Origin of the sequence: Roseovarius sp. SK2 (assembly GCF_028807495.1) — a bacterium.
GTDB classification, from domain to species: domain Bacteria; phylum Pseudomonadota; class Alphaproteobacteria; order Rhodobacterales; family Rhodobacteraceae; genus Roseovarius; species Roseovarius confluentis.
In genome coordinates this window covers 1-55,481 of sequence record NZ_JARAMK010000005.1, presented here as the reverse complement: position 1 = coordinate 55,481, position 55,481 = coordinate 1, and the positions used below count along the sequence as shown (strand labels likewise).

Genomic DNA, 55,481 nt, shown 5'->3' with positions numbered 1-55,481 from the left:
ACGTGCAGCCCTTCGGTGCCATAAGGCATCACGCCGAACTCCTTGCCGGCCTCCAGCAGCTGATCCCAGAACGCCCGGCCCTGGCTGGCCGGCACGGCGATCTCGTAGGACAGCTCGCCCGAGAACGAGATGCGGAACACCCGCGCCTTCACATCGCCAAAGTCGATGTCCTGCCACGCCATGAACGGCAGCGCCTCGGCGCTCAGGTCCACATCGGTCAGCTTCTCCAGCGTCTTGCGGGCTTTCGGCCCGACGACGCCGATCTGCGCATACTGCTCGGTCACGTTGGCGACATAGACTTTCCAGTCCCACCACTCGGTCTGCAGCCACTCTTCCATATGCGCATGGATGCTGTCCGCACCGCCCGTGGTGGTGTGGCACAGGAACGTGTCCTCATCCAACCGCGCCACCACGCCGTCATCCATCAGGAATCCGTTCTCGTTGCACATCAGGCCATAGCGGCAGCGCCCCGGCTTCAGCGTGCTCATCATGTTGGTATACAGCATATCGAGGAATTTCCCCGCATCCGGCCCCTTCACGATCAGCTTGCCCAGCGTGGACGCATCCAGCAGCCCAAGGCTCCCGCGCGTCTGGTTGATCTCGCGCTTCACCGCGGCACCGATCTCCTCGCCCGGGCTCTGGCGGAACGTGTAGGGACGCCGCCAATGGCCCACCGGCTCCCAATAGGCACCGTTCGCCTCGTGCCAGTCATGCATCGGCGTCTTGCGCAGCGGCTGGAATATCTCGCCCCGCGCCTCGCCCGCGATCGACGCCATGGAAATCGGCGTATAGGGCGGGCGGAACGTGGTCGTCCCAGTCTGCGGAATCGGCTGGTTCAAAGCATCCGACAGAATCGCCAGACCGTTGATATTGCTCAGCTTGCCCTGATCCGTCGCCATGCCCAGCGTGGTATAACGCTTGGCATGCTCGACGCTTTCATAGCCTTCGCGCGCCGCCAGTTGCACGTCGCTGACCTTCACGTCGTTCTGGTAATCCAGCCACGACTTCATCCGCAGCTTTACGTTCGCGCCCTGCGGCATCATCCAGATCGGCTGAATGAGGTTGCTCTGCACGCCCTCGGCCTTCGGTTTCTCCGCCTTCTTCGGTGTCTTACCCACGGCCTTGGCCGCCGCGCGACCGGCCTCCTCGGCATCGGCCAGAACCGCGCCCAACTCCAGTTCGCCGCTGGCCGTCCCGGCGGTCGAGACATAGGCCTCTCCCGCCGCCCCTGTGGGTGCCTTGTCCGGGTCAGGCCGGAACATCGCCTGCTGCTCGTCCCAGATCAGCTTGCCACCGCAATGCGACCACAAATGCACCACCGGCGACCAGCCACCGGACATGGCAACCGCGTCGCACGCGATCTCTTCCAGGACCGAGCCTTCGCCGGCTTGTGCACAGATACCCACACCGGTCACGCGCTTGCCGCCCTTGACCTTTGCGATGCCCTTGCCGGTTTCCACGCGAATGCCCGCCGCCTTGGCCTTTTCGGCCAGCACACCCGCGCCCGCTGCCCGCGCATCGATGATCGCCGGCACGTCCAGACCGGCCGCCTTCATCGCCAGCGCGGTCAGGTAGGCGTCGTCGTTGTTGGTCACGACAACCGTACGGTCCCCGACGGAAACCCCATAATTTACGACGTAATCGCGCACCGCCGAGGCCAGCATCACGCCGGGCACATCGTTCCCGGCAAAGCTCAGCGGGCGTTCGATCGCGCCTGTCGCGGTCACGATCTGGCCTGCGCGAATGCGCCACAAACGGTGCCGCGGGCCTTGTGCCCCAGGGTTGTGATCGTTCACCCGCTCGTACCCCAGGATGTAGCCGTGATCGTAAACGCCCGCGCCCATCATACGCAGGCGCATCTCGACATTGGGCATATCGTCCAGCTCGGCGACCAATTCATCCACGAACTTATCCACAGGCCCATCATTGACAGTCGCATTGTAAAGCGGACCATCCACAGGCGTCCGTCCGCCCCAGGCGGCGGTCTGCTCCATCAGCAGCACCTTGGCGCCCGCAGCGCCCGCCGCGCGGGCCGCCATCAGCCCCGCGACACCGCCGCCGATCACCACCACGTCATAGAACGCGTAAAGATGCTCGTACTTGTCGCCATCCTTGTCCTTGGGCGCCTTGCCCAGACCCGCCGACTGGCGGATGAACGGCTCATAGACGTGCTTCCACAAGGGGCGCGGATGGATGAACATCTTGTAGTAAAAGCCCGCCGGCAAAAACCGCGAGAACTTGGTGTTGATCGCGCCCACGTCGAACTCAAGGCTCGGCCAGTGGTTCTGGCTCGTCGCCTCCAACCCGTCGAACAGCTCGGTCGTCGTGACACGCTGGTTCGGCTCGAACGTCTCGCCCCGGCCCATGTTGACCAGGCCGTTGGGCTCTTCGCCGCCCGACGCCACGATCCCGCGCGGGCGGTGATACTTGAACGACCGGCCCACCAGCATCTGGTCATTGGCCAGCAGCGCCGACGCCAGCGTGTCGCCCTCGTACCCCTTCAACCGCTTGCCGTTGAAGGTGAATTCCATCGCGTTCGCCTTGTTAACAAGACGCCCGCCATTCGCCAGACGCGTGCTCATGAAAACTCTCTCCAGCTCCAGCCCGGCACCTTGGCCGAGATCTTGTCCTTGATGTCCTTCGGCGGCTCGGTGGTCTGCGCGGAATAGGTCCCGTACACCTCCAGCGTCACCGTGTTGCGCGCGGCGTGAAACCACTTGCCGCAGCCGTTGGTGTGGCGCCAGCGCTCAAGGTGCACGCCCTTGGGGTTTTCGCGCTTGAAGAGGTACGCGTGAAAATCGTCATCGCTGGATTCCGGCCCAAACCGCTTCAAATGCGCTTCACCGCCCCCCGCGAACTCGGTTTCCTCGCCCTTCACCCCGCAATAGGGACATTCCAGGATCAGCATGCCATCCACCTTTCCATGTTGCGTGCATCCCGCACGACGTCGATTCCGCGTGCATCACGCACGACTTTGACTCCGCGTGCATCACGCACGACAAGGGCGGGCGCCGCGTGGCACCCGCCCATAAGGTTGCGATCACGTCCGCCTGCGCGGACCGCGTTATTCTGCGACAGCTGCCGTGCTTGCCACGTCGTCGGCCGGCTCGTCCGGCACGATGAAGCCTTGCGGCACATCGGACAGGTCCGGCACGGTGCCGTTGCCCAGCGAGCCGGCAAAGACCAGCGCGCCCAGCGCGACGACGACGACGAGAACCCAGAAGAGACCCGCGCTGCCCGCGTCATGGACGGGCATGCCGTAGCCGCGCCGTTGCTGCCATCGTTCGTAGTCAGACATCTCTCGAACTCCTCATGGTAGGAGTTCAAGCATGCGCCCGTCCGAGCTTGCGCGGAAGGACCGGCAAAACCCCGCGCAGGGTTTGGGCCGGTTCCCGCAACTTCTGCGCGATTGCATGGGCCGCTTTCCGCCACCTGCGGACGCAGCGACACAGGGGCGTCACACGCCCCTGCATCCAAACAGGTCGTAGACAGGCCGCCGGTTACGGCCCCGCGACCGTTATTGCTGGGTTTCGCCTTCGACGTTTTCGGCAGCGTCTTCCACGTCTTGGGCAGCGCCTTCGACGTCGTCCGCAGCGCCTTCGACAGCGTCAGCCGTGTCTTCCGCGGCGTCAGCGACATCATCGGCCGCCCCGTCCGAGGTCTCGACCGACACGTTGACGTCGGACGATTCTCCCCCGCCGGCCGTGTCCCCGCCACCGCTGTCACCGAACATGACCCAAGCGATGAGACCCACGGCCACGACAAGACCGCCCACGATGAAAGCCATGGTTGCGCCGCCGCCTCCACCGCCCGATTGCTGCGGCGGCGGGGTATGATTGTTGTTATGATCGGACATGTCGGTTCTCCGTTCCTTTTGGATTCCGACACCCCAACGCCCGATATGCCAAGGCGGTTCCCCATCAGTGCGCAACCCCGGCGGCGACGCTCTCGTCGATGAAGCGACCCTCGTAGAACCGGTCCAGCCCGAACTCGTCGGTCAGCGGCGAATATCCCTTCGCCATAAGCTCGGCAAAACCCCAGCCCGAGCCCGGGATCGCCTTGAACCCGCCGGTGCCCCAGCCGCAGTTGATGAACACGTTGTCCACCGGCGTCTTCGACAGGATGGGCGACCGGTCCCCGGTCATGTCCACGATCCCGCCCCACTGCCGCAGCATCTTTAGCCGCGAAATCATCGGGAAGGTCTCGATCAGAGCGCGCACTGTTTCCTCGATATGGTGGAAACTGCCCCGCTGCGTGTAGTTGTTGTAATTGTCCGCGCCGCCGCCGATCACCATCTCGCCCTTGTCCGACTGGCTCATGTAGCCGTGCACCGTGTTGGCCATCACCACCACGTCCATGCAGGGCTTGATCGGCTCGCTGACCAGCGCCTGCAGCGCCACGGATTCGATCGGCAGGCGGAACCCGGCCATGTCGGCCAGGTGCCCCGAATGCCCCGCCACCACGATGCCCAGCTTGTCGCAGGCGATGTCACCCTTGTTGGTGCTCACCCCCGTGACCTTGCCGCCCTCGGTGCGGATGCCGTTGACTTCGCATTTCTGGATCACATCCATGCCCATGGCCGAACACGCCCGCGCATAGCCCCAGGCCACCGCGTCGTGCCGCGCCGTGCCGCCGCGCGCCTGCCACAGCCCGCCCAGCACAGGGTACCGCGGGCCCTCCAGGTTGATGATCGGGCACAGCTCTTTCACGCGGCTGGGGCTGATGAACTCGGTCTTCACCCCCTGCAATGCGTTGGCATGCGCCGTCCGCTCGTAGCCCCGCACCTCGTGCTGGGTCTGCGCCAGCATGATCACGCCGCGCGGGCTGAACATGATGTTGTAGTTCAAATCCTGGCTCAGCGTCTCATAGAGGCTGCGCGATTTCTCGTACATCGCGGCCGACGCATCCTGCAGATAGTTCGAGCGGATGATCGTCGTGTTCCGGCCCGTGTTGCCCCCGCCCAGCCAGCCTTTCTCAAGGATCGCCACGTTCCGGATCCCATGGTTCTTGCCCAGGTAATAGGCCGTCGCCAGGCCGTGCCCGCCCGCGCCGATGATGATCGCGTCGTATTTCTTCTTGGGCTCCGGCGAGGCCCAGGCCCGCTCCCATCCCATGTGATATTTCAGCGCTTCTTTCGCGACGGCAAAGGCGGAATAACGTTTCATCAGGCGGGTCTCGCTCATGGCATGGATAGGGTCCGGCCCGGGGGATTCGCCCCCGCGCCGCGTCATTGCCCCGGTATGAAACAATGTGGCGTTGACGCCGACACCTCATGCGGCACGAATGGCCTGATTTGCGACATGCCGCCGCCGATCCGCCCCTGCGACACCAAGGGCGACCACTTGCCCCTTTCGGTTTGCCCGCCCAATCGTTAAATCACCCCCGAAGACAGGGAGATCACATGACATTCTGGGTGCTCGCCATCGCCTTGGGCCTGATCTGCGCCGCCATCCTGGGGCAGGTGCTGATGCGTGGCCGCGTGGGCGACGCGCCGCCCGCCGCCTATGACCTGCAGGTCTATCGCGACCAGCTGAAAGAGGTCGACCGCGACCTCGCCCGCGGCGTCATCACCCCCGAGGACGCCGAGCGCACCCGCGCCGAGGTCTCCCGCCGCATCCTCGCCGCCGATGCCCAGCTTCAGGCCACCGGCCAGGCCGGCGCGCAACCTGCGCTTCCGGGTAAACTGTTCGCCTCGCTGGCCCTTCTCGGCCTCGTCGGCGGCGCCGGCTTGCTCTACGCGCAGATGGGCGCACCCGGTCAGACCGACCTGCCCCGCACGGCACGCCTCGCCGCCTCGGAAGCGGCCCGCGCCAACCGCCTGCCGCAGGACGAGGCCGAGGCCCGTTTCGAGGCGTCTCAGCCCGTCACCCCCGACATGGGCGAGGTCGATCCGCAATATCTCGAACTGATGGACCGCTTGCGCGAGGCCGTCGAGAGTCGCCCCGACGAGCTCCAGGGCTACGTCCTGCTCGCGCGGAACGAAGCCGCGCTCGGCAATCTCTCGGCCGCCGCCAAGGCCAAGACGCGCGTGATCGAGCTCAAGGGCGACGCAGCCACCGCCGCCGACTACGCGGAACTCTCGGACATGATGATCTCCGCCGCCGGCGGCTACGTCTCGGCCCAGGCCGCCGAGGCCATCCGCGCCGCCCTCGCCCGCAACCCGAAAGAGCCGCGCGCGCGCTACTACATGGGTCTCTACATGATCCAGGTCGATCGCCCGGACATCGCCTTCCGCACCTGGGACACCCTCTTGCGCGAAAGTACGGCAGATGCCCCCTGGACCGCCCTCATCCGCCCCCGGATCGAGGAACTGGCCTGGCGCGCCGGCATAAACCGCTATGAGCCGCCCGCCGAAAACGCCGCCCCCGGCCCCTCGCAGGGCGACATCGACGCCGCCGGCGACATGAGCGCGCAGGACCGCGCCGCCATGATCCGCGGCATGGTCGACCGCCTCGCCACCCGCATCGACGAAACCGGCGGCACCCCGGACGAATGGGTGCGCTTGTCAAACGCCTACGCCGTCTTGGGCGATTTCGATGCGGTGCGCGACCTCATCGCCCGCGCCCAGGACCGCTTCGACGACCCCACTGTGATCGACACCATCACCAACGCCGCCAAGCAGGCCGGCTTCTCCGAATGATCGTCGAGGATTTCGCCGCCTTCGCCGCCGCCCTGCCCGGCTTTCGCGCCCTTCTCGGCCTCGACCTCGGCACAAAGACAATCGGCGTCGCCGCCTCCGACGCGCTCCTCTCATCCGCCAACCCGGTCGAGACCATCAAGCGCACCAAGTTCACCGCCGATGCTGATCGTTTGCTGGCCATCGCCACCGACCGCAACGCCGCCGGGGTAATCCTCGGCCTGCCCCGCAACATGGACGGCTCCGAGGGTCCGCGCTGCCAATCCACCCGCGCTTTCGCCCGAAACCTCGCGGCGCGCACCGATCTGCCCATCGGCTTCTGGGACGAGCGCCTGTCCACCGTTGCGGCAGAAAGAGCACTGATCGAGGCCGATTTGACCCGAAAGCGTCGCGCAGAGGTGATCGACGCCGTCGCCGCCGCGTATATCCTGCAAGGAGCGCTGGACCGAATCCGCCACCTGAAAGCCGAGACATGAACGACAACCCCGTCTGGAACCGCAACGAGATCGAGAGCCCCTGCGTGCGCATCTGCGTCGTTCATCCCGAGGCGCGGATCTGCACGGGGTGTTATCGCACCATCGACGAGATCGGCCGCTGGTCCAAGATGACGCCCGACGAACGCCGCGAAGTCATGGCCGACCTGCCCGACCGCGCCGCCACCCTGACCAAGCGCCGTGGCGGCCGCGCCGCCCGGCTGAAGCGCGGCTGAAAGGGCCACACGGACGGTCCCCCTCAGCGCACCGAAAAATTGCAATTTTTCGGTCCGGAATTTTGCAAAATTCCGCGCCCCGCTCCGGCGTCACACCCAAAGCAACTCGTCAGGATACCGCCGCAACGACTGCGCCCCGGCAAACGCACCGAACGCTCTGTTCATTTCACCTTTCGGCCCATGCCACCGTCGCGATACCACTGAGATACCGACGCGATACCGACACGCTTTTTGCAGTTTTCCCTGTGTTAACCTTCGAGTCGCCCAGTTCTCAGGGCGCGGTCAGCCACTGATCCCCCAGGATCGGCCATTCGGGCCTGAAATAGACGATCATCCGCCCCTCGTCCGGTGCCTCGGCGCCATCCTCCCACGGTGCCACGCCATGCAAGGCCAGCCGGTGAACGACATAGGCCTCCCCCGGTTTCGCCGGCAGCAGAACCCTCTCGCAGGTGTCGAAAACCTCGCGACGCGCGGCCTTGTAGATATCCGTCAGGTCGACCCTGCCCCACGCCTCGGGCGGCACGCCTTGCAATGCCTCAGAAAAGGCCGTGCGCATCACTTTATGACTGCCTTCCCAGACACTTAACGGGCTGGCCCCGGCCCCGCATTCCGTCAACGGCAACCCCAGGATATAGGCGTGCCGCTCCTTCAGAAACCGCCGCCTGTCCGGCCCTTCCAAGAGCAACCCGTCCACATGCGCCGCGTCCCGCCGCAGCCTGTAGCCAAAGGCCGCTTCCCCCTCGCCGTCCTTGGGCCTGGGATAGCCCGGATACATGACCGACACCTGCCCCCGATGCAGCGGCAGGCGGCCATAAAGCTCCGATACAGCCTCCCATGCGTCCCCCGTCAGCGGGCCGGCCTCGCCCACGGTCCCGTCGGGCGCGTTCGGCAGCGTATCGACCCCCACGAACCACGTGCCGTCGCAATACAACCAGCGCTGTTCCTCGGGCGCCTTAACCCTCTCTTTCGCAATGGAAAACGCCGCCTCAGCCCAGGCCGCCACGGAAGGATCAAACCCGAACCGCGCCCATCCTTTCTCAAGGAAATCCGTCACGCCGCGATCCCCGTCACCTGCGCCAGCGCCTCCTCCACCAGCGCCGTTCCGGCCCCCGGTTTGGTGGCGTTTTCCGACAGCACCCGCCGCCACGCCCGCGCCCCCGGCTGCCCGGCGAAGAGCCCGAGCATGTGCCGCGTCACCTGGTGCAGCTTACCCCCTGAAATTAAATGGTTTTCGATGTAGGGCAGCATGGCATGCACAGCATCCTCCCCCGTTCGATCCGGGCCTTGGTCGCCAAAGACCCGCCGATCCGCCGCCCCCAAAACCTCCACGGGCCGATGGTATGCCGCGCGCCCCAGCATCACGCCGTCTAACCCGGCCTCCAGGTGGCCCACGGCTTCGTCCAGCGTCTCCACCCCGCCGTTGAGCGAGATGTGAAGCCGCGGAAACTGCTCTTTCATGCGTGCCACCAAAGCGTAGTCCAAGGGCGGAATATCCCTGTTTTCCTTGGGGCTTAGCCCTTGCAACCAAGCCTTTCGCGCATGGATTGTAAAGCGCCGCACACCCGCCGCGCTGACCCGCGTCAGAAAGTCGGGCAAAACCGTCTCGGCCACCTGTTCATCCACGCCGATCCGGCATTTTACCGTTACCTCGGTGTCCACCGCGCCGATCATCGCGGCGCAGCAATCGGCTACCAGGTCAGGCTGCTTCATCAGCACCGCACCGAAGGTCCCCGACTGCACCCGGTCGCTGGGGCAGCCCACGTTGAGGTTTATTTCGTCATATCCCGCCACGGCCCCCAGCCGCGCCGCCTCGGCCAATTCGCCGGGCGCCGATCCGCCCAACTGCAAAGCCACGGGATGTTCCTCGGGCGCATGGTCCAAAAGATGCAACGCCCCACCGCGCACCAATGCCGGCGCGGTCACCATCTCGGTATAAAGCAGGGCGTTCCGCGACAGTTGCCGATGCAGGAACCGGCAGTGCCGATCGGTCCAGTCCATCATGGGTGCCACGGCAAGCCGGGATGCGTATTTTACCTTTGATTTCATATCCTTGGCTAATACCTCAATTTGCAGCCACTCGCAGGGTTTTCAAGTGATTCCCGGAGGTTTTCCTCCGTTTCCCTGGATATTCCAAGATCGCTTGTTACCGGGTAGCAACATACGCCGCCCGCGTCACGTCCGAACCAGAGCCCCACCAGGTACGAACTGTCTGGCCGATTTCGGAACCGTCTCAACTTACCCTACTCGGCCGGTTTCCGACCAGATCGGAACGACACCAGATCCTCGATGTTCAGCAAGAGAGGGGACAGTAATGTCTCATACGACCCAAGTTAGCTCTACAAATTTGCTCAAGCAAATCTCGCGTGAACGCGCAGCCGGCTCTCCCTTTCCCGCACTCGCAGGAGTCATCCGATGCTTCAGGAACCGTAGTGGCGAATAGGATCTGAGCATTGAGACCGTCGGAAATGGGGGTCTCAGACGCAGCGGTTTCCAATTCAGCGCCTGACAACCTCGGTTCGGAACATCGATGCGCTGTTCACTTGCTCGACATTCATGTTGTTTTCTATCACAAGAGATTCGGAAATAATGCAGTTAAATGTAAAAATTGCAAAATCTCGGGACGGGGGAATGCGTAAATGGGGAACGGGATCAGGAAAACATCAGCTTGGGTGATCTCACTGGCGGTCGCCGCTGTCGGGACATTTGCATCGGCCCAAGAGGAGCCGTTCGAGCTTCCCGAGATCGTTTTGCCACCTGCGGGTGGGGCCGGCCCGATCAGCGAGGCTGCATCGACGAAGCAGGTCATAACTTCCGAAGAGTTCGAGCGGCAGGGCGCACGTACGCTCGGCGAGGCGCTCGATCTTGCCAACGGCATCAACGTGCGGTTTGGCGGCGACGGGACGCGCCGCATCGATATTCGCGGTCTTCGCACCCGCCAGGTCCTGCTTCTCGTCGATGGTGTGCCGGTACGTTCCAGTATCGATGGGCAATTCGATCCTGACCGTTTCGCCCTCGGCGGCGTGGACAGGATCGAAATCACCCGCGGGGCATCGTCCGTGCTGTATGGTCCAGGCGCATCCGCAGGCGTCGTGAACCTGATCACCAAGGACGGTGGCACAGGCCTTTCCGGCAGTTTCGGCGTCGCGACGGGCACCGGGGGCACAAACCAGGTTGAAGGCTCCATCGCTTACGGCTCGGATCGTGGCAACCTTCGCTTCAGCGGAACGTGGAGCGGGCGCGACGACTACCCGCTTTCGGACGATTTCACCGCGACACCGGTTCAACCGAATGGCGACCGGATCAACAGTGACCGAGAAGAGACCAAGCTTTTGGCAAGTGGCGTCTACCGGCTCAACAGTGACACATCAATCGGGTTCAGTGCGACCTATTCCGAAGGTGAATACGGCAAGCCGCCTTCGATCTATGACCGTGCGGTCGACGATTTCGCAAGTCGTACGCGGTTCGAGCGTGTCGAGAATTACTCGGTACGCGGCTTTCAGATCGTCGGAACGCACCAGGTCGGAACTCTCACCTTCACGCCGCGCCTCTATTATTCAGAAGAGCAGGAATTCACGAAGAGCTACGACGACGCCGGCTTCGACACGCAAACTGCCGCGGGGTCTTTCACCGAAGACGCGACCAGCACGATCTGGGGAAGCCAGTTGCTCGTGACCTCCGACCTCAACGGCGCAGGTCAACTTTCGGGCATGCTTGGCTATGAGCATCAGGATTGGTCCGCCAGCGGGATTGAACGAGTCTCCGGCGGCGGAGGCGGCGGAGGCGGCGGAGGCGGCGGAGGCGGCGGAGGCGGCGGAGGCGGCGGAGGCGGTGTAACGCAGCAGCCCATTAACACAAACGCTTCTGCCGAAATACTGAGCGCCGGTATCGAATACGAATTTCGCCCCGTCGATCCGCTCGGCCTGGTTGCCGGGCTCGGCTATGCTCAGCAAACTAGGAACGGCCAAACAGATGGGGACACCTATTACCGCATCGCTGCGACCTACGATCTCGACAGCCAAACCACGCTTCGCGCCCAGCATGCCCGAGAAATCCGATTCCCGACTTTGCGGGACCTTTTCGCCGCGGATCGTGGAAACCCGAACCTCGATCCGGAGCGGACGCTGCATTACGAGGTCGGCATCGACCGAAGCTTCGCCTTTTGGAACGCGACACTGTCCGCAAGCCTCTTTCAGACCGACGCCAAGGACTATATCGAGCGCGGCCCGAGCGGTCTGTCCGAGAACGTCGAGAAGCTACGGATGCGCGGGCTGGAAATCGACTATCGCGCCTCGCCGATTGAACCCGTGACGGTGGGTCTCGGCTACACATTTCTCGATGCCGAAAACCGCAGTGTTGCCGCGCCTTCCAGAGATCTGCAGAACCGGCCGAGGCACAAGTTCGTGCTGTCGGGCAGCTATCGCTTCAACGGCGGGACCCGCATTGATGCACAATATCTCGCGGTTCTGGACAACCTGACGCTCAACCGCAATGGAACGCAATCTCGAAACGTGGGGGACTTCCATCTGGTCGACCTCGGAGTCACGCACGCGTTCGAGGGACAGAACGCCGAAATCTATGGACGTGTCCGCAACCTCTTCGACGAGGATTACCAAGACAGCTACGGGTTCGTGCAGGCCGGGCGGACCTTCCAGGTCGGCGGGCGCATCCGCTTCTGAGAAAGTGACGGCCATGACAGGGCATTCGGACAAGGGATACATCGGCGGCTTTCGACTGCGAGAGGCGATGTTCCTCACGCTATGTACGGTTTTGCTGGTAAGCACGAAGATCTTTTTCCGCCTGAAGCTGGGCATTCCGGGACACAGCGCGATCTTTCTCGCGTTCTGCCTTGTCCTCGGACGCACGCTGGTGCCGCGCGGGCTTTCGGCGACGTTCGTGGGCGTTTTGGGCGGCCTGGCCATGATGGCACTCGGGCTGGGCAAGACCGGGCCGCTGGTCCTGCTTCAGACCGGCATGGCAGGACTGATGGTCGACGCGCTGGCAGCCCTCGGGTTGACAAGGCAGTTCTGGGGCGCGGCCCTGCTTGGGCTTGCCGCCGGTCTGGGACGCGGACCTGCGCAACTGGCACAGAACCTTCTGATTGGCATGGATTGGAATCTGGCACTGACCACGGCGGGGCTGAAACTGATCCCCGCGGCAATGTTCGGTTTGCTTGGCGGGGTTCTGGCCTTTCTCGTGGCACGGCGGCTTGAACGTGGCGGACTATCACCGGGGGTATCATGAAACACGTCTCACCTCTCGATCCGAGCCTTTTGCTGATCGGAGTCGAGGATACGGATGTCGAAGGGGCCGAACTTGGCACCGGCAAGATCACGCGGCGGCTGAAGGACGTCCTTCCGACCGGCGCCGAAATGGTCGGCGTGGTCCGGCATCAGTTCTTGATGGTTCCCGAGATTCCCTACACCTCCTGGAACAGCCCGGCCTGCGCCATCGTGCGCGTGTCCGATACGTCACTCGTGCCCGAGATCGCAGAGGCGACCCGCGACCATGTCCGCGCCCTGGCCTCCAACGGAAGCGATCCGGGCATCTGCCTTGGCCTCGTGCGGGACGTTGCACCCCGGGTAATTGAACATGGCGTCGATTGCCGGCGCCGCGTGCTGACGCAGGCCGACGCGATCCGCACCGGCAAAGGCCTGATCCTCGAGGGCCTGGGCGGCGACAATGGTGGCATAATCGGTGCGCTCGGTGCGGTCGGGCTTACCGCCCACGGCTGGTGCGGACGCTTCATCGAGGTAACGGCGCTGGAAGAGCGGCCGCTCGACAACTCGGTCGCAGACCTTGCCGAGTGCGGCGTGCGACTGGCCGTGATGGAGCGCGATGCGCCGCCGCCGCTGGATGAAGACCGGGTGATCGTGCCGGATCAGTTCCGCCCCGTGCTGATCGGCGGCGTCCCGGTTCTGATGGTCCACGAGGCCGCGCCGGGACGATGGGAGACAAAGCCCTGGCCGAAGCGCAACCATTGACGGCCGAACTGACGGTCCCGGGCGAGTTGACCTTGGTCGCGGGACCGACCGGGACCGGAAAGACGACGCTTCTTTCCAGAGCGTTGCGCGACTGGCGCGCGGCGCACCCGGCACGCTGGCCCGGTGCTGTTCTGCTTGGGCAGAATCCCGCGACACAGCTCGTGGGCGAGACCGTAGAGGAAGAGGTCGCCTTCGCATTGGTCGCAGCCCAGATGCCGGATGCGGAAATCGCCCGTCGCACGGCCCGCGCTCTCGCGACTTTCGGGCTGGACGACCGCGCCAAAGCCCGAACCGACGCACTTTCTATGGGCTGGAAATGTCGGACACTTCTCGGCGCGCTGCACGCGCTGGAACCCGATGCGCTTTTTCTCGACGAGCCTTACGCACAGTTGGACGACAGCGGGCGGAGGCGGCTCGACGCTGCGATCACCGAATGGCTGGGCCAAGGCCGTGCGGTCGTCGTCAGCGCGGCAGAGGCCCTGGAAACGGTGGGCGGGTTGCCTTCTGGCCGGACCCGCCTGCTCCATGCCGAGACAGGCCTTCGACCCGAGCCGGATCTTGTGGCCGGCTTTTGCGAAAAGTGGCCCGATCACGCCCCCGACACCCCAACAGGGTCTGCAGTTGAGCTACTGTCCTTCACGGCAGGTTACGAAGACACGGCGGCGGTTCTGCGCGACATCGATCTTGTCTTGCCGCCGGGCTCGATATCCGTGGTCAGCGGTGCAAATGGCTGCGGCAAGTCCACACTTCTGCGCGCGGTCGCCGGCGACATGCCGGCACTCTCGGGCACGCGGCGCATCCTGGGGCACGACATGGCAGGCGCGGGCAATCTGCCCCGGGAAACCGCGCTTGTTCTGCAAGATCCTGAACTGCACCTGACCGGCCGCACCGTGCGCGGCGAGATCGAAGTGGCCAGCGCCATTCCGAAACCGGGCGCCGAGACGTGCCTTCGCATCTTCGGTCTCTCGCAGTTCGCCGAGCAGGCTGCCCTTAACCTGTCACACGGCCAGAAACAGGCGCTGGTTCTGGCCTGCGCGGTTGCATCGATGCCCCGCCTTCTTTTGCTGGACGAGGCCTTTTGCGGGCTGGATGCCAGCGCTATGGCATCAATACTCTCTGCTCTTCGACGGATCGTGCACCGTACAGGGTTGACGGTCATTGCGGTTACTCACGATCCGCAAGGTCCTGTTCCGGACTTTGCCGATCGACACCTTCGCATGTCGAACGGGAAACTCATCGATGTCTGATACGCGCGGGCCTGCCACTGTCTGGACTCGCACACTGTTTCTCTGGATGGTCGCGCTTGCCATCGCACTGTTCGGCGTTCTGGCACCGGCGACCTGGCTGCCCCTGCTGAGTTTGCTCGCAACCGTACTATTCATCGCAACCGCGGGGCCAAGGGCCACGCTTCGCGACGCGCGGCCGTTGGCGTGGCATGCGCCTGTTCTGCTGCTCGGCATGCTGATCGTGAACGGCAGGGTCGACTGGGCCTTGGCGCTGGAGATCTCGGTCCGGTTCATGCTGACGGCCATGCCGATCTTCTGGCTGCATCGGCTGACGGCCCCGACCCACCTCTTGACGCTGTTTGAGCGCGTACTGCCGTTCAGACTTCGGCTCATCCTCCTGTTCGCCCTTCGGATTTGGCCCCTGCTATTGCGTGACATGAAGGACATCCTCCTCGTCGCCCGGTTAACCGGCACTTGGCCCGCCCGCCTGCGCGACGTCCGACCGCGCCACTTCGTTCATGCGCCCGGACGCATCATGATGCCCCTCGGGGTGAGAGCGATCCGTCTTTCCGACGATATGGCCCGCAGTCTCGAGGCGCGCGGCCTGGATCAATTGTGAAAGGGGAGAAACACAGCCGGTGCGAGCTTTGGCCAGCACCATGGATCAGCTGTCGTTTCCGGATAACAATGGTGATGCCTTACTGATCAGCCTCACTTGAGTGATCCAATTTGATTGTTAGTGCATGACTGGCCTTGGGTCCATCTGGACGATGGTTTCCGGGGCCGGTGGGCGTTAGCCCAGAGCACTGCGAGGGCGTTTTGTGTTGTAGTGTTTCCTCCATTCTTCGATCAGGATTTGGGCTTCTCGCAGGCTGTAGAAGACTTCACCGTTCAAGAACTCATCGCGGACCCGGGCATCGATGACATTGCCTGAGTTCAGCTTCCTATCCATGCGGATGGCCAGACATTCTCGGCTGTATTGAACGATGATGTTGAGCGTGTGAGACGACCAATATTGCGGCTACGAAGTACTCGATTGGTATTTGACGACAGCGCGGCCGCTCTTCGACTTCGCCAACCCGGAAATTTGCCGCGCTACTTCGAACGAGCCTTGATCAGGATCAATGCATATCGCTCGCCCTCGTCCATTTCATTGAGAGCCCAAGTGCTCGTTTGGGAAGCGGCGCGGAAAGGATGGCGATGGACAGCGTTTTTCGGACCGAAGGCCTGACGAAGGTCTACGACACCGGCACGCTGCAAGTGCGTGCCCTCGATGTCGTGGACCTCGAACTCTACCGCGGGGAAATCGCCGTTCTGCTGGGCCCGTCGGGCAGCGGCAAATCAACGCTTCTGAACATCCTGGGCGGGCTCGACCACGCCACCGATGGCCGCGTCTGGTTCCGCGATACCGAGCTTACGGGCATGAACGACAAACAGCTCACGCTCTACCGGCGCGCCCATGTCGGATTCGTTTTCCAGTTCTACAACCTCGTCGCCAGCCTGACCGCCTGCGAGAATGTCCAGCTTGTCACCGACGTCGCCCGCACGCCCATGCGCGCCGAAGAGGCGCTGGAGCGCGTCGGGCTCTCGCACCGCCTGCATCACTTCCCGGCCGAGATGTCGGGCGGCGAGCAACAGCGCGTCGCCATCGCCCGCGCCATCGCGAAGCGACCCGAGGTGCTGCTCTGCGACGAACCCACCGGTGCACTGGACAGCCAGACCGGCGTGCAGGTGCTCGAGGCCCTGCGCGAAGTGAACGAGGATCTCGGCACCTCCACGGTGGTCATCACCCACAACGTGGGGATACGGAAAATGGCGCACCGGGTGATCTGGTTCCTCGATGGCCGCATCGACCGCGTCGAAGAAAACGCCACCCGCGTCGCGCCGGCAGAGATCTCGTGGTGAGGCCGGCATGAACGCACTCGACCGCAAGCTCCTACGCGATTTCGTCCGGCTCTGGGAACAGGCGCTGGCGATCGCGCTGGTCCTGGCCTGCGGCGTGGCCATCCTCCTGGCAACCTTCGGCACCTATGGCGCACTGGACGAGACCCGCCGGGCCTATTACGAGCGCAACCGCTTTGCCGATGTCTTTGCGCATGCGGTGCGTGCGCCGCGGGCTCTGATGCAGGACATCCGGGCCATAGACGGCGTTCGTTCCGCCGAGGCACGCGTGTCCAATTATGTCATACTCGACGTGCCGGGACGGCAGGAAGCCGTATCCGCCTATCTTTTGTCATTGCCCCCCGACGGCACTCAGGCGCAGCTCAACATGCCGATCCTGCGCACGGGCCGTTTGCCCCGCCCCGAAAGGACGGACGAGGCCGCCGTCAACGCGCCTTTCGCGGCAGCCAACGGGCTGGAACCCGGCGACAGGTTTCATGCCAATCTGAACGGCCAGAAACGAGAAATCACCGTCACCGGCACATTGCTGTCACCCGAATTCATCTACACCATTGGCCCGGGCGCCCTGATGCCCGACAACGAGACTTTCGCGATCGTCTGGATGCCCGAGCGCACTGTCGCGGCGGCGTTCGACATGGACGGCGCCTTCAACGACGTCACTCTCAAGCTTGGTCCTGGCACGCCGGAGGCCCCTGTGATCGACCGGCTGGACGACCTGCTGGAGCCCTATGGCGGTCTGGGTGCTTACGGGCGCGACCGGCACCTCTCCAACAGCTTCATCGACAGCGAGCTTCAGCAACAGCGCGTCGCCGCGATGATCCTGCCGCCGATTTTCTACGCCATATCGGCCTTTCTCGTTGGTGCCGTCATCAGTCGGATCATCGCGCTGGAACGCAGCGAGATCGGTCTTCTCAAAGCCATTGGCTACTCGAACGTGCGCATCTGCCTGCATTACCTCATGCTGGCAGGGCTCATCGCCCTTGGCGGCACGCTGATCGGCTGGGGCGCGGGCACTTGGCTGGCGCGCGGCCTCGCGCGGCTCTATGCCGGGTTCTTCGACTTCCCCTTCCTGATCTACCACGTCAGTCTGGACGCTTATGCGTTGTCGGGCCTGCTCGCGATTGCCAGCGCGGCGCTCGGCGCCGCCCGCAGCGCCCTGCGCGCGGCACGCCTGCCACCGGCGGTCGCCATGGCGCCGCCCGCCCCGCCGCGCTTCAAACAGGGCCTGCTGGACCACGCCATTGCCGCGCTGCGCCTGTCGCAGCCCACGATGATGATCGCCCGCAGCCTGCTGCGCTGGCCTCTGCGCTCAGGCATCACGCTCTTGGGCATGTCCTGCGCGGTGGCCGTGCTGGTAGCCTCCGGTTTCTTTTCCGCCGCGCTCGACGCGTTGATGGACACCACGTTCGACCGCGCCAACCGGCAGAACGCCATGCTCCTGTTCGACCCGGACGTGCCCGAAACCGCGCTGACCGCCGTGGTCCGGCTTCCCGGAGTGCTGCGCGCGGAGGGGCAGCACTACCAGTCGGTCGTCCTGCGCCACGGACATCTCGAAAAGGAAACCGCAATCGAATCCCGCCGCCCGGGAACCGATCTTGCCCGCATCATCGCCCAGGACGGCGGCGTGATCGAACCCCCGAGCCAGGGCCTCCTGCTGTCGGAGCGTCTGGCCCGGCAGTTGGAGGCCGCGCCCGGAGACGTGCTCGAGGCGGAATTCCTCGGTGGACGCAACGAGTCCCATCAGATCCGCATCGCCGGGATCGTCACGCAGTATATCGGCCTCGACGCCTACATGGATCTCGGCGCGCTCAACACGCTTTTGCGGCAAGCGCCCCGTATCACCGCCGCCAACCTGCAACTGGACACGGCCGCACTGCCGGACCTGCACAAGGTACTCAAGGCAACGCCGGAACTCTCCGCGCTGGTCCTGCTCGACAAGGCGAAACGCGGCTTCGAGGCGACGATCCGCGAAAACCTGATGATCATGACCACGATCTACATGACAGTCGCCGTGCTGATCACCGCAGGCGTCAGCTACAACTCGGCCCGCATCCAGCTTTCCGAACGGGCCCGCGAACTCGCCAGCCTGCGCATTCTCGGCTTCAGCCGGGGCGAGGTCGCCTACATCCTGATCGGGGAAACCATGCTGATCGCCACGCTGGCGCAGCCGTTGGGCTGGCTCTTCGGGGCGGCGATTGCCGGTGCGCTGGCAAGGGGCTCCTCGAGCGATCTCTACGAAATCCCGCTGGTGCTGGAGACAGCAGGTTTTGCGCAGGCCAGCCTCGTGGTGCTGGCCGCGGCGCTGGCGGCCGCACTCGTCGTGCGCCGCCGCCTGGATACTCTCGACCTCGTGCAGGTCATGAAAACACGTGAATGAGGACAGCGATGAAACCCAGTACCGTGATCGCAATTTCCGTCGGCGCCCTGGCCCTTGGCGCCCTCGCCGTGCTGGCCTTCCGGACGGACCCGGTACCAGTCGACTTGGCGGAAGTGCAGCGCGGCCCGATGCAGGTGACCGTGGATGTTGAAGGAGAAACCCGCATCGCCGAGCTTTACGAAGTTGCCGCGCCGATCCGTGGCAATGCGCGACGCGCGCCGGTGCGCGTGGGCGACCCGGTCATTGCAGGCCAAACCGTGGTTGCCATTCTCGACCCGGCCGCATCCGATCCGCTCGATGCCCGCAGTCGCGTCGAGGCCGAAGCTGCCACGCGCGAGGCAGAGGCCGGTCTGCACATGGCCCAAAGCACGCTGCGCCAGGCCGAGGAGGAGCTGCAGCTCGCCACCAGTGAACACAACCGCACGCGCGAACTGGTGGATCGCGGCGTCGCCTCGCTGGCCCGGCTGGAATCGGCCGAGCAAACCCTCGCCGCGCGTCAGGCCGCCCGGCGCGCAGCCGAGTCGAACCTCGAACGCGCACAAAGCGCGCTCGACCGCGCCCGCGCCGCCCTCATCGACGCAACCGCAGACGCCACCAGCGCCAAGACTTGCTGCATGAGCCTGACGGCACCCGTGGACGGACAGGTGCTGGAAATCGACACGATCAGCGCCCGCCCCGTCGCCGCCGGAACCCGCCTGCTGACCATCGGGCAGCCGCAAGATCTCGAAATCGTGGCTGACGTTCTGTCGACCGACGCCGTCCGGCTGAAGGTCGGCGACCGGGCAGAGGTTCTGCGCTGGGGCGGAGACAAGACGCTCGAGGCCACCATCTCCCGGATCGAGCCCTCCGCCTACACCAAGGTCTCCGCCCTCGGGATCGAGGAACAGCGCGTCGACGTGGTGTTCGATCTCGCAACCCCTGCAGAGGACCGCCAGGCGCTTGGCCACGGCTTTTCCGTCTACCTGCGCGTTGTGGAATGGGAAGGTCAGGATATCCTGCAAGTCCCGCTCAGCGCACTCTTTCGGCGCGGCGCGGACTGGGCGGTGTTCGTGGCCGTGAATGACGCGGCCAGCCTGCGGATGATCGAAACCGGAAAGATGAATCCGGACCGGGCACAGGTCCTCTCCGGGCTCCAGGCGGGCGACACCGTGATCCTACACCCCAACGACAGCATCCGCGACGGCGTCTCGATCATCCCGCGGCAGGCCGAATGACACAAAGCGCTCCAACCGCTCGCCGCGAAGGCGTACCGCCAATTGATGCGTGTCAATCACAAGGCCCGACAGGCAGCATAGAATCGGTCAAAACGAAAGGAGTGGCACAGTGGCTGTGAAACTGGCCTGTCTCGCCTGCGGGCAAACCAACCGCGTTCCCGAAGACCGGCTTTCCGCCGGACCGAAATGCGGCACCTGCGGCGCAAGGCTGATCGACAAGGCACCGAAAGACATTTCTTTCGAAGTGCTGCGCAAAGCCGCCCGCGTGGATGAACTGCCGTTGATCGTCGATTTCTGGGCGGCGTGGTGCAGCCCGTGCCGATCCATGGCGCCAGAATTTGCCAGCGCCGCCGCCACGCTTTCCGGGCAGGCCCGTTTCGCCAAGCTGGACACCGAGGCCAACCCGCAAGCGAGCGGCACCTACGGCATACGCGGCATCCCCCTGCTGATCGCCTTTCGCGCCGGTGGCGAGGCTGGACGCCAGGCCGGCGCAATGCCCGCCGGGAAGATAACGGAATGGGTCAAGCGCATCGCCGGGAAAAGCAACGTGGGATGAACTGGATTAGCATGAGTGTGAAACCGCAAAATGAGTAACGACCCCTATAAGGTTCTTGGCGTCGCCAAAAAGGCATCGCAGGACGAGATCAAGAAGGCCTATCGCAAGCTCGCGAAAAAGCTGCACCCGGACCTGCACCCGGGCGATGCCGACAAGAAGGCCGAATTCCAGGCCGTGTCGGCGGCCTACGAGATTCTCGGCAACGCCGAGAAACGCAGCCGCTTCGACGCCGGGGAAATCGACGCCAAGGGTCACGAGCGCCCAGAGCGCGACTTCTATCACCAATATGCCGGCCAACAGGGCGCACGCCGTTACGATCCCGGGCCGGGGACGGGTGGCGCCGAGGACTTTTCCGACCTGTTCTCGGATCTTTTCGGCCAAAGGGCGCGTGGCGGCCAAGGCGGCTTTCGGCAGGAATTCCACGCCCGGGGGGCCGATGCGCACTATCACCTCGACGTGGATTTCCTCGACGCCGCCAAGGGCGCGCGACGCCGCATCACCATGCCCGACGGCAACCGGCTGGAGGTGACCATCCCTGCGGGCAGCCGCGACGGCCAAACGTTGCGCCTGCGCGGCAAGGGTGGGCCTGGCTTCGGAGACGGCCCGCCCGGCGACGCGCTGGTGACCGTCACCATCCTGCCCCATCCGCTCTTCACCCGCGCAGGCGACAACGTCGAAATCGAACTGCCGATCACGTTCGACGAGGCCGTGCTGGGCACGAAGGTCGATGTGCCCACGATCTCTGGCACCGTCGCGATGACCGTGCCCAAAGGCACGTCGTCCGGTGACAGGCTACGGCTTAAAGGACGCGGCCTGCCGATCACAAAGGGCGATAAGGGCGACCAGATCGTGCGCCTCAGGATCGTGCTGCCCGACAAGATCGACACACGGATGGAAGATCTCGCGAAGGAGTGGCGCAAACACGTCAAGACCGACCCGCGCCAGAAACTACGTAGGACGACGACATGAGCTACGACGAACGCACCGTTGTCACGCGTGTCGAGCGGCTGACGCTCCGGGACCTGCGCCTCTGGGTGCGCAACGGTTGGGTCAAACCGATGGAAGGAATGGCCGGCCCACGCTTCGACGAGGTCGATGTCGCCCGCATCTGCCTCCTGCGCGATCTGAAGACCGACATGTCCATATCGGCCGACGCCCTGCCGCTGGTTTTGTCGCTGATCGACCGGCTGAACCAGACCCGCCGCGAGCTTCAATGCCTCCAGCGCGCACTCGAAGGACAGCCGGACACCGTGCAGCAGCAGATCATTGCCCGCTACGCCGCACTTCACGAAGACCCGGAGTAGCGCCACGACCGAACGGACAGGATACGAGCCAGGAAGAAAGGACGATCGCATGGACAGGGATCTTAACCAGAGCCGCCGGCTCCTCGCCATGACCTACCGGCGCTACATAGAGGCCGACCTCGGCTGGGTCCGGGCACGCCGCGCCGCACGCGCATGGTTCCCCGAGGAAAGCCAGCCCTATCGCTGGACGATGGGCAGCCCGCAATCGCGCTTGCGCCAGATCTACGAACGGCGCCAACGCGCACTGGTGCAGCTCGCGGCCGCCCGGCAGAAATTCCTGCGCGCCAAGGAGCGCATGGAAAAGCGCCGGCGGGTGATCCTGCTGCTGTCAGGGCCGCTCGACGGCCATGGCGTATGAAATGCCCGGCCAGCCCGGACCGCTTCAATCAAAGGAGTCATGATGAAACACGTATTGATCCCCATGGGGTTGCTCCTTGCGGGCTGCATGCCGGGACCCGAACCGGAAGTGTCCCGCGAGGACGGACAGGCGATTTTCGCCCGGAACTGCGCTGTCTGCCACGGAGTGGACGGCACCGGCACCGGGCCGATGGCCGCGCGTCTGTCAACGCGCCCGGCCGACCTCACGAAAATCGCCAGCCGCCGGGGCGGCGTGTGGCCAGTGCTTGAGGTGATGTCGATCATCGACGGCTATACCAAGCGAACAGAACCGCGCGAGGACATGCCGGTCATCGCGGAACTGACCGAGGGACCGATGGTGGATTTCGACAGCGGCAACGGCCTCGTCAAACCCACGCCCGCCCGGCTCCTCGCCGTGGCCGAATATCTCGAACGCATACAGTCACCGCCGCCGTCCCGCTACGTGCCTTAAACTGCAAATTCGCACATTCGGCTCTGTTCACTGTTCCTGGTCGGTCGTCTGTGCGCAATGGCCAGGCAAAGTCTTCGTCAACATGGCATTGCCTTGCGCCCCAACACTTTCCGCAATCGAGTTATCCGACCTTCCGGAACACCGAAATACTGCGCGATCTCCGACGAACTCAAGCCGAGATCCGCAAAGACTTCCACCGAAGCCTTGGGGTCAGGTCCCAGCGGGTCAGGGGTATGCGCGGCATTGCTTTGCTGCAGGCTTCCTGGATCACAGAAGACGGTCGACGGGATACTCTCGGGGGCCAGCACAAACTCATCACGATGCGAGTGTTCGATTTGGTGATCTGCCGGCATGATTTGTTCTCCCTCCGTTGCAGCATTGCGGCAAGATGCTCGGACGCGGACGGTATTACATTGACGGACGTCAATAGTGGGGAATGGCTGTCCTGGCCAAGCAAGACTCCGCCAATGTTCCCCCGCCTTGTCATGTCACGCACCAGCCATTGATCTTCGACAATGACCGTATGCCCGGACCGTGTTTTCGTGGCGCCACCGACGCGCCCTGTTGCCGCGCCGACCTTTAGATGGAGTTTTGAAATGAAACACTTTGCCCCCGTGCTCGTCGCAAGCGTTTTTCTGTCCTCAACCGCCTTCGCACAAATGATGGAAGTCGATACGGACGAAGACGGCATGGCAAGCTACGAAGAACTTACCGCAGTCTACACCGACGTGACCGAGGAACAGTTCACCGCAATGGACACCAATGCGGATGGCAGCCTGGACGAGGATGAAATGACCGTGGCTATGGATGCCGGAACGCTTGCAAAACCTGAATGAGCCCTGCGCTCAAACGACGGCCCGTTCGGACTTCATGCCACACGGACCGTCTTCGCCGTAGAAACCAGAATGCCGCGAAGCCGCACGGAGCGCCGAATTCGAATCTCCGGCGTCTGACCCTCTACCTGCCCTTGATAAAAAAACTTTACGCCGATGCATCCGCTGCTGCGCCCGCTTTGGCGTAGTGGCTCATGCACTCATTCTCGCGTCCCCGCACCACGCGCTTGCCGTCCAGCGGCCCTCGTTTCTGGGTGACAATTGTGCACTGCGCTTCCGGCGCGTCCTTTTGGTGATAGAATGCTACGACCCAGTCCTTCGTCATACCAAGATCATGTGCCCGGGCGGTGTTGGAATATAGCAGCGTCAGGTGCCAGTCGCCTCGCCTCAGGTGCAGGATCGGCAGCCAGGCCTTGCCCTCTGGATTGAAACGGCGCGGAGCGATCTTGCGCAAACTGCCCGCAGCCGCCTGTTTTCGAAACAGCGCATCGGCGTCCAGCAGCAGCGATACCGACGGCGCATTGTCCTGCGCCTGCGTTCCGCGCCGCGCCAGGCGGATCGGGTCCAAACGGTCCGCCAGCGCCGCAAGGATGGCCCGGCGCCGCCGCCGGCCAAGCCCGGGCACGGACATTTTCGGATCGTGCAACAAGGCTTCCAGTTCTTCCAGCGTCTGCGCATCCAGATGCGTTGCAAACCTTTCGGCAAGGACCGGCCCGATGCCGGGAACAGTCTGAAACACCCGCTCCGGCGTGGTCTCTCCCCGCAGCCTTTCAAGCTGGGTCCACCGGCCCGTCGTCAGGATCTCCACGATCGCGGCCGCAATGCCATCCCCAATCGTCGGCAGGGCAACGAGCGCCTTGATGCCGCCGGAATTGTAGATTCCTCGCAACGACAGGTTCATGTCCTCGATCCGGTCTGCCGCCGCATGATAGGCGCGCACGCGAAACCCGTCGTCGCCCTGTTTTTCCAATAGGTCCGCATAGCTCCGCAATCGTGCGGCGATCTGCGCGTTCTCGCGCAGGTGCGCGCGGGCGGGGGTACGGGTGCGCTCTGAATTTGCCATGTCAGCGGCTCTGAAACGGTTTGCTGGAACCAGCATGACCTCATGGAACAAACGCGCATTGCCCGCGGTCAATGCGCCCCCGCCCTACACATCGCATCGATGGATAGAACATTTCCGGAGGTTCCCGATGCCATCCAACACCGCAGAAAACCTCATGTTGTCCCAGGCACTGCGCCTTCTGGCGCAGGTCGATGATCTCAGACGACTGAGCTTCGACATCGGCACGGCTGCCCAATGGGAACCGCCGCTCGACCTGATCGAGACGCGCACAGAGATCGTGGCCTATGTCGCACTGCCCGGGGTCGAGGCGGCCGATGTCACCGTCACCGCCCAGGACGACATGCTGATCCTGTGCGGCGAACGGCAACGGCCGCCGGAATGGCGCGAGGCTGGGCTGCTTCGCGTCGAACTGCCCTGGGGTCCGTTTCAGCGCCGGGTGCGCATCCCCGCCGGGTGCCAGCTGGTCAAGCGGCAGTCGTTCCAAGGTTATCTCGTGATCCACCTCAAGAAACCCGCGTCGGAGGCCCAGGGATGACAAAGCAGAACACCATTCCGGCGCCCGAGCAGCCGCAAGACCTCGTACCCATTCCCGACGACGGGTTGATCCTCCTGCCGGTTCGCAACTTCGTGGGTTTCCCCGGCACCGTGTTTCCGCTTGCCGTCGGTCGACCCCGCTCCGTCATGGCTGTCGAACAGGCGGTCCGCGGCGAGCGCCCGATCGGCGTCATCCTGCAACGCGATCCCTCGCAGGACGAACCGGATGCCGAAGACCTGCACAAGATCGGGTGCACGGCCACCATTCTGCGCTACGTCTCGTCCCCCGACAGCGGCAACCACCTCATATGCCGGGGCACCGGGAGGTTCCGCGTGACCGAGTTGCTGAAAAACACGCCCTTCCCGATCGCACGTGTCACACAGTTGAACGACGCGCCCGACAAGCGGCCCGAAACCGAGGCGCGCTTTCTTTACCTACGCGAACTGGCGGTCGAACTGCTGGAAACCCTGCCCGCTGCGCCGGTCGGCTTGGCCGAATCCGTCGGTCAGATGACAGAGCCGGGCCTGCTTGCCGATCTCGCCACCGCCTATTCCGATTTTCCATTGCAGGATCGCCAGGAACTGCTGGAATCGCTGGATATCGGCGCCCGCATCGCCAAGGTGACAACCCTGCTGGCGCGCCGGCTCGAGGTGCTGCGCATCACCCGCGAAATCGGCGAACAGACCCGAGAGGCCTTCGATGAAAGGCACCGAAAGGCCGTGCTGCGCGAACAGCTGGAAACGATCCAACGCGAACTCGGCGAAGGCGCGGACAGCACCGCCGAGGAAGTGGCCGAGCTGACCAGGGCCATATCAGAGGCCGAAATGCCCGAAGAAACCAGAAAATACGTCCTGAAGGAACTGGGGCGTTACGCGCGCATGTCCGACAGCTCCGGTGAGGCGGGAATGTTGCGTACCTGGCTGGACTGGATGGTCGACCTACCCTGGCAACTCCCCGAGGAGGCCCCGATCGACCTCGCCGAAGCGCGCCGCGTGCTCGACGCCGATCACTATGGCCTGGACAAGATAAAGACCCGGATCATCGAGCATCTGGCTGTCCGTCAGCTTGCCCCCACCGGCAAGGCGCCGATCCTATGTTTCGTTGGGCCACCCGGTGTTGGCAAGACCTCCCTCGGCCAGTCGATCGCCCGCGCCATGCAACGCAAGTTCGCACGGCTCAGCTTGGGCGGCGTGCATGACGAAGCGGATATCCGCGGCCACCGCCGCACCTATATCGGCGCCATGCCCGGCACGGTGATCCAGTCCATTCGCCGCGCCGGCACCCGCAACTGCGTGCTCATGCTCGACGAGATCGACAAGTTGGGGCGCGGGATCGGCGGCGATCCGTCCTCGGCCCTGCTCGAGGTCCTCGATCCTGCGCAGAACACCGCCTTCCGCGATAACTACCTTGGCGTTGATTTCGATCTCGGCCACGTGGTGTTCCTGACCACGGCGAACGTGCTCGACACCATTCCGTTTCCGCTGCTCGACCGGATGGAGATCATCACCCTGCCCGGCTACGTCGAGGACGAAAAGCTGGAGATCGCCAAGCGCCACCTGGTGAAATCCCAGATGCAGGCGACGGGCCTCAAGCCGGAGCAGGTCAGTATCGACGACGACGCTCTGCATGCCATCATCCGCAACTACACCCGGGAGGCAGGCGTCCGAAGCCTCGAACGCAAGATCGGCGCGGTCCTGCGGCACGCAGCCGTGGATATCGTCGAGGGAAAGTCGAAAACCTTCCAGGTCAATGCAACCGACCTGTCCGAAATCCTCGGCCCGCCGCGCTACGAGAACGAGGTCGCCATGCGCACCAGCCTGCCCGGGGTGGCCACGGGCCTCGCCTGGACGGCGTTCGGAGGTGATATCCTCTTCATCGAGGCAAGTCGCTCCCCCGGCAAGGGTAGCCTCACCCTGACCGGGCAACTGGGCGACGTCATGCGCGAAAGCGCGCAGGCCGCCCTGACCCTGGTAAAGGCGCGCGCCAAGGCGCTGTCCATCGACCCCAAGACATTTGAAAACACCGACATCCACATTCACGTGCCCGCAGGCGCCACGCCCAAGGACGGGCCCAGCGCCGGCACCGCGATCTTCGCAGCCCTCGCTTCGCTTCTGCTGGATCGCAAGCTGCGCAGCGATACCGCCATGACCGGCGAAATATCCCTGCGCGGGCTCGTGCTGCCGGTCGGCGGAATTCGCGAAAAGGTCGTCGCGGCGGCCACCGCGGGCCTCAAGCGCGTTATGTTGCCCGCACGCAACCGGCACGATTTCGAAGACATCCCCGAAGCCGCCCGCTCAAGGCTTGAATTCATCTGGCTGGAAACGGTCGATGATGTTCTCGAACACGCGCTTGAGAAGCGCCCCGCCAAGCGCTCCAGAAAACGTGCTTGATAGCCATCAATGCATCACGGTCCGACATTGGCATCCTGTGGCTGTCCGTGGCGCGAAACCGCGCCTTTTGCCAATGGAGGAAAACATGAAACGGATACACTGGCAGGACACAGTGACGCTCCTGACGGGCCTCGTGCTCGTCGCGGCCCTCTTTGTCCTGAAAATCACGCCACCCGAGGGCATGAACTTTCGCCCCGTAACGCTGAATTTCGTGGTCGTGGGCATCGCCGTCGTCGCGATAGCGGCGGCAGCCCTCTATGACCACCAAGCATGGGAAGAATGGCTCACGCTGGTGCTCGGTCTCTGGATGGTGGTTTCACCCTGGGTCTTGGGCTTCAAAGAGATACTCGTTCTGACCTGGCTGGCGATACTGTGCGGCGCGGTCATCGCCATGGTGGCCCTTGCAGCACTGCTCCAGCCGCGGATGAAAGACATCTTCTGAACAAGTAACCTGCAAAAAAGAAACCGGGACGAACGCTTTCGCCCCGGTTCGCATCCCGCTCCCAAGCGGCCGGCGGTCCGCCGCGGGACCGTCAGGCCCGGCTTCCACATCCAAGGTCACCCCAGGTGCGCTATCCCTTGCCCGACGATCCAGGATCGACAGGTCTCATGGCTTCCCGGTATAATGTCTCGCGGTCCGCGCCTTGCAACGTTTTCCAACGATCCCTCTCCGGTTCCGCTCCTCCCGTCGATGAAAACAGCATGCCCGGCTCTCGTCACTTCGCCATTGATCGCGATCAATGGCGTCGGTGCCGGCCAGTCGGCACGCGGAAAAAGGCCCTCTAAGACTTAATGTCCCGGACGGATTATCTCCGCCCGGGCTTGGACATATCGAAATCACTTCAAGTATTCAAAGGGCCGCCGGGATCTGACTTAGGTTCCAAAGTCGCCTCTGGCGCTATCGCCATCATCCGGCAGCCCCCCGATCAACAGGTCTCAATGCTTCGCCATTGCACCATCTTTCGGTTCGCGTCTCGCGACGTCGTGCCAAGATTTTGCTCCGGTTCCACTCCTCCCGTCGATAAATTCAAACTACGCGATTCCACTCTGGCGGCCATTGATGCCCGTCAATGAAGCGGGGCTTTTCACGAAGTCGGGCACTCCAGCCCCAGCTTTTCAAGCCCCGCAAAAAGATAATCCGCCAACAACGGCGTCCCCAGCAGGTAGCTCGCAGGCGAAGACGTGCGCTCCTGCCAGGCAAGGTCCCGCAATACATTCCATTCATCGTCGTCCCGGCCCAGCCACAAAAGTGCGACCAGGTCGCGTTGGGCGATTTCATCCAGATCGTCGATCACCGACCGCAGTTCCTCTTCCACGGCATCATGGCCACGATCCTCCAGGATATCGGCCACCGCGTCCTCCTCGTCCGGCGCGTCCTCCGCCTCCGTGCTCGCCGATTTTCCCATCAGGTCATGGGCCCGCTCGGCAATATAGCAAACGGTGCGCACCGGGACCTGCAGGTCTTCACCGTTCGGGCTCTCTGGATCGAGCCCGCGTATCTTGCGGCGCGACCCGGACCGCGTCGCCTTTCTGGACGCAGGTTCCTTGAAACCGGCCCACGCAGGCGGGTCCGAACAAGGAAAGGACTCCAGCCCCGCTTCCAGAACCGGGTCGTAGGTCGCAATCGGGGCAGCGCCCGGCTTGCGCTTGCGCTCCGGCGTTCCAGCCTGGGCCCCAGCGTCATCAAAACGACCGCTTCGCCGAACCTCCGTCATTGCCAAAGCTCCCGCAGCGGACCGGGCATGGCATTGCTGACCTGGTCGATCTCGCCCATCGAAATCTTGCGCCGCAACAGATCGAACACCGCGGCGACAGCGCGTTCGGGGTTCTCCAGCGGCTGCTTGCTGAACTTCCCGGCCACCCTGCCCAGGAACTCCGACTTGCCGCGCGGCTGCACCGGTGTCTTGGACGGGTTCCATCCGGTGTAATAGATACCCCGCACGATCAGCGGCAGTTGCGCCGCCAAGTCAGCGGCCTCGTCTACGCCCAGGTAATCGCGGATGGCCTGCAACGTCTCGGACAACAGCAGGTATGCCCGCCCCTTCTCGTGCCACTCCAGATCGTCGCATAGCAGGTTGATCCATTCGGCGACGACCTGTGGCGCCTGGTCGATCGCGGTATGTCCGGTGGGTTTCATGTCCATCCTCCGTTCTTGCCGTCCAGAACTCTGAAGGGTCCGGGTCAAATCGCATTGATCACCGTCACAGCGGGGGCTTGACGGTGGTCAATGACCGGCTTGCAGGAAAGCACGACTGTCGATCAATGTTATTCCACGGAGGACATCATGAAAGTCAGTGAGGCAATGCATGCACCGGCCGAATGGGTTACAGCCGACACCCCTGTCAGCGAAATCGCGTCGCGCATGGCAAAGGACGACATCGGTGCCGTTCCCATCGGCAAGGACGACAAACTGATCGGCATGATCACGGACCGTGACCTGGCAATCCGAGTCATAGCCAAAGGGCTCGATGCGCATAAAACTACCGCCGAAGAGGTCATGACCAAGGGCATCGTTTACTGCCGCACCGAGGAAACGGTCGAAGACGCCATCCACCTCATGGATCAGAAGAAGATCCGTCGTCTGCCCGTGCTCGATGATGGCAAACGAATGGTAGGCATGCTCAGCCTCGGTGATGTCGCCCATGCAGCGGGACTTCAGTTGGCAGGCGAACTGACACGCGCCGTGGCCGATCATCACAAATAGGTCCGTGGCGATGAAACGCCCGCGGATATGGTATATCGTCATGAACGCGCACCGGGCGCGTATCCTGCGCGAATTGCCCGGCATACGTGATCCATTGCCAACCGAAATCACGATGCAGGGCCACAGACGCTCCGTGGGCGAGGTCAAACGCGACCGCCCGACCCGCAGCTTCGCTTCGGCGGGCGGGCGCCGGCGATCCGCGGTCGCGCCCGGTTCGGACCCTCTGGAAGAAGACGCACGCAACTTCATGCGCGATGTTCAAGCTTTCCTCGAAAAAGAGGCGCAAATCGGGGCGTTCGAGGAACTGGTTCTGATTGCTCCAGCCGAAACCATCGGCCTATGGCGGGCTCAGGCACCCGAAGGTCTGGCGAACTGCGTGCGTCGCGAGATCGTCAAGAACCTGGTGCGGTTTTCCGGTCGCGAACTCGTCGCCGCCATTCGCGCCCTCGTCTCACACGAATAGGCACCGCAATGCTTGGCCCGGTCAGGCGAATGCTTGAGTGCGGCTACAAAGTCACGCGTAGGCTTTGGCCAGGCCCTTCCGACTCGGGACAAAAGACCTGCCCGCAGCGTTCACAAGTCGCGCTATTCCTGGATTGACTGCAGGTATTCCGCGATGCTGAGGACGCGTCCGCGAACCAACGGCTCCGACGCACCTGGCATTCCCATGGGTGGTTGAAGATCTTCGCGAAATATAGCGCCGTAGAGCGGCATGGGTTTTTCATGTGTGCGCAACCCGCTACGTCCGTCAATGATCTGGATGACGCGCAGCATCGGAAAAACACCATCGTTTTCCGCGCTGAGCGAGGTCAGGTCCGGCACATCGACCGTCAGGTAGTCAGCCAGGACCCCGTCGCCCTTGGCGGTTTCACCGTGGCATCCCGCGCAATTCTCTGCATAGAAACGAGCGCCCCAATCATGCTCTTGGGCCATTGCCGCGCTCCCGAGAATGAAAGGCATCATCAAAAAGAACTTTTTCATATCTTGATCCTCCAGTTGCTGCCCGAGCGTCGCGCCTGTTCGGCTCGATATCATTGACGACCGTCAACGCCCGGGTTTGCACCGCGCACGTGGTATTGATGACCATCAATGAGAGTGGGGAACGACTCGGACATCTTTGAGCCATTCGCGACTACGCCTTTGTCCAAGCAGGCGTGGAACTTCCGCCTGTCCCCGGAAATCGCGGAAATTGCCGTTGGCTGGGCGATGCATCCCGTGAGTTCGGCCAACGGCATTAACTCAAAAGGAGCGATACATGGCTGATAAGTCTACGGATATCCCTGTCACACGCGAAGCACGCGCAACCAACCGGCCGATCAACCCATGGACCGGCTTTGGCAGTTTGCGCGACGAGATGGAGCGCTTGTTCGACAGTTTTGAACCGCGCCTGTGGTTCGACCGCGCGCTTCCAGAGACGTCACGCGGGTTTCCCCTCTGTCCGGCAGTCGACCTGACCGAGACCGAAAAAGGGTATGCCATCACCGCCGAGTTGCCGGGACTGGACCCCGACGGAATCCACGTGAAGATCAGTAACGGAACGCTGACAATAAGCGGCGAGAAATCCGACGAGAAGAAAGAAGGGGATGAAAGCCATCATCTCAGCGAACGTCGCTGGGGCAGTTTTCAGCGCACGATCCGAATGCCCGAAAACATCGAGCACGACAAGATCGAGGCAGAGTTCTCCAAGGGCGTGCTGACCATCCAACTGCCGAAATCCAAGGCGGCCCTGGCGTCCGAGAAAACGATCACGGTCAAGGCGGCATAGCCGGGTGTCCGGCCCTTTATTCAAGGATCGGGCGGACGCGGCGCGCCAGCTGATCGCAGCACTTCCGCCCGATATCGACCGCCGCTGGCTGGTTCTGGGACTGCCGCGCGGCGGCGTCCCCATTGCCGCGGACATCGCACGCCACTTGGGTGGCGCTTTCGATATATTGATCGTGCGCAAGGTGGGTCTGCCGAATAATCCGGAACTGGCCGTCGCCGCCGTCACCGGGCCCGACCCTGACGAGCTTGCGATCAACCGAACCCTTCAGGACATGCTCGACTTGTCGGAGGTTGATATCCAGGCATTGGCCGTGGAGCCGATCCGCGAGGTGGAAAAACGGCGGCGCATGTGGCTGGAAGGCAGGAGTCCCCTGCCTTTCATTGATCGCGACGTGCTGATCGTGGACGATGGCGCCGCGACGGGTACAACGCTTGAAGCGGCGCTGACGATGGTCCGGCGTCAGGGCGCACGCGCCATCGCCGTGGCCGTTCCCGTCGCTCTGCAAGGCGCGCTTGACCGCCTGTCCATGAGTGGCGTCCGGGTCATTTGCCCTCACCGATCCGACAGGCTCTACTCGATCAGTGGCGCATACCGGGATTTCCCTCAGGTCACTGACCAGCAGGTTACAGACATGCTTTCCTGTCTCCGCCGCGAACAGGCCTGAAAGCGATGACAATTTCCGCCTTTGGACGAAGCATGGTTTGGCGCTTTCTGCAGCACCCGCTATAATCGAAGAAATTTCCGCCGTGGCAGCCATGACGAAAGCAACCGTCCTTGTCGTCGATGACGACCCAGAGATCAGAAAAGCCTTGAACCACGGCCTTTCGTCCGAAGGCTACAACGTGCACGAAGCCAGCGACCGGGCAACGATGCTCAGCAACTTGCGTGAAAACCACGTATCCCTCATCACCCTGGATCTCAATCTCGGCGGCGACGACGGCCTGGACCTTGCGCGGGAACTGAGGTCAAAGCGCAATATCCCCGTCGTAATGATATCTGGCCGATCCGACCCCTACGACCGCGTCCGGGGGCTGGAGTGCGGCGCGGACGATTACATCGTCAAACCCTTCCATATCAAGGAAGTCGTAATGCGGGTCCAAAAGACATTGGAGAGATATCAAGACACCGTTCAACCTTCGGGCAAGCTTCTGTTCGATCACAGCGAACTCGATCTGAAACACCATATTGCACGGCACCTCGACGGGTCGCCGCTTGATCTTACGGAAATGGAACTGAAACTGCTGGAGCTGTTCGTGCGGCACCCCGGCCGCGTGCTCAGCCGAGACGAGATTTCGCACGCCCTGCACGGACGGGGATGGTCGCCCTATGACCGCAGCATCGATGGTCACGTCGCGCGCCTTCGAAGAAAGATCGAAACGCCGGGAGAGTCTCCTCTTCTGATCCGATCGGTTCGCGGTGTTGGCTACGTATTTAGCGGGGACGTCAAGCCTTCCCGCGAGGACTGAGCGCCCGTTCAACCGCCTGCGCCAGCACCGTCAGCGGATATGGTTTCTTGAGGAGTTCCGGCAGACGGTCGCGCGGATGGCGTGGCAGTCGCCGGCCGGACACGTGTCCCGAGGTCAAAAGAACGGCAATTTGCGAGTATTGCTCCCGAACTGTTTCCGCAATGTCATATCCCGAGATCGTACCCGGCAAGATGACATCGGAAAAAACCAGGTCGACCACTTCCCCCTCGCTCAAAAGCTGCAAGGCGGTCTCTCCATCCGCGGCTTCGATCACGGCATATCCCAATGCTTCAAGACGCTTCAGGGTCGCCTCCCGCACCAGCGCATCGTCCTCCACGACGAGGATCATCTCGCCATTGCCCATAGGTATCTCGGCCTCCCGCTCCTCTCGATGAGCAATGCCATCCGCGACCGGAAGAAAGATCGACACCGTCGTTCCTTCTCCTTTTTCGGACACGATCGAAACGAACCCGTTCACCCGTTCGACCGAAGCAAACACACTGGTCAGTCCAAGACCCGTACCCATCTCCGGCGATTTGCTGGTGATAAACGGTTCTTTCGCGCGCTTGACCTCTATTGGGGTCATGCCGACGCCATTGTCCGACACGCTGAGTTCCAGGTAGTGCCCGGGCTTGCCGTTGTCATAGGACTTGGCGGCTTGCGCATCGATTTCGACATCCTTCGTGGTGATAATGATCTCTCCACTATTTGGCTGCGCATCTCGCGCATTCACAACAAGGTTCAGGATTGCACCGTCCAGTTCGGCTGGGTCGATACGGACGGAATAATCATCCGCTCCAGCCGAGAAACGCAAGGAAATGTGCTCATTCAGCAGGCGTTCCAACATGGCCCAGGTTTTCAGGATGTGTTCGTCCAGACGGATCAGTGTGGGTTGCGAATTCCGCGCCCCGGAAAGTGACAGCAGCTTCTTGTTGAATCCGCCCCCCATTTCAGCGGCGTCCATTGCGACCTGGAGGTATTCGTAAGTCGCGGGATCGGAGACACGCATTGCAGCAAGCTCAAGATTCGCGAGTATGACGGAAAGCAGGTTGTTGGAATCATGCGCGATGATCCCGGCGATTCGTCCGATCGCCTCCAGGCGTTGCGACCTGGCCACCGACATCTGCAACTCGTTCCTCTCGGTTTGATCAATCAATATCCCGACGAACCGCGCCGCCTTCTTTTTGTTGTCGGTGCCTTCGAACAAGACACGCCCGACAAGCTGCAACTCGCGACCTTTCTGCGGTGCGCCGGGCCTGACTTCGGCCCGAAACAGCCCATCACCCTCCGGATCGAACGCGCGTCCCCGCGACTCGCGAAACGCGGCTTCGTCCAACGGGTTCAATGCCACGATCCAGCCGTCGAAATCGGCCGGCAGATCCTTGTCTTCAAGATCTGTCATCTCGAGAAAGGCGTCGCTGACTTCGATTTTTCCTGTACTGATATCCAAATCGATCGTCCCGATCCCCAGCGCATCGACCAACAGCCGCAACCTTGTTTCGCTTTCTTGCAGCTGAAACTCCGCTTCTTTCTGCTTGGTAATGTCCTCGGTAAAAACCGCGATCCCGACAACAACGTCCTGGGCATCGCGGACCGGCTTTGTGCGCCAGCGCTCCCAACGGACGCATCCGTCATTCAGCACCAGGCGATCCTCATGCGACGTCAGGCCTTCTCCGGCCAAACCGCGCTGATGGGCCTGTTTTATGTGATCGGGCAGATTGGGAAAAATGTCGTAGTGGCACACGCTCCTGAGGTCTTTGTCCACAAGTCCGTAACGCTCAGCCCAAAACCGCGACCACGCGACGTATCGCATATTGCGGTCAAACATCGCCACGGCCGCCGGGGCATCTTCCACGAACATCGCAAGACGGGTGTCGAGCCCATCCGGCCCCGTCTGTTCAACACTCTTTGGCGTGTCTGTCATGGTCTATTTTCATATACTTAAAGCAATAAAGGCGGAACCTGCGCGTACAATTCTACACAATTCTCGCCCACACGTCGCCGCTGCAATTCGATAGAAAGACCCCATGTGAAAGTTGCAAGGACCAATGCGGCCGTCTGTCATGGCCCGGACACTGGGGGGACCAATGCATACTTCGACGACGACGGCGCAAATTGCGCCGGCTCAAATCTGTGCATCTTGCGCGGCACACGACTTCGGCCTTTGTGGCATGCTGGGCGACGCATGCTCAAGCTTGCTGTCACCACGATGCCATCAGACCCGATACAAAAGAGGCGACGAACTGGCTTTACAAGGAGAACTTACAGACCGGATCGGGATCATCTCATCGGGTCTGGTGAAGGTCGTCCTGATGACCGCGGACGGCGAACATCACATCCTTCAGCTCCTCAAGCCCGGCCATATCGTCGGGGATCCATGCAAGGCAGAGAACGCGTTTTCCTGGGAAGCCGCGACATCGGCCCGTATCTGCTGGGTCAACCGCGCGACGCTGAACGCTTTGATCCGGGATGAGCCGCAGATTTACCGGGCATACCTTGCTATCACCGCACAACAACTGGAAGAGCATCGGCTGTGGGCTGCTTCCATGCGTGGCCGCAATACCCTTCAGCGCATAGCGTTCTGGATCGTGCAACAATTGCCTGACGCGCGCGACGGCGCCAAGGCAACCGTCCGGATACCGCTGACCCGACGCGATCTGGCTTCGCTGCTGGACATGACCGTAGAAACCCTATGTCGAGGCCTGCACCAGCTTGCCGATCGAAACGCCATATGCTTGCTGACCCCGGAAGAGATAGATGTGGTCGACATGACCAAGCTCCGGCTATTCGGGCGGTGTGGTGAAGACCGCGTGCACGAGGTTCTGAACGCTCCGGACACCAGAATGGACAGTCAAAAGCCCTTCTGTATTGCCCGACAGCAGACACCCGCTCGCACACAACCGATACCAGCGCAGTCCAGCCGGTCCGAAATGGAAAGACGCCACGGAAAAGTCAGGCTGATGACAGCCGTCAATGATGATCAGCCAAAGCTATGGATTCCTGATCGCGGGTAATAACCCGCAACCATGGAGGTACCAATGGCAGATCCGAAGTCGAAGCCGAAACCGGCCAAGCAGAGCAGCAAGCCTGCTCCGTCGACCGCGAAACCGGCAAAACCCGCGCCCCAACAACAGGCCGGGTCCAAGTAATGCAAAGGCCGCCCCGAAACCTTCGGGACGGCCATTTTTAAGTTCACGAATTTCAAAGGAATAATTCCAATGCCCGTCAAAACCATCGCATTGGTCATTTTCGACTCCGCCGAAGCAGAATGGCTTATCAACAAATGCTTCACACTTGCCCTATCGCTCGATGCGCACGTGATTGGCCTGCATTCTTTCTCTCAGGTCGTCTTCTTCGATGGGCTGAGTTCCGCACCGATGGTGTATGCAACCTTTCAGGACTGGCAGATCAAGGAATCCGACAAGATTCGCGACCTGTTCGACGAGGCGTCGCGCAAAAACGACCTGAGGACTGAATTTCGCCGGCAGGACGCGCTCTTCGGCAGCGAAAGATTTTTCCTGGCGGGCGCCCGCGCCGCCGATCTGGTGGTCATGGGAAGCAATGGTTCAGGCACACGCGCGCCTGATGATCGGGTCACGGCAGAACGGCTGATCCGGAACCTCGGTCGTCCGGTGCTGGTTCTGTCGCCCGAAGCAGACGTGAAAGCCCCCTTCGACACCATTGCCATCGGCTGGAGCGAAACCCGCGAAGCCACCCGCGCCGCGCATGATGCGCTCGACCTTGCCAAGCCCGGCGCGCAGATAGACCTAATCGCACTGGTCGCCCGCGCAAGCGATGAAAAACCAGGCTTCGACAGCCGGGATGAGTTTGCAATTGCGCTCGACCGCCGTGGATTCAAGGCGACGACGACCGACAGGATGGCGACGGTCGATCATCGCGGTCAGGAACTGCTGAACGCCGCGCACGATTGCGAGGCCACGCTTCTCGTCGCGGGCGCCTTCGGGCACTCGCAATTCTACGATTTCATGATCGGCGCCGTTACGGGGCACCTTCTTGAGAAGGCAAATCTTCCGGTTCTCCTGTCGCGATAGACCTCACTCCTGATCCTCGGATTTCCGGCGCGGCAACAGCAACGCGATGCCCGCCGATATTGCGGCCGCCGCCAGTAGCGCGAGCCGCAAGGTCTGCCGCTCCGACAGCCCGGCCACCCCGCCCTTGAGAACGCCCAGTGCGATCCCGGCCAAGGGATCGGAAGACTTCGACCGCTGTTTTTCAGAGGCTACCGCAAGACGAAGAACAAGGCCGATCAACAGCGCCGTCGCAGCCAGCGCCCCCGACATCACCAGGAAAGCACCGCCCAAGCCAAGGGCGGGGCTTGCCATTATCACGATGCCCGCGATCAGACAGGCCCAGCAAGTCAGGCCCAGAATACCGATGACAACGGCCAGAGCGGCCCTACGCGCGCCGGCTGCTATGCGGTCGCGAGGCAGCATTCGACGCGCCGCTCAACTATGCCGACGCGCCAGCAATCCGAGAATGAGACCGAAACCGATCACGCCAAGGATACCCCCGGCCCACGCTCCCGGATGATCCCGCACGCTGCGCTCGACGCTTTTTTCCAGCTGCTCCACACGGTGCTCCAGCACCTGTATCGCCTGCCGTCCTTGGCGGATCAGTTCCTCGGATTGCTGTTCGAACTCCTCACCGACCTCGCCCATCCGCTTCTTGCCGACTTTCTTCAGCAACTTCCCGAGATCCTGTACCGCGGCGCGAAATTCATGAAGATCAGCGCTCAGATCCTCGGAGGATAGGCCCGTCGCTTTCTGTGTTTTCGGAATATCTTCCGGCATCTCGTTCTCCTTTCAGAAAAGGTTGGCGAACCGGGCCGAAACGTCGGCCCGGCATCTGGTCTTGTCAGGCGCCGATTGAAATGTGATCGACAACGCTGGTCACGCCCGGTGCGGCCCAGGCCGCCCTTTCTGCCGCATCGCGTTCCGACCAAGTGCGCACCTTGCCGTCCAGCGTGACCTTGCGGTCATCGACTTTCACGTTGATTCCCTTGGCCTCCAGCTCGGCATCTCGCCGCAACGCGTTCTCGATGCGTTGACGAACGTCGGTCGGGCTGACGCTCGGGGCAATCTGTATCAGGTTCGATACGCTCTTGACGCCGGTCAGGTCCCGAACGGCCTTTTCCGCAGCAAGCTTTTCAAAATACCACTTCACCTTGCCGCTCAGGGTCACGAGGCCTTTCTCGACCTTCACCTGCACAGCATCCTTGGGGACAGAACTGTTCCAGCGAAGCGAATTTGCCGCGCGATGCGCGATCTCGTCGTCGGCCGTGATATGCGACCCAACTGGCCGTACCTCGATTTCTTGCGCGATGGCCCGTACGCCCTTGACCCGTTTCACGATGTTCTCCGCCATGCGTTTTTGAGCATAGCTTGGCACGTGACCGGTCAGCGTGACCGTTCCATCCTCCACCGCAACACCGATGTCGGCCGCGTCAATGCTTGGCTCGAATTCCAGTTCGTCGACGACATCCTGTCTGAGATCCTTGTCCTTCATTTTCTTTTCTCCTGAATGCGACACTGATTCCGTGTCAATGGAAGAAGAATGACGTCCACGCCATGCCGCCACATTGACCGCCGACAACGGGCGGCAGGCATCGTGGCACACTATTGACGGTCAACAAGACCAGCCCAGTCCAATCCCCTAACCTGCTCCCGACCGCTGCTGAAGGAGACCGGAATTGAAGCCTGAGTTCATCGACGTGCCGCATGCGCATTCGGTCGCCGAAGTCCTGCAAATGCTCGATACCGACGCCGAACTGGGACTAAGCTGCCACGAGGCGCAAAAGCGGCTTGCTCGCTACGGCCCTAACCACCTGCGCCAGATTAAACCGCGCAGCACGCTCTCCATCCTGTTTCACCAGGTCCGCGGATTCATCTTCTGGCTTTTGGTGGCCGCAAGCGCCTTCGCATTTTCGATCGGCGACACCGCCGAGGCTACCGCGATCCTCATCGTACTGGTTCTGAACGTCCTCATCGGCGTCTTCACCGAGCGGCGCGCCGCCCGATCGATGGAAGCGCTTAGACATATCGCCGACACCCACACCCGCATCCGCCGCGACGGCCACGTCTTCATGGCCGATGCCCGCGATCTCGTCCCCGGCGACATCGTCATCATCGAGGCGGGCGACGTCATCACTGCCGATCTGCGCGTGATCAAAGCCACTGGGCTGGAATGCGATGAATCCGTCCTGACGGGTGAATCGATCGCAGTCGCCAAATCCACCGAGGCTGTCGAAATCGACAGCATTCTCGGCGAGCGCATCGGTATGCTCTTCAAGGGCAGTGCCGTCACCCGCGGCCTGGCCGAGGCCGTGGTCACCGGCATCGGCATGCAGACCGAGGTAGGGCATATCAGCGCCTTGGTTCAAGCGGCCGAACCGGAATCTACGCCGCTTGAAAGCCAGCTCAACCGCCTCGGGCAGAAACTTGTCGCGCTGATGATCGCGCTCTGCGGTGTCACCGTCGGGGCCGGCTACGTACGCGGATATCCGGCAACAGAACTCATCCAGACCGGCATCGCGCTCGCGGTCGCCGCGATACCCGAGGGCTTGCCTGTTGTCGCGACCCTCTGCCTTGCGCGCGGTATGTGGCGGATGGCGACCCACAACGCCCTGATCCGGCGCCTGTCGTCCGTGGAAACCCTTGGCGCGACAACAGTGATCCTGACCGACAAGACCGGCACACTGACCGAAAATCGCATGAGCGTCACCCGCTACCTGCTCTCGGGCGAAACGCAGGAAGTCACAGCCGAAGGTCCGCTCGACACCGGCCAGTCGCCAGCTCTTCTATGGGCCCTGCGGATTGGCGCCTTGTGCAATAGCGCGGATCGCGGCGGCCCGCTGCAAAGCGAAGGCACCGGAGACCCGATGGAACTAGCTCTTCTCGACGTTGCGGCCCGGGCCAATTTGGACCTCGCAGGTTATCGCGTCGTCGCGGAGCACGCGTTCGATCCTGACCATCGCATGATGGCGCAGATTCACGAATTCGAAGGGCGGTTTCTTTTCTCGGTCAAGGGTGCCCCGGAAGCCGTACTCGCCAGATGCACACATGTTCTGTCAGACTCTGTGACACTTCCGCTGGACGCCGCCGCGCGACATGCCTGGCAGAACAAGAGCTGCGCCGCCGCCGCCAAAGGTCTGCGCTGCCTCGCCCTGGCCATGAAAAGCCGCGACGCATCGAACGAACACCCCTATGCCGATCTAATGCTGATCGCGATTGTGGCGTTTGCCGATCCGATGCGGCATGAGGTACCCGCCGCCATCGCGGCCTGCAAGACGGCCGGTATCCGCGTCGTCATGGTCACCGGCGACCACGCCGCCACGGCCCTGCGCATTGCGCGCGACGCCGGGATCGATCCGGGCCGTGCCGCGATGCCGGACGACCTCGACCTCGCCACGCTCGACCCTGCGCGTGTCGATCCGGCCACTGCCCAACGTCTGTTGCAGACCAACGTCTTCGCCCGCGTTTCACCGTCCGGCAAGCTGGCGCTCGCCACGTTCCTCCAGAAATCGGGCCAGATCGTCGCTATGACCGGGGATGGCGTCAACGATGCACCGGCCCTGCGCAAGGCCGATATCGGCATCGCCATGGGCCATCGCGGTACCCAGGTCGCCCGTGAAGCCGCCGAGATGGTCCTGCGCGACGATTCTTTCGCCACAATCGTGACCGCGGTCCGCGAAGGCCGTGCGATCTTCGACAACATCCGGAAATTCGTCGTCTACCTGATGTCGTGCAACCTGTCCGAAGTGCTCGTCGTCGGCATCGCCGTGGCTGCAGGCTTGCCCGCCCCACTGACGCCTTTGCAGATCCTCTTCCTGAACCTCGTAACGGACGTATTCCCAGCCTTCGCACTCGGGCTCGGCCCCGGCGATCCCGACATTCTGAAACGTCCCCCCCGCCACGCCAAAGAATCGATCATGGGCCGGTACCAATGGCGCCGCGTGGCATGGCTGGGGACACTCATCACTGTGGCGACGCTAGGCGCGTTCGGCCTTGCGCTTTTCTGGTTGGCGCTCGCTCCGGCGCAGGCCACCACAGTCGCATTTCTGACCCTGTCCTTGGCGCAGCTGTGGAATGTCATCAATGCGGGCGACCCAAGGCGCGGACCGGTAGACAGTGGCGCCATGCGAAACCCGTTCGTCTGGGGCGCGATCACGCTCTGTCTCGGTCTCGTGGCAACGGCCCTTTGGGTGCCAGTCTTCTCGGACGTTCTTGAATTGCCCTCGCCAGGCGGTGCGGGCTTGGTGCTGGCATTGGGGACCAGTTTTCTCCCGCTCGTTGCAATGCCGATAGCCGCACTCCGCGCGAGGGCCCAGAATCACGCGCTCCAGTCGTGAACATGCACGTCACGTCCCGAATGTGCCTCCAGGATCTTGCGGGCAAGAGTTTCCCGTTCCACGTCATTGACCCTGACCCATAACAGTATACCGCCGTGGCGTATCTGTTCGGAATAATAGTCCCGATGCGCCTTGGCTTTATCCTCTGTCATTGTACGCTCATTCCAACCTTGTGAGGGAGACCGCGAAGGGACCCTTGTCACCCTGCTCTTCACGAAACCGCAGGCGGTCGCCTGTCCCAAGGTCATCCCAAACATCCGACGTGAAACCATCACGTTGGAAATAGACCTCGCGCCCGTCATCGCCGCGCAGATAGCCATACCCCAGCTTCGGCTCTATAGACGTGATCTCGCCATGCAAGACCGGCGCATGATGCTTGACCTCGACACCACCCATTTTCTTCTTCTGACGCTTGAGGTGCTTTTCGGCTGCCGAGAAAGCCCGGTTCACGGCCAGCAGAAGATCATCGCGCGCGCTGCCCTGCGCAACTTGCCGCGACACCGCGAAATCGGGCCCGGGCAGGTGCAGGTTCAGACGGACCCTGACCACCCGCCCGTGCGGCTTGCGCTTTTGCGGCGCATCCAGCGTGACCTCGCATCCGGTGACCCGGTCGCTGATCCGCTCCAGCACCGTGATACGGCGACCCACCAACTCGGACACAGCCGGCGATGGATCGAGATTGCGATAACTGATGATCGGGTCAATCTGCATAGACCTCTGACCTTCTGGCTCTTCGACCTCCCTATGGGCAGGGCGCCCTGTAATAGGTGCCATCTCCACGTGCGTAGGCGCAGTTACCGGTTTCCGTGTTCTGCGCCACCAGAGTGCCCGCCGCAGCTCCGGCCAGCGCCGAGATGAGCCGCCAGTCGTCATCGGCTCCAAGCGCGTCCGCCGTGATCAGACCTGCCGCAGCCCCGGCGGTCACGCCGACAACGGTCCGTTGTTGCTCCGTCAGGTTTTCGCATCCGACCAGCAGCGCAAATCCCGCGAGGAACAAAAGCGTCTTCAAATTGCGCTCCATGCGTTGAACCTCCAAATGACTAAGTTTCTCGTGCGCTTTCCTGTTTCGCATCTTGCGGTTTTCCGGTCATTGATGGTTATCAACAAGCTCCGGCGCGCAGGCGACCGACAGAGAGATCTCTTGCCCCCGGTTCACGGCATCAATGGCATCGGCGATCAGGGGCGCGCAGCCCAGAATCCTGAACCAGTCCGGCGGCTCTGCAGGAAGATGGGCAAGCGGCGCCACGCTGTCAGTCACCGTCACGCTGTCGATCACGCCCGAGGCGCAGAAATCCTGAACTGTCTGCGCCTCCAGTAGCCCGTGAGGGGCAAGGACATGAATACTGCGGCCGCCGTGATCCCGCACGGCCCGTGCCGCGCGCAAAACGGTTCCGCCGCCGCAAATCATGTCATCGCCAATGTGTACGACGCGGTCCTCGACCTCTCCGGCAAAGAGCGATCCCGACACAATTCCGGCCGAGCGGCGCTTTTCCATGAATCCGAACGACACCTCTCCGTCGATGCGCGCTTCGAGCGCCTCACGCAAAAGCTGGGCACGCTTTACGCCACCGGCATCGGGTGACACGACCACCAACGCGCGTCAAAACTCTGCGCTGCGATATGCGCCGCAAAGAAATCCTGCGTAGCCAGGTGAACCGTCCGGCAACGAAAAGCGTTCTGGAACGCCGCGAGGTTGTGAACCTCAAACGTCATCACCAGTTCGACACCCACCGCTTCCAGAAGCTGCGCGACATAGCGGCTGCTTACCGGGTCCTGCGGCTTTGTCTGCCGGTCCTTCCGCGAATAGGCAAGGTACGGCACGATTGCAGTAATGCGCGCCGCCCCATGCTCCCGGCAGGTTGCGAGGAAGAACAACAAGCGGACCAGCTTGTCGTTCGCCGATGCGACGCCATCGCCGTGAAGCGAGTGCAGCACGAACACATCCCGTCCCCGGACACTGACAAGGGGCCTCGACTTATGCTCGCCGCCCTGAAAGTCGCGTTCTTCGTGCGCCGCAACCGCATAGCCACCGGCGGCGGCCACCCGCGCGCCCAAGGTTTGCGATCCGTTGAGAGCGAAAAATAACATGACGCAAGGGTTCCCATGCGCAATCGCAAAGCATTGACCGTCATCAATGCCACCACCTGCCTGGTTTCACATTCTCGAATGGCCGGTCATCGCTCGGGTGACCCGCATGTCTTTCGGGGTTGATCACGCTCTCATGCAGAACGCCATGCCCTTTGCCCGGCCCCATCACCCACCACGTCGCAGTTCTGTGCGTTCGCGGATCAACGACTTGAGCGCCTTCCTTCAGGATCCTGCCAACTGGCCGACCGGCACGGTTCCAGAGTTCATCGAAACCCACGCATCGCTCGTGTTTATGGGCGGCGACACGGTCCTGAAGCTGAAGAAATCGATCCGGATAGGCGCTCTCGATCTGCGGTCTGTCGCGTCACGCCACCATTCGTGCGAAGAGGAGTTTCGCTTGAACCAGGAACTTGCCGGGGACATGTATCGCCGGACGCGGCCAATCACCCGTCATGTCGACGGCAAGCTCGCCCTGGATGGACGCGGCACTATCGTCGACTGGCTGTTGGAAATGCGCCGCCTTCCCGCGGCTCAGATGCTCGACTATCGCCTTTTGCACGGCCCGGCTCCATCCAGGAAAGAGATTCATCGCGTCTGCGATGTCATGGCCGCCTTCTACCTGCGTAGCAGCCCATCCTCGGAATTCGGAACAGAATACATGGCTCGATGGCAGCGGGAGGCTTCCATCAACGCCTGCCACCTCGCTGACCAAAAGAGCGTGATTGGAGAGGCCTACGACCCCGCGCTGCCAGAGATGGCAATCTCGGCACTCGAGAATTGCAGAGCCGAGATCATGAAACGCGGGGCGCTCGGGTTGATCGTCGAAGGGCACGGCGACCTTCGGCCAGAACATGTGAACCTCGGCGACCCGCCGATCGTTTTCGACCGACTTGAATTCGACCGAGGGCTTCGGCTTGCGGATCCCTACGAGGAACTCAACTATCTTGGACTCGGCTGCTCCCTGCTGGGAACGCACTGGATCCGTAACGCACTGCTGCACTGGCTCGCGGACTCGGGGCTCGACCGTCCCAGCCCGGCGCTGATGAATGCCTACAGCCTGAACCGTCTGCTCACCCGCGCCCGTCTCGCAATCGATCATCTGCTCGACCGCCATATCCGTACCCCCGAGAAATGGCCCCGACAAGCCAGGCAATGTCTCTCAGCGGCCCGGCGCTTCGTCCACGACACGCCGTCTGTGTGGCAAGCACCTTAGGCTTCGAAAATGACCGTCCGCACAGTATCCAGCATCTCCATACAGTCGCGTGACAGACCTGCGCGACGGCCTCGAGCGAACAAGACAGGAGGAACGAAGCCGTGAAGTCTGAACGCGCCCTGAACCTTGGCTACATCCTGTTCGCCTTCTTCGCGGTCTTCGCGTTCCAGGCCTGGATCGCCGTCAGCCAGACAATCGTACTGGATTACTCGCAATTCATTTCCTACCTCGAAGAGAGCCGCATCGCCCGAGTGACCGTGACCGAAACCCGGATCGAAGGCGCATTCACCGAGAGCATGGGTGGCAAGACGCTCTTCGTGACAACACGCGTCGATCCGGATTTCGCCTCAATGCTCGCCTCATACGGGGTAGAGATCGCCGGCGCATCCGATTCCAATTGGCTGACGACGCTTGCGTCCTGGATCGCTCCGGCCGTGATCCTCGTATTCTTCTGGGCCTTCGTGTTCCGCCGCTTTGCCGAACGGCAGGGCATGGGTGGGCTGGTCAATGTTGGTAAGTCCAAGGCCAAGGTCTGGGTCGAGCGCAACACCGGCGTGACCTTCGCCGACGTGGCGGGCGTTGACGAGGCCAGGACCGAGCTACAGGAGATCGTTTCGTTCCTGACCGATCGCGACCGCTTCGCGCGCCTCGGCGCCCGCGTGCCCCGCGGCATCCTGCTGACCGGGCCGCCTGGTACGGGCAAGACCCTGCTGGCCCGCGCCGTGGCCGGAGAGGCAGGCGTGCCTTTCTTCTCGATCTCTGGCTCCGAGTTCGTGGAAATGTTCGTCGGCGTCGGCGCCGCCCGGGTGCGCGACCTGTTCGAACAGGCCCGCAAGGCCGCTCCCTGCATCATCTTCATAGACGAGCTCGACGCGCTTGGCCGGGCGCGCGGCGCGATCTCGGGCTTCGGCGGCGCCGACGAAAAGGAACAGACGTTAAACCAGCTACTGTCCGAACTGGATGGTTTCGATCCGACCGTGGGCATCGTCCTGCTGGCGGCGACCAACCGACCGGAAATTCTCGATCCGGCCCTCACCCGGGCCGGGCGCTTCGACCGGCAGATCATCGTCGACCGCCCCGAGCGCAGGGGACGGCGCGACATCCTCGCGGTGCATATTCGCAAGATCACAGTCGACCCAGCTCTGAGCCTCGATGACGTCGCGGCCCTCACGCCCGGCTTCACCGGTGCCGATCTCGCAAACCTCGTCAACGAGGCCGCCATTGTCGCCACCCGGCGCGGCGGGCAGGCCGTGACCCTTCAGGACATGACCGAGGCCGTTGAAAGGGTCGTGGCCGGGGCGGAACGCCATTCCCGGCTGCTCACCCCCGACGAGCGATGGCGCGTCGCGATTCACGAAATGGGTCACGCGCTGGTCGCCGCGGCCCTGCCGGGGGCCGACCCGGTGCACAAGGTTTCGATCATTCCCCGCAGCATCGGCGCTTTGGGCTACACCATGCAGCGCCCGACAGAAGACAGGTTCCTGATCACCGAAAGGGAACTGCGCGACCGGATGGCAGTGCTGCTGGCCGGGCGCGCGGCCGAGGCGCTGGTGCTCGGGCAGGTTTCCAGCGGCGCGGAAGACGACCTGGCCAAGGCCACCGACATCGCGCGCTCGATGGTCATGCGGTTCGGCATGGGACAGACGATCGGCCCCGTGACGCTCGAAGAGAAACGCCTGCGATGGTTACCGGACGCCGATACCGGCCCGCGCGACTTTTCCCAGGCCACGGCTCGGGAGGTGGACCTCGACGTTCGCGCGGCCCTCGATGCGGCGTTCCAAAAGGCGACCGCCGCGCTTGAAAAAGCCCGCGCAGACCTCTTGTCCGGCGCTGACCTGCTCTGCGAGAAAGAGACGATCACGCCACAGGATTTTCCGGCGATCTCCCGAACGTCGGCATCCGCCCCTGCGCCCGGCAACGGCGACGAAGGCCTCGCCATCGGTACGAGCGTCTCCCGCACAGCCGGTCCAATGCTCACCAATCACGGCTCGACGGGATAACCCTAACCAATAGTGGTGAAATACGCGCGCCCCGCGCGATAGATCCGCAAGATCAGCGGCCCGTCCGATTGACGCGCCCGCCTGTCCAGCTCTTGCGGGCTGTGAACCGGTTTGCCCCCGGCCTCAACAATGACATCCCCGGGCCGCACCCCCGCCGCGCTCAGTGGGCTGGCGGCATCGAGATCCTCGACCAGCACGCCACTCCGCCTGCCGCCCGACCCCTCGTCCACTGGCACGGACCTCAGGGTCGCGCCATCAAGACGCCCGGTCGCCGGCACGGAAGGCCCGCCCCTGTTCGCTTCGACTTGGGAACCGCCCGCGCGCCCAAGCGTAACACGCATGCTCTGCGGCCTACCCTCGCGGATCAGTCCAAGCCGCACTGTAGCGCCCGGTTGTTTGAAGCTCACCGCCAGCCGCAACTCCGCCGCATCGGCAACTTGATCATTATCGACAGCCACGACGATGTCCCCGGGTTTCAGCCCGGCAACCTCTGCCGGTGATCCGGGAACGATATCGGCGATCAGAACGCCGCCCGTGTCCGCAACCCCGAAGGCCTCCGCCAGGTCAGGGTCCAGATCCTGTATCATGATCCCGATCTGGCCTCGCTCGACGCGGCCGTTCTCCACCAGTTGCAGCGCAACCTGCATCGCCATGTCGATGGGAATGGCAAATCCGATTCCGACATTCCCCCCGGTCGGCCCCGCGATGGCAGTGTTGATCCCCACCAGCTCGCCACGCAGGTTCACCAGCGCACCGCCCGAATTGCCCGGGTTGATTGCTGCATCGACCTGGATGAAATCCTCGTATCCCTCTATTCCAAGTCCCGTGCGACCCAATGCGCTCACGATCCCCAGCGTAACGGTCCCTTCCAGACCAAACGGGTTCCCCACCGCCAGGACATAATCGCCCACGCGCAGACCGCTCGACCGCCCTATCACCAGGCCCTCCAAGTTCTCTGCGTCGATGCTCAGCGCGGCGATATCCGTCTCTTCATCTATCCCGCGGATCTCGGCACGCAGGTCGCGCCCATCGGACAGGTGAACCGTGATACTCTTGGCGTATTCCAGCACATGCGCATTTGTCAGCACCAGTCCCGCCTCGGCGTCCACGATCACACCCGAGCCGCTGGCCTCGACGAAGCGTTCAAGCGGCACGTCGTGCGGCAGAAAGTCGAAGAACTGCCGGAAGAAAGGATCGGTAAAGACAGGGCTCTCCAGACTCTCCTGCGATGACACGGATATGGAAACCACCCCGGGCGCGACGCTCTCGACGATTGGCGCCAGCGATGGCGTCACAGCCATCTCGTCGGCGCTCAACCTAACCTCCGGCATCACCGGAGACGCCGCGCACAACGCGCCGCCAAGAACTATCGAAAAGAGCGGTCTCAAGAGCACAGGCATTTGTCGATCCTCCCGAATGAACGTGCGCCTTGGTGCAGTCTCGCCCGGAGCCAGTTTCTCACAATGACGGCAATCAATCGTCCGCGACTTTACCTTTCCAGAACATAACGACCGGGCGCAGGCGCCAGCACCGGCAGGTCCCGTGACGCCGCCGACACGGCGACGGGCGCGCCTGAACGGGCTGCCAGCCATCTTGCCCAGGCCGGCCACCACGATCCGTCCTCGACCGGTGTTTCCTCGAACCACCTCTCGGGGTCGCGCCACCGGGCCATCGAAGGACGCGTGGCACAGCGGTAATGCCGGTTCGGGTGGTTCGGCTCGGAAATGATCCCGGCATTATGCCCGCCATTCGTCAGGACAAACGTCGTCTCGCTGTCTGCCGCCAGCGTCGCCTTGTAGACCGAGCGCCAGGGCGCGACGTGATCCCTCTCTGTGCCCACCAGGCAGATCGGAACCCGGATGTCCGACAGAACGACCGGATGCCCCTCCACCTTAAGGCGCCCCTCCGAAAGATCGTTGTTCAGGTAGAGCTTGCGAAGATACTCCGAATGCATCCGCGCGGGAAGTCGCGTCGCATCGGCATTCCACGCCATCAAGTCGGTCACCGGGTCGGGCTGACCCAGCAAGTAATGCGTCACCATTCGCGACCACAACAGGTCGTTCGACCGCAACATCCGGAACGCCCCCGCCATCTGGCGGGCCTCCAGAACGCCACGCTCCGCCATGATTTCCTCCAGAAAGGCCACCTGCGCCTCCGACAGGTACAACTGGATCTCGCCGGCTTCGGTGAAATCGGTCTGCGCGGCAAACAAGGACAGCGTCGCCAGCCGGTCATCCCCGTCCCGCGCCATCGCCGCCGCCGCGATGGCCAGCAGCGTCCCGCCCAGGCAATAGCCGGTCGCGTGCACCTTCTGCCCGGACCACCGCGCGACCACATCCATCGCCGCCATCACGCCCTGCGTCCGGTAGTCGTCAAGCGCCAGGTCTCGGTCCCGCTCCGTCGGGTTGCGCCAGGAAATGACGAACACCGAGAATCCCTGCGCCACCAGCCACCGGATCAACGAGTTTTTTGGCGACAGGTCCAGAATATAGTATTTCATGATCCAGGCCGGCACGACCAGCACGGGTTCGGGCCGAACCTCGCCGGTACTGGGGCGATAGCGGATCAATTCGATCAGGTGATTGCGATAGACCACATCCCCCTCGGTGATCGCGACCTCGTGGCCCGGTCGAAAGGCTTCGGTGCCCGCAGGCGGGGCATCGGTTGCGCTCCGAAGCAGATCGTCGGCCAGGTATGTCGCCCCGCGCAACAGGTTCGCGCCCCCCTCCGCCCAGGTACGCTCCAGCACTTCGGGGTTGGTCCACGCGAAATTCGTCGGCGCCATCATATCGAGGATCTGCCGACCGAAGAATTGCACCTGCCGTTCGTTTTCAGGCGTCACGCCCAGCGGTCCGGTCGTGGCGGCATGCCACCATTGCTGGCTCAGCAGAAATGATTGGGACCACAGGTTGAACGGCCATTGCTTCCACGCCTCACCGACAAAACGTCGGTCCTGCGGCAGCGGGTCGATACAGCCTTCGGTCTCCTCCGACCGGGCGCAGTTCATAAGAAAAGACTGAAGGCGCAGCGCCTTGCGTAAGCCCTTTCCCCACAATTCGACCTGCCGACCGGGAGAGGCCGCCAGGTGAGCCACCCAATCGAACCACGCCAACCAGAGTGCAATGGGCGACACCCCCATGGTCAAACGTCCGATAGAGACACTCATCGCACGGTCCAGCGCATCGACGGGCGTCACGTCATGCGCGCCGCGATGCAGCTGAGGCAACTGTTCGGGTTTCATGCCGCGTCTTGCGCGTTCCCGCTGGCAATGTCGCGGCTGGCTTTCTGAATCACGGTATTCATGCGGTTCGCCTCTTCCTGGTATTCGTCCAGCGCCTTCTGGAAAAAGGCGGACTGGATCTTGGGCAAATCCGCCGGGTTCCGGCATTGAAGCATATCGTTCGCCGTGCGCAGATCCTGCCGCAGGCGGCCGGTCACGAACCCTGTCCATTCATCGCAAAGATCCAGCCACGCGTCGGCCATCGCCGCCCCAAATGCGCCCAGTGGCCTGATGAAGGTCATTTCCATTTCGGCCATACGTTCTAGCGCCTCGTTCGCGCCGGGTGTTTTAGATGTCTTTGTCATGTCCAATCCTCCTATGGACACCCAGTTCAACACAGCCGGACACAGCTTCATTGACGGCGGTCAACGCGTCGATTTTCGTTGTGCAAACAACGACCCGTTACAGGTAACTCAGAAGCACTGAGCTACTCTTTCTCCAATTGTCTCGAAGGCGCTTCCAACTCCTCTCTTCAGCTGACAAACAAAGCATACGATCTCGGCGACAAGTCCAGTCACGGCTTGATTACCGATCGGAAGCAAGGCCTCACGTTGGAATCGCAATGCCCCGTCACATTGGTAGCGAAAACCGTCGCTTCGCTTGGCGTTTTGAGCCAACACTGACAAAAGCTTGATCCTCGCCAAGTTTGCGACGCTTTCAACGTGATCCCTAAACTGACATATTAGTCGCCTATTACATGAATATTGACCGTCGATCAAAAGTCGTTTACGAGTCTTCGATGCAGCTCCCCGGCGCAGACAAGCGTCCATCTCCGTCAACTATTCCTAAGGAGAATGACGGTTTGGAAGGGAAGAGCCTGCAACAAACCAGCTAGGGAGGAGATCAAATGTCACCGTTAAAGAAAGGCATCGCGACCGTTGCGCTGGCCGCCAGCATGACCGGCGCTCTGATGAGCAGCGCCGCGCTCGCCGCCGAACACGAATGGAAAATGGCCACCACTGTCACCGGCGGTCCGCTGATGGAACTGGGCGCCGAAGCCTTCGCCGAGCGCGTGTCTCAAATGACCGAAGGCCGCGTAGAGATCGAGGTGTTTCCCGCCGGCACGCTGGGCAAGGCGCTCGATGTGTCCACCACCGTGAAACGGGGCGTGGCCGAGGTCGGCCACACATGGATGGGGTACGACTGGGGCAAGGACAAGACCACCGTGCTCTTCGGCGGTTTTGCCGGGTCGATGGACAGCGAGCGCATGCTGCACTGGCTCTATCAGGGCGGCGGCCAGGAACTCTGGACCGAATTCCGCCAGGATCGCTTTGGCATCGTCTCCATGCCGCTCTTCATGCGTCCCGCCGAGGTTTTCCTGCATTCCAAGAAACCCGTCTCGACGCTCGAGGACCTGCAAGGCCTCAAGATGCGCACCGCCGGGGCGTGGCTGGAGATTTCCAGCGAGCTGGGCGCCTCGCCCGTCACCATGGCCGGTGGCGAGGTCTATACTTCGCTTGAACGCGGCACCATCGACGCCACCGAGTGGGGGTCGCTCTATGAAAACGTATCGCCCGGCTTCTACCAGATCGCCAAGTACGTGGTGGTTCCCGGCGTGCACCAGCCCGTCGCGCCTTATGAGCTGGTGATCAACGACGCCGCTTGGGAAGCGCTCTCGGAACAGGACCAGGAAATGGTCCGGTTGGCCGCGGAACTGGTGACGTTCGAAAGCTGGATGCGCCTTGGAAACGAGGACGCCAAGGCGTTGGAATTCTACCGCGACAACGGCAACGAGATCATCGTCCTGGAAGACGAGGTCAAGGACGCCGCCAAGCGCCTCGGCATGGAATGGGCCGACCGCCAGGCCGAGGGCAATGAATGGTTCGAGCGCGTGCTCGCCTCCCAACGCGAATTCGAGTCCACCTGGTCGGAGGCCGACAGCTATCGCAAGATGGCCCTGCCGCCGCAAGACGGCTCGTCCAACTGAACGCCCGACCGGACAGGTGCAGCCCCGACCCGCTGAGGGGCCGGGGCTGCCTCGCCGTCCACAGGAAACTCTGACATGATTACATCCATTCGCCGCTTCATCGGAGCGATCAGTGGTGTCCTGGGCTATTTCTCGGCCCTCATCCTCGTCCCCCTGATCCTCGCCTCGGTCTACGAGGTCGTCTCGCGCTACGTCTTCAACCAGCCAACCATCTGGGCCTACGAGATCGGCTACATGGCAATGGGCGCATCCTTCCTGCTGGGCTCTGCCTACGCCCTGCGCGACGGCCAGCATGTGCGCATCGACGTCCTCGCCTGCCGCTTCTCGCCGCGTCTCAAGGCCATTCTCGATCTCGCGGGATACCTGCTTTTGTTCCTGCCGATCGGCATCTGGCTGAGCTTCGCTCTCTACCACTACACGATCGAGGCCTACGAATGGGGTGAACGCTCCGGCGAAAGCGCCTGGAACCCTGTCGTCTGGCCCTATCACCTGGTGTTCTTCACGGCCTTTGTGGCGATGGTCCTACAGGCCATCTCCGAGGTGCTCGGCTGCCTCCAGGTCCTGTTTGCTCCCGACGCGAAGGAGGTCTGAGCCATGGAATATCTCGCACTCTGGATGTTTCCGGTTCTGCTGCTGATCCTGCTGACCGGGTTTCCGATCGCCTTTTCGCTGATGGGCGTGGCCACCATTTTCGGCTACATCACCTTCGGCGACACCGTCATTTACCAGTTCATCGACAAGATCGACGAGGTCGCGGGAAACTTCGTGCTCGCCGCCGTGCCGCTCTTCGTCTTCATGGGCACCATGCTGGAAAAATCCGGCATCGCCGAACGCCTGTTCGATGCGGTCCACATCTGGACCCGCCGCCTGCCCGGCGGGCTGGGGGTCGGCACGATCTTCATGTGCGTGATCTTCGCCGCCTCAACCGGCGTGATTGGCGCGACTGAAACCGTGGTGGGACTTCTGGCCATCCCGGTCATGATGAAACACAGCTATAACAAGGGGCTCATCTCGGGCACGATCTGCGCCGGCGGCTCGCTGGGCACCATCATCCCGCCCTCGGTTGTGGTCATCATCATGGGGCCGATCGCGGACGTCTCGGTCGGCGATCTCTTCATCGGCATGATCATCCCCGGCCTGACCATGGCGACGCTCTACGTCGTCTACATCATGGGCCGCTGCTACCTGCGTCCGCAGGACGGCTCGCTGGTTTCGGATGACGAGTATCTGCCGACGCTGGGCGAGCGCCTCTGGATCACGCTGACGGCCTTCCTGCCGGCGGCGCTGATGATCTTCGCGGTGCTGGGCTCGATCATGCTCGGCCTCGCCTCTCCGACCGAGGCGGCGGCGATGGGCGCCTTCGGGGCCGTGATCCTGGCGGCGGTCTACCGCACGCTCAACTGGAAAACACTGCGCCTTGCCCTGCTGAACACGGTCAAGGTCACGTCGATGATCCTGATGATCCTGCTGGCGGGCTCGATGTTCTCGGGCGTCTTCGTCGGTGCCGGCGGCACACGCGTCACGACCGAACTGATCGCCGCGTCCGATCTCAGCCCCTGGGCCACGCTGGCGGTGTTCCTGATCATCGTCTTCATCGCCGGCTTCGCACTGGAATGGATCTCGATCCTTTTGATTTTCCTTCCGGTCTTCATTCCGATCGTCACGCAGCTCGGCTTCGACCCGGTCTGGTTCTGCATCCTCTTCCTGATCGTGATACAAACCAGCTACCTGTCGCCGCCGATGGCCCCGGCCATCTTCTACCTGCGAGGCATCGCACCGCCGGAGATCACCATGCCCGACATGTTCAAGGGGGTCGTGCCCTTCATCATCCTTCAGCTCTTCACGCTGGCGTTGGTGATGGCCTTCCCGCAGATGGTGCTCTGGCTGCCGGAGAAAGTCCTTGGCTTCTAGACAAAAGCTCCTTGTCGTCGGCGGCGGTTACGTCGGCTGCGACGTGGCCCGCCGGCTCGACGGAGTGATGGACGTCACCCTGGTCGAGCCGAAACCGGCCTTCCTCCACGCTCCCGCCATGATCCGCGCATTGGTCGAACCCGACCTTCTGGCGGCCGCGACGATCCCCTATGACGGCCTGCTGCGCGAAGGGCGGGTTGTTCGGGGCCGCGTCGCCGCCCTTCATTCCGAAGGCGCAACCCTCGAGGATGGCACGGAGATATCGAGCGACTTCACCCTTGTCGCCACTGGCTCCTCCTACAACCTGCCCTTCAAATCCTCAGCGGAAGACCTCGAAGTTTTCCTCGATGCGCACAGAACGCTCGCGGAGCGCATCGCACAGGCCCGACATATCGCCATTGTCGGTGCGGGTCCGGTCGGCACCGAACTCGCGGGCGAAATCGCGACGGCCCGGCCCGACGCGCACGTCACCCTGATCGCCGCCGCCCCGCTTCCGATGCCCGACCAGCCGGCCAGGCTGGGTCGCGCACTCATGAACCGGCTGCACAGGCTGGGAGTCAAAGTCATCACGCATCGCTCCGCGCCCGGCATTGCTGCCGGCATGGATGCGCAGGACGGCCCTCTGAGTCTTTCGGACGGGCAGGACGTCGCGGCAGACCTCGTGCTCCCCGCGCTCGGCGCGATGCCCTGCACCGATCTTCTCTCCGCCCTGCCCTCGGTGCGCCTCGACAGCGCGGGCCGGGTGATGACCGACCCATACCTGCGGCCCGCGCCGGGCGCACTGCCGGGGCTGTTCACGGGGGGTGACATGGCCGCAACCGGCGACGCGATGACCATCGTCGGCATCCTGCGGCAAGGCCCGTACCTTTCGAAGATCCTGCGCGCGGCGGCCGGGGGCAAACGTGTCGATGTGCTGACTCCTTACCGGCCCTGGCGCGACGCCCCCATGCTCGTGCCTGTCGGCCCACGCCTCGGCGCCAGCCACCTGCCCCTGCCGGGCCCGTTGGCGCTGGCCGGCACCATGCGCGGCCCCGGCGACAGGCTGACACGCCTTGCCAAGGGCCGCGACCTCTTTGTTGGGAAATACCGCCGCCAGCTCGGCGCGCAGCGCCTCAAAGGGTCGCGCGGGTGAACTCGGAGATATAGTCGATCAGCTTGTCCGACGCCTCGCCCGCTGCCGCCGGGTCGCCCTCGGCGATCTTG

At 62.8% G+C, this 55,481-nt stretch carries 59 protein-coding genes and 1 pseudogene (1 of these 60 running past the window's edge); 34 read left to right on the top strand and 26 right to left on the bottom strand.

The genetic code is table 11. From position 1 onward, the window contains the following. The 5 genes from PVV74_RS11315 to PVV74_RS11295 all read right to left on the bottom strand — a co-directional run. Positions 1 to 2,582 carry the 5' portion of a sarcosine oxidase subunit alpha family protein gene (locus tag PVV74_RS11315; RefSeq protein ID WP_274593257.1) on the bottom strand. The gene continues 445 nt to the left of window position 1, outside the view, so only the first 2,582 of its 3,027 coding nucleotides appear in the window; its start codon is at positions 2,580 to 2,582; the stop codon falls past the left edge of the window. Continuing rightward, positions 2,579 to 2,908: a sarcosine oxidase subunit delta gene (locus PVV74_RS11310; protein WP_103764101.1), complete on the bottom strand. Its 330-nt coding sequence runs from the start codon at positions 2,906 to 2,908 to the stop codon at positions 2,579 to 2,581. Before PVV74_RS11310 ends, PVV74_RS11315 begins: the two co-directional genes overlap by 4 nt. A gap of 156 nt (positions 2,909 to 3,064) precedes the next feature. Next, positions 3,065 to 3,298, bottom strand: coding sequence for a hypothetical protein (locus tag PVV74_RS11305; protein WP_103764040.1), 234 nt, complete (start codon positions 3,296 to 3,298; stop codon positions 3,065 to 3,067). Between the two features lie 219 nt (positions 3,299 to 3,517). Beyond that, positions 3,518 to 3,856 carry a hypothetical protein gene (locus PVV74_RS11300; protein WP_274593256.1) on the bottom strand — a complete coding sequence of 113 codons (339 nt, stop codon included), beginning with the start codon at positions 3,854 to 3,856 and terminating at the stop codon, positions 3,518 to 3,520. Between the two features lie 64 nt (positions 3,857 to 3,920). Further along, a complete protein-coding gene (locus tag PVV74_RS11295) occupies positions 3,921 to 5,165 on the bottom strand; it encodes a sarcosine oxidase subunit beta family protein (RefSeq protein WP_103764102.1) in 1,245 nt (414 codons plus the stop codon). 236 nt (positions 5,166 to 5,401) lie between these two features. On the opposite strand from PVV74_RS11295, the gene ccmI reads away from it, so the two are divergent. From ccmI to PVV74_RS11280, 3 genes are read left to right on the top strand one after another with little or no spacing between them, the layout of a single operon-like run. Continuing rightward, a complete protein-coding gene (ccmI, locus tag PVV74_RS11290) occupies positions 5,402 to 6,640 on the top strand; it encodes a c-type cytochrome biogenesis protein CcmI (RefSeq protein WP_274593255.1) in 1,239 nt (412 codons plus the stop codon). Next, positions 6,637 to 7,113 carry a Holliday junction resolvase RuvX gene (gene ruvX, locus PVV74_RS11285; RefSeq protein WP_103764042.1) on the top strand — a complete coding sequence of 159 codons (477 nt, stop codon included), beginning with the start codon at positions 6,637 to 6,639 and terminating at the stop codon, positions 7,111 to 7,113. Before ccmI ends, ruvX begins: the two co-directional genes overlap by 4 nt. Next, positions 7,110 to 7,346, top strand: a complete 237-nt coding sequence (locus PVV74_RS11280; protein WP_103764043.1) for a DUF1289 domain-containing protein — start codon at positions 7,110 to 7,112, stop codon at positions 7,344 to 7,346. Before ruvX ends, PVV74_RS11280 begins: the two co-directional genes overlap by 4 nt. 271 nt (positions 7,347 to 7,617) lie before the next feature. Here PVV74_RS11280 and PVV74_RS11275 read toward each other — a convergent pair whose 3' ends face one another. After that, positions 7,618 to 8,400 carry a hypothetical protein gene (locus PVV74_RS11275; protein WP_274593254.1) on the bottom strand — a complete coding sequence of 261 codons (783 nt, stop codon included), beginning with the start codon at positions 8,398 to 8,400 and terminating at the stop codon, positions 7,618 to 7,620. Then, entirely contained in the window at positions 8,397 to 9,392 is a 996-nt protein-coding gene (gene dusA / locus PVV74_RS11270) for a tRNA dihydrouridine(20/20a) synthase DusA (RefSeq protein WP_274593253.1), read from the bottom strand. Before dusA ends, PVV74_RS11275 begins: the two co-directional genes overlap by 4 nt. 590 nt (positions 9,393 to 9,982) lie before the next feature. On the opposite strand from dusA, the gene PVV74_RS11265 reads away from it, so the two are divergent. The 5 genes from PVV74_RS11265 to PVV74_RS11245 are packed head-to-tail and all read left to right on the top strand — an operon-like array spanning position 9,983 to position 15,172. Further along, positions 9,983 to 12,022, top strand: coding sequence for a TonB-dependent receptor plug domain-containing protein (locus PVV74_RS11265; RefSeq protein ID WP_274593252.1), 2,040 nt, complete (start codon positions 9,983 to 9,985; stop codon positions 12,020 to 12,022). 13 nt (positions 12,023 to 12,035) lie between these two features. Continuing rightward, a complete protein-coding gene (locus PVV74_RS11260) occupies positions 12,036 to 12,587 on the top strand; it encodes a hypothetical protein (protein ID WP_103764047.1) in 552 nt (183 codons plus the stop codon). Then, complete coding sequence (locus PVV74_RS11255) at positions 12,584 to 13,327, top strand: hypothetical protein (RefSeq protein ID WP_274593251.1); 744 nt, start codon at positions 12,584 to 12,586, stop codon at positions 13,325 to 13,327. The genes PVV74_RS11260 and PVV74_RS11255 overlap by 4 nt, the downstream gene beginning before the upstream one ends. Beyond that, the gene (locus PVV74_RS11250; protein WP_274593250.1) at positions 13,291 to 14,574 is read left to right on the top strand and encodes an ATP-binding cassette domain-containing protein; all 1,284 of its coding nucleotides are present in this window, start codon (positions 13,291 to 13,293) and stop codon (positions 14,572 to 14,574) included. Before PVV74_RS11255 ends, PVV74_RS11250 begins: the two co-directional genes overlap by 37 nt. Then, positions 14,567 to 15,172 (top strand): energy-coupling factor transporter transmembrane component T, encoded by a 606-nt coding sequence (locus PVV74_RS11245; protein WP_274593249.1) that lies wholly within the window; start codon positions 14,567 to 14,569, stop codon positions 15,170 to 15,172. Before PVV74_RS11250 ends, PVV74_RS11245 begins: the two co-directional genes overlap by 8 nt. A gap of 174 nt (positions 15,173 to 15,346) precedes the next feature. Here PVV74_RS11245 and PVV74_RS11240 read toward each other — a convergent pair. Then, a pseudogene (locus tag PVV74_RS11240) lies at positions 15,347 to 15,550 on the bottom strand (integrase core domain-containing protein); the annotation flags it as partial. A 203-nt stretch (positions 15,551 to 15,753) separates the two neighbouring features. Here PVV74_RS11240 and PVV74_RS11235 point away from each other — a divergent pair. The 8 genes from PVV74_RS11235 (at position 15,754) to PVV74_RS11200 (ending at position 22,735) form a co-directional block, all read left to right on the top strand. After that, complete coding sequence (locus PVV74_RS11235; RefSeq protein WP_425061833.1) at positions 15,754 to 16,458, top strand: ABC transporter ATP-binding protein; 705 nt, start codon at positions 15,754 to 15,756, stop codon at positions 16,456 to 16,458. 7 nt (positions 16,459 to 16,465) lie between these two features. Then, positions 16,466 to 18,832, top strand: coding sequence for an ABC transporter permease (locus tag PVV74_RS11230; protein WP_274593247.1), 2,367 nt, complete (start codon positions 16,466 to 16,468; stop codon positions 18,830 to 18,832). Positions 18,833 to 18,840: 8 nt separating this feature from the next. Beyond that, positions 18,841 to 20,046 carry an efflux RND transporter periplasmic adaptor subunit gene (locus tag PVV74_RS11225; protein WP_274593246.1) on the top strand — a complete coding sequence of 402 codons (1,206 nt, stop codon included), beginning with the start codon at positions 18,841 to 18,843 and terminating at the stop codon, positions 20,044 to 20,046. 115 nt (positions 20,047 to 20,161) lie between these two features. Further along, entirely contained in the window at positions 20,162 to 20,602 is a 441-nt protein-coding gene (gene trxC, locus PVV74_RS11220; RefSeq protein WP_103764054.1) for a thioredoxin TrxC, read from the top strand. Positions 20,603 to 20,632: 30 nt separating this feature from the next. Then, entirely contained in the window at positions 20,633 to 21,571 is a 939-nt protein-coding gene (locus PVV74_RS11215; protein ID WP_274593245.1) for a J domain-containing protein, read from the top strand. After that, a complete protein-coding gene (locus tag PVV74_RS11210; RefSeq protein ID WP_274593244.1) occupies positions 21,568 to 21,906 on the top strand; it encodes a chaperone modulator CbpM in 339 nt (112 codons plus the stop codon). The genes PVV74_RS11215 and PVV74_RS11210 overlap by 4 nt, the downstream gene beginning before the upstream one ends. Positions 21,907 to 21,955: 49 nt before the next feature. Then, positions 21,956 to 22,264: a hypothetical protein gene (locus PVV74_RS11205; RefSeq protein WP_274593243.1), complete on the top strand. Its 309-nt coding sequence runs from the start codon at positions 21,956 to 21,958 to the stop codon at positions 22,262 to 22,264. A gap of 42 nt (positions 22,265 to 22,306) precedes the next feature. Beyond that, the gene (locus PVV74_RS11200; RefSeq protein ID WP_274593242.1) at positions 22,307 to 22,735 is read left to right on the top strand and encodes a c-type cytochrome; all 429 of its coding nucleotides are present in this window, start codon (positions 22,307 to 22,309) and stop codon (positions 22,733 to 22,735) included. Between the two features lie 77 nt (positions 22,736 to 22,812). Here PVV74_RS11200 and PVV74_RS11195 read toward each other — a convergent pair whose 3' ends face one another. Next, positions 22,813 to 23,088: a hypothetical protein gene (locus tag PVV74_RS11195; RefSeq protein ID WP_146050048.1), complete on the bottom strand. Its 276-nt coding sequence runs from the start codon at positions 23,086 to 23,088 to the stop codon at positions 22,813 to 22,815. A gap of 243 nt (positions 23,089 to 23,331) precedes the next feature. Between PVV74_RS11195 and PVV74_RS11190 the strand changes: the two genes are divergently transcribed. Then, a complete protein-coding gene (locus PVV74_RS11190) occupies positions 23,332 to 23,571 on the top strand; it encodes a hypothetical protein (protein WP_103764058.1) in 240 nt (79 codons plus the stop codon). A 145-nt stretch (positions 23,572 to 23,716) separates the two neighbouring features. Here the strand turns inward: PVV74_RS11190 and PVV74_RS11185 are convergent, their stop codons facing one another. Next, positions 23,717 to 24,631 (bottom strand): DNA-binding protein, encoded by a 915-nt coding sequence (locus tag PVV74_RS11185; protein WP_274593241.1) that lies wholly within the window; start codon positions 24,629 to 24,631, stop codon positions 23,717 to 23,719. A gap of 127 nt (positions 24,632 to 24,758) precedes the next feature. Between PVV74_RS11185 and PVV74_RS11180 the strand changes: the two genes are divergently transcribed. The 3 genes from PVV74_RS11180 to PVV74_RS11170 all read left to right on the top strand — a co-directional run bounded on the left by PVV74_RS11180 (position 24,759) and on the right by PVV74_RS11170 (position 27,998). Further along, on the top strand, positions 24,759 to 25,166 hold the full coding sequence (locus PVV74_RS11180; protein ID WP_274593240.1) for an Hsp20/alpha crystallin family protein: 408 nt from the start codon (positions 24,759 to 24,761) through the stop codon (positions 25,164 to 25,166). Next, positions 25,163 to 27,556 (top strand): endopeptidase La, encoded by a 2,394-nt coding sequence (gene lon, locus PVV74_RS11175; protein ID WP_274593239.1) that lies wholly within the window; start codon positions 25,163 to 25,165, stop codon positions 27,554 to 27,556. The genes PVV74_RS11180 and lon overlap by 4 nt, the downstream gene beginning before the upstream one ends. Before the next feature lie 85 nt (positions 27,557 to 27,641). Then, entirely contained in the window at positions 27,642 to 27,998 is a 357-nt protein-coding gene (locus PVV74_RS11170) for an SPW repeat protein (protein WP_274593238.1), read from the top strand. Between the two features lie 643 nt (positions 27,999 to 28,641). Here the strand turns inward: PVV74_RS11170 and PVV74_RS11165 are convergent. Together PVV74_RS11165 and PVV74_RS11160 are read right to left on the bottom strand one after the other, a co-directional pair. After that, positions 28,642 to 29,271 carry a DUF3775 domain-containing protein gene (locus PVV74_RS11165; protein WP_274593237.1) on the bottom strand — a complete coding sequence of 210 codons (630 nt, stop codon included), beginning with the start codon at positions 29,269 to 29,271 and terminating at the stop codon, positions 28,642 to 28,644. Next, positions 29,268 to 29,693, bottom strand: coding sequence for a DUF2267 domain-containing protein (locus PVV74_RS11160; protein ID WP_103764106.1), 426 nt, complete (start codon positions 29,691 to 29,693; stop codon positions 29,268 to 29,270). The genes PVV74_RS11165 and PVV74_RS11160 overlap by 4 nt, the downstream gene beginning before the upstream one ends. 147 nt (positions 29,694 to 29,840) lie before the next feature. On the opposite strand from PVV74_RS11160, the gene PVV74_RS11155 reads away from it, so the two are divergent. Both PVV74_RS11155 and PVV74_RS11150 read left to right on the top strand, forming a co-directional pair. Then, positions 29,841 to 30,260: a CBS domain-containing protein gene (locus tag PVV74_RS11155; RefSeq protein ID WP_103764107.1), complete on the top strand. Its 420-nt coding sequence runs from the start codon at positions 29,841 to 29,843 to the stop codon at positions 30,258 to 30,260. A gap of 10 nt (positions 30,261 to 30,270) precedes the next feature. Next, complete coding sequence (locus PVV74_RS11150) at positions 30,271 to 30,723, top strand: host attachment protein (protein WP_274593236.1); 453 nt, start codon at positions 30,271 to 30,273, stop codon at positions 30,721 to 30,723. Between the two features lie 122 nt (positions 30,724 to 30,845). Here PVV74_RS11150 and PVV74_RS11145 read toward each other — a convergent pair whose 3' ends face one another. Beyond that, entirely contained in the window at positions 30,846 to 31,241 is a 396-nt protein-coding gene (locus PVV74_RS11145) for a c-type cytochrome (protein WP_274593235.1), read from the bottom strand. A 274-nt stretch (positions 31,242 to 31,515) separates the two neighbouring features. Between PVV74_RS11145 and PVV74_RS11140 the strand changes: the two genes are divergently transcribed. From PVV74_RS11140 to PVV74_RS11130, 3 genes are read left to right on the top strand one after another with little or no spacing between them, the layout of a single operon-like run. Continuing rightward, positions 31,516 to 32,025, top strand: coding sequence for an Hsp20/alpha crystallin family protein (locus PVV74_RS11140; protein ID WP_274593234.1), 510 nt, complete (start codon positions 31,516 to 31,518; stop codon positions 32,023 to 32,025). 4 nt (positions 32,026 to 32,029) lie between these two features. Next, a complete protein-coding gene (locus PVV74_RS11135; protein ID WP_274593233.1) occupies positions 32,030 to 32,689 on the top strand; it encodes a phosphoribosyltransferase in 660 nt (219 codons plus the stop codon). 37 nt (positions 32,690 to 32,726) lie between these two features. Continuing rightward, the gene (locus PVV74_RS11130; protein ID WP_274593232.1) at positions 32,727 to 33,491 is read left to right on the top strand and encodes a response regulator transcription factor; all 765 of its coding nucleotides are present in this window, start codon (positions 32,727 to 32,729) and stop codon (positions 33,489 to 33,491) included. On the opposite strand, the gene PVV74_RS11125 is transcribed toward PVV74_RS11130, so the two are convergent. Continuing rightward, positions 33,469 to 35,415 carry a hybrid sensor histidine kinase/response regulator gene (locus PVV74_RS11125; RefSeq protein ID WP_274593231.1) on the bottom strand — a complete coding sequence of 649 codons (1,947 nt, stop codon included), beginning with the start codon at positions 35,413 to 35,415 and terminating at the stop codon, positions 33,469 to 33,471. The two genes, PVV74_RS11130 and PVV74_RS11125, sit on opposite strands and share 23 nt — an antisense overlap. Positions 35,416 to 35,578: 163 nt before the next feature. Here PVV74_RS11125 and PVV74_RS11120 point away from each other — a divergent pair, with 163 nt between their 5' ends. Next, positions 35,579 to 36,505 carry a Crp/Fnr family transcriptional regulator gene (locus tag PVV74_RS11120; protein ID WP_170067240.1) on the top strand — a complete coding sequence of 309 codons (927 nt, stop codon included), beginning with the start codon at positions 35,579 to 35,581 and terminating at the stop codon, positions 36,503 to 36,505. On the opposite strand, the gene PVV74_RS11115 is transcribed toward PVV74_RS11120, so the two are convergent. After that, positions 36,472 to 36,738, bottom strand: coding sequence for a hypothetical protein (locus tag PVV74_RS11115; RefSeq protein ID WP_274593230.1), 267 nt, complete (start codon positions 36,736 to 36,738; stop codon positions 36,472 to 36,474). The two genes, PVV74_RS11120 and PVV74_RS11115, sit on opposite strands and share 34 nt — an antisense overlap. On the opposite strand from PVV74_RS11115, the gene PVV74_RS11110 reads away from it, so the two are divergent. Then, positions 36,710 to 37,543 (top strand): universal stress protein, encoded by an 834-nt coding sequence (locus PVV74_RS11110; RefSeq protein WP_103764069.1) that lies wholly within the window; start codon positions 36,710 to 36,712, stop codon positions 37,541 to 37,543. The genes PVV74_RS11115 and PVV74_RS11110 overlap by 29 nt on opposite strands. A 3-nt stretch (positions 37,544 to 37,546) precedes the next feature. On the opposite strand, the gene PVV74_RS11105 is transcribed toward PVV74_RS11110, so the two are convergent. From PVV74_RS11105 to PVV74_RS11095, 3 genes are all read right to left on the bottom strand, one after another. Then, positions 37,547 to 37,945 (bottom strand): hypothetical protein, encoded by a 399-nt coding sequence (locus PVV74_RS11105; protein WP_103764070.1) that lies wholly within the window; start codon positions 37,943 to 37,945, stop codon positions 37,547 to 37,549. A 12-nt stretch (positions 37,946 to 37,957) separates the two neighbouring features. Continuing rightward, a complete protein-coding gene (locus tag PVV74_RS11100; RefSeq protein WP_146050053.1) occupies positions 37,958 to 38,302 on the bottom strand; it encodes a hypothetical protein in 345 nt (114 codons plus the stop codon). A gap of 64 nt (positions 38,303 to 38,366) precedes the next feature. After that, positions 38,367 to 39,017 (bottom strand): BON domain-containing protein, encoded by a 651-nt coding sequence (locus tag PVV74_RS11095; RefSeq protein WP_103764072.1) that lies wholly within the window; start codon positions 39,015 to 39,017, stop codon positions 38,367 to 38,369. 184 nt (positions 39,018 to 39,201) lie between these two features. Between PVV74_RS11095 and PVV74_RS11090 the strand changes: the two genes are divergently transcribed. Next, entirely contained in the window at positions 39,202 to 41,859 is a 2,658-nt protein-coding gene (locus PVV74_RS11090; RefSeq protein ID WP_274593229.1) for a cation-translocating P-type ATPase, read from the top strand. Here the strand turns inward: PVV74_RS11090 and PVV74_RS11085 are convergent. The 5 genes from PVV74_RS11085 to PVV74_RS11065 form a co-directional block, all read right to left on the bottom strand. Beyond that, on the bottom strand, positions 41,841 to 42,011 hold the full coding sequence (locus tag PVV74_RS11085; protein WP_274593228.1) for a hypothetical protein: 171 nt from the start codon (positions 42,009 to 42,011) through the stop codon (positions 41,841 to 41,843). The two genes, PVV74_RS11090 and PVV74_RS11085, sit on opposite strands and share 19 nt — an antisense overlap. 7 nt (positions 42,012 to 42,018) lie before the next feature. After that, a complete protein-coding gene (locus tag PVV74_RS11080; RefSeq protein WP_274593227.1) occupies positions 42,019 to 42,570 on the bottom strand; it encodes an HPF/RaiA family ribosome-associated protein in 552 nt (183 codons plus the stop codon). 31 nt (positions 42,571 to 42,601) lie between these two features. Next, positions 42,602 to 42,880, bottom strand: a complete 279-nt coding sequence (locus PVV74_RS11075; RefSeq protein WP_274593226.1) for a glycine zipper 2TM domain-containing protein — start codon at positions 42,878 to 42,880, stop codon at positions 42,602 to 42,604. 66 nt (positions 42,881 to 42,946) lie between these two features. Next, the gene (locus PVV74_RS11070; RefSeq protein WP_274593225.1) at positions 42,947 to 43,450 is read right to left on the bottom strand and encodes a hypothetical protein; all 504 of its coding nucleotides are present in this window, start codon (positions 43,448 to 43,450) and stop codon (positions 42,947 to 42,949) included. Then, on the bottom strand, positions 43,420 to 43,914 hold the full coding sequence (locus tag PVV74_RS11065; protein WP_274593224.1) for a ribose-phosphate pyrophosphokinase-like domain-containing protein: 495 nt from the start codon (positions 43,912 to 43,914) through the stop codon (positions 43,420 to 43,422). The genes PVV74_RS11070 and PVV74_RS11065 overlap by 31 nt, the downstream gene beginning before the upstream one ends. 241 nt (positions 43,915 to 44,155) lie before the next feature. Here PVV74_RS11065 and PVV74_RS11060 point away from each other — a divergent pair, with 241 nt between their 5' ends. Both PVV74_RS11060 and ftsH read left to right on the top strand, forming a co-directional pair. Next, positions 44,156 to 45,160, top strand: a complete 1,005-nt coding sequence (locus PVV74_RS11060; RefSeq protein WP_274593223.1) for a hypothetical protein — start codon at positions 44,156 to 44,158, stop codon at positions 45,158 to 45,160. Positions 45,161 to 45,261: 101 nt separating this feature from the next. After that, complete coding sequence (gene ftsH, locus PVV74_RS11055) at positions 45,262 to 47,160, top strand: ATP-dependent zinc metalloprotease FtsH (protein WP_274593222.1); 1,899 nt, start codon at positions 45,262 to 45,264, stop codon at positions 47,158 to 47,160. Between the two features lie 2 nt (positions 47,161 to 47,162). On the opposite strand, the gene PVV74_RS11050 is transcribed toward ftsH, so the two are convergent. From PVV74_RS11050 to PVV74_RS11040, 3 genes are all read right to left on the bottom strand, one after another. Continuing rightward, positions 47,163 to 48,476, bottom strand: a complete 1,314-nt coding sequence (locus PVV74_RS11050) for a Do family serine endopeptidase (RefSeq protein ID WP_274593221.1) — start codon at positions 48,474 to 48,476, stop codon at positions 47,163 to 47,165. 173 nt (positions 48,477 to 48,649) lie between these two features. Beyond that, positions 48,650 to 50,401 (bottom strand): PHA/PHB synthase family protein, encoded by a 1,752-nt coding sequence (locus PVV74_RS11045; RefSeq protein WP_274593220.1) that lies wholly within the window; start codon positions 50,399 to 50,401, stop codon positions 48,650 to 48,652. Further along, on the bottom strand, positions 50,398 to 50,745 hold the full coding sequence (locus PVV74_RS11040) for a phasin family protein (RefSeq protein ID WP_170067242.1): 348 nt from the start codon (positions 50,743 to 50,745) through the stop codon (positions 50,398 to 50,400). Before PVV74_RS11040 ends, PVV74_RS11045 begins: the two co-directional genes overlap by 4 nt. Before the next feature lie 542 nt (positions 50,746 to 51,287). On the opposite strand from PVV74_RS11040, the gene dctP reads away from it, so the two are divergent. The 4 genes from dctP (at position 51,288) to PVV74_RS11020 (ending at position 55,410) form a co-directional block, all read left to right on the top strand. Beyond that, positions 51,288 to 52,367, top strand: a complete 1,080-nt coding sequence (gene dctP / locus PVV74_RS11035) for a TRAP transporter substrate-binding protein DctP (RefSeq protein ID WP_274593219.1) — start codon at positions 51,288 to 51,290, stop codon at positions 52,365 to 52,367. A gap of 75 nt (positions 52,368 to 52,442) precedes the next feature. Further along, positions 52,443 to 52,958, top strand: a complete 516-nt coding sequence (locus PVV74_RS11030; RefSeq protein ID WP_103764082.1) for a TRAP transporter small permease subunit — start codon at positions 52,443 to 52,445, stop codon at positions 52,956 to 52,958. 3 nt (positions 52,959 to 52,961) lie between these two features. Further along, complete coding sequence (locus PVV74_RS11025) at positions 52,962 to 54,278, top strand: TRAP transporter large permease (RefSeq protein ID WP_211286164.1); 1,317 nt, start codon at positions 52,962 to 52,964, stop codon at positions 54,276 to 54,278. Continuing rightward, complete coding sequence (locus PVV74_RS11020; protein ID WP_274593218.1) at positions 54,268 to 55,410, top strand: NAD(P)/FAD-dependent oxidoreductase; 1,143 nt, start codon at positions 54,268 to 54,270, stop codon at positions 55,408 to 55,410. Before PVV74_RS11025 ends, PVV74_RS11020 begins: the two co-directional genes overlap by 11 nt. Positions 55,411 to 55,481 lie beyond the last annotated feature (71 nt).

Bases quoted from the DNA above. Each gene is read 5' to 3' on its own strand.
- PVV74_RS11310 (WP_103764101.1), bottom strand. From the start codon at position 2,908: ATGCTGATCCTGGAATGTCCCTATTGCGGGGTGAAGGGCGAGGAAACC.
- PVV74_RS11185 (WP_274593241.1), bottom strand. From the start codon at position 24,631: ATGGCAAATTCAGAGCGCACCCGTACCCCCGCCCGCGCGCACCTGCGC.
- PVV74_RS11125 (WP_274593231.1), bottom strand. From the start codon at position 35,415: ATGACAGACACGCCAAAGAGTGTTGAACAGACGGGGCCGGATGGGCTC.
- PVV74_RS11110 (WP_103764069.1), top strand. From the start codon at position 36,710: ATGCCCGTCAAAACCATCGCATTGGTCATTTTCGACTCCGCCGAAGCA.
- PVV74_RS11155 (WP_103764107.1), top strand. From the start codon at position 29,841: ATGAAAGTCAGTGAGGCAATGCATGCACCGGCCGAATGGGTTACAGCC.
- PVV74_RS11170 (WP_274593238.1), top strand. From the start codon at position 27,642: ATGAAACGGATACACTGGCAGGACACAGTGACGCTCCTGACGGGCCTC.
- PVV74_RS11080 (WP_274593227.1), bottom strand. From the start codon at position 42,570: ATGCAGATTGACCCGATCATCAGTTATCGCAATCTCGATCCATCGCCG.
- PVV74_RS11265 (WP_274593252.1), top strand. From the start codon at position 9,983: ATGGGGAACGGGATCAGGAAAACATCAGCTTGGGTGATCTCACTGGCG.
- PVV74_RS11120 (WP_170067240.1), top strand. From the start codon at position 35,579: ATGCATACTTCGACGACGACGGCGCAAATTGCGCCGGCTCAAATCTGT.
- PVV74_RS11260 (WP_103764047.1), top strand. From the start codon at position 12,036: ATGACAGGGCATTCGGACAAGGGATACATCGGCGGCTTTCGACTGCGA.
- PVV74_RS11100 (WP_146050053.1), bottom strand. From the start codon at position 38,302: ATGCCGGAAGATATTCCGAAAACACAGAAAGCGACGGGCCTATCCTCC.
- PVV74_RS11095 (WP_103764072.1), bottom strand. From the start codon at position 39,017: ATGAAGGACAAGGATCTCAGACAGGATGTCGTCGACGAACTGGAATTC.
- PVV74_RS11160 (WP_103764106.1), bottom strand. From the start codon at position 29,693: ATGAAACCCACCGGACATACCGCGATCGACCAGGCGCCACAGGTCGTC.
- PVV74_RS11040 (WP_170067242.1), bottom strand. From the start codon at position 50,745: ATGACAAAGACATCTAAAACACCCGGCGCGAACGAGGCGCTAGAACGT.
- PVV74_RS11210 (WP_274593244.1), top strand. From the start codon at position 21,568: ATGAGCTACGACGAACGCACCGTTGTCACGCGTGTCGAGCGGCTGACG.
- PVV74_RS11115 (WP_274593230.1), bottom strand. From the start codon at position 36,738: ATGACCAATGCGATGGTTTTGACGGGCATTGGAATTATTCCTTTGAAA.
- PVV74_RS11190 (WP_103764058.1), top strand. From the start codon at position 23,332: ATGAAACACTTTGCCCCCGTGCTCGTCGCAAGCGTTTTTCTGTCCTCA.
- ruvX (WP_103764042.1), top strand. From the start codon at position 6,637: ATGATCGTCGAGGATTTCGCCGCCTTCGCCGCCGCCCTGCCCGGCTTT.
- PVV74_RS11235 (WP_425061833.1), top strand. From the start codon at position 15,754: ATGGACAGCGTTTTTCGGACCGAAGGCCTGACGAAGGTCTACGACACC.
- PVV74_RS11295 (WP_103764102.1), bottom strand. From the start codon at position 5,165: ATGAAACGTTATTCCGCCTTTGCCGTCGCGAAAGAAGCGCTGAAATAT.
- PVV74_RS11145 (WP_274593235.1), bottom strand. From the start codon at position 31,241: ATGAAAAAGTTCTTTTTGATGATGCCTTTCATTCTCGGGAGCGCGGCA.
- PVV74_RS11200 (WP_274593242.1), top strand. From the start codon at position 22,307: ATGAAACACGTATTGATCCCCATGGGGTTGCTCCTTGCGGGCTGCATG.
- PVV74_RS11245 (WP_274593249.1), top strand. From the start codon at position 14,567: ATGTCTGATACGCGCGGGCCTGCCACTGTCTGGACTCGCACACTGTTT.
- PVV74_RS11105 (WP_103764070.1), bottom strand. From the start codon at position 37,945: ATGCTGCCTCGCGACCGCATAGCAGCCGGCGCGCGTAGGGCCGCTCTG.
- lon (WP_274593239.1), top strand. From the start codon at position 25,163: ATGACAAAGCAGAACACCATTCCGGCGCCCGAGCAGCCGCAAGACCTC.
- PVV74_RS11045 (WP_274593220.1), bottom strand. From the start codon at position 50,401: ATGAAACCCGAACAGTTGCCTCAGCTGCATCGCGGCGCGCATGACGTG.
- PVV74_RS11305 (WP_103764040.1), bottom strand. From the start codon at position 3,298: ATGTCTGACTACGAACGATGGCAGCAACGGCGCGGCTACGGCATGCCC.
- PVV74_RS11085 (WP_274593228.1), bottom strand. From the start codon at position 42,011: ATGACAGAGGATAAAGCCAAGGCGCATCGGGACTATTATTCCGAACAG.
- PVV74_RS11025 (WP_211286164.1), top strand. From the start codon at position 52,962: ATGGAATATCTCGCACTCTGGATGTTTCCGGTTCTGCTGCTGATCCTG.
- PVV74_RS11215 (WP_274593245.1), top strand. From the start codon at position 20,633: ATGAGTAACGACCCCTATAAGGTTCTTGGCGTCGCCAAAAAGGCATCG.
- PVV74_RS11165 (WP_274593237.1), bottom strand. From the start codon at position 29,271: ATGACGGAGGTTCGGCGAAGCGGTCGTTTTGATGACGCTGGGGCCCAG.
- PVV74_RS11030 (WP_103764082.1), top strand. From the start codon at position 52,443: ATGATTACATCCATTCGCCGCTTCATCGGAGCGATCAGTGGTGTCCTG.
- PVV74_RS11300 (WP_274593256.1), bottom strand. From the start codon at position 3,856: ATGTCCGATCATAACAACAATCATACCCCGCCGCCGCAGCAATCGGGC.
- PVV74_RS11180 (WP_274593240.1), top strand. From the start codon at position 24,759: ATGCCATCCAACACCGCAGAAAACCTCATGTTGTCCCAGGCACTGCGC.
- PVV74_RS11205 (WP_274593243.1), top strand. From the start codon at position 21,956: ATGGACAGGGATCTTAACCAGAGCCGCCGGCTCCTCGCCATGACCTAC.
- PVV74_RS11225 (WP_274593246.1), top strand. From the start codon at position 18,841: ATGAAACCCAGTACCGTGATCGCAATTTCCGTCGGCGCCCTGGCCCTT.
- PVV74_RS11150 (WP_274593236.1), top strand. From the start codon at position 30,271: ATGAAACGCCCGCGGATATGGTATATCGTCATGAACGCGCACCGGGCG.
- PVV74_RS11250 (WP_274593250.1), top strand. From the start codon at position 13,291: ATGGGAGACAAAGCCCTGGCCGAAGCGCAACCATTGACGGCCGAACTG.
- PVV74_RS11195 (WP_146050048.1), bottom strand. From the start codon at position 23,088: ATGCCGGCAGATCACCAAATCGAACACTCGCATCGTGATGAGTTTGTG.
- dusA (WP_274593253.1), bottom strand. From the start codon at position 9,392: ATGAAATCAAAGGTAAAATACGCATCCCGGCTTGCCGTGGCACCCATG.
- PVV74_RS11075 (WP_274593226.1), bottom strand. From the start codon at position 42,880: ATGGAGCGCAATTTGAAGACGCTTTTGTTCCTCGCGGGATTTGCGCTG.
- ccmI (WP_274593255.1), top strand. From the start codon at position 5,402: ATGACATTCTGGGTGCTCGCCATCGCCTTGGGCCTGATCTGCGCCGCC.
- PVV74_RS11255 (WP_274593251.1), top strand. From the start codon at position 12,584: ATGAAACACGTCTCACCTCTCGATCCGAGCCTTTTGCTGATCGGAGTC.
- PVV74_RS11280 (WP_103764043.1), top strand. From the start codon at position 7,110: ATGAACGACAACCCCGTCTGGAACCGCAACGAGATCGAGAGCCCCTGC.
- dctP (WP_274593219.1), top strand. From the start codon at position 51,288: ATGTCACCGTTAAAGAAAGGCATCGCGACCGTTGCGCTGGCCGCCAGC.
- PVV74_RS11140 (WP_274593234.1), top strand. From the start codon at position 31,516: ATGGCTGATAAGTCTACGGATATCCCTGTCACACGCGAAGCACGCGCA.
- PVV74_RS11230 (WP_274593247.1), top strand. From the start codon at position 16,466: ATGAACGCACTCGACCGCAAGCTCCTACGCGATTTCGTCCGGCTCTGG.